Annotated in this window: 51 protein-coding genes (1 of these 51 running past the window's edge); 11 read left to right on the top strand and 40 right to left on the bottom strand. The window is 62.4% G+C overall.

Translation table 11 applies throughout. From position 1 onward, the window contains the following. The 6 genes from JYJ39_RS09775 to yegQ all read right to left on the bottom strand — a co-directional run. The coding region (locus JYJ39_RS09775) for a hemagglutinin repeat-containing protein (protein WP_205203986.1) at positions 1-3487 on the bottom strand (3487 nt) is incomplete at its 3' end. Between the two features lie 20 nt (positions 3488-3507). After that, positions 3508-5274 carry a ShlB/FhaC/HecB family hemolysin secretion/activation protein gene (locus JYJ39_RS09780; protein WP_205203988.1) on the bottom strand — a complete coding sequence of 589 codons (1767 nt, stop codon included), beginning with the start codon at positions 5272-5274 and terminating at the stop codon, positions 3508-3510. A gap of 152 nt (positions 5275-5426) precedes the next feature. Then, entirely contained in the window at positions 5427-6113 is a 687-nt protein-coding gene (locus JYJ39_RS09785; RefSeq protein ID WP_205203990.1) for a DUF799 domain-containing protein, read from the bottom strand. 97 nt (positions 6114-6210) lie between these two features. Then, on the bottom strand, positions 6211-6582 hold the full coding sequence (locus JYJ39_RS09790) for a DUF4810 domain-containing protein (protein WP_205203992.1): 372 nt from the start codon (positions 6580-6582) through the stop codon (positions 6211-6213). A gap of 11 nt (positions 6583-6593) precedes the next feature. Then, positions 6594-7274 carry a CsgG/HfaB family protein gene (locus JYJ39_RS09795; RefSeq protein ID WP_240189620.1) on the bottom strand — a complete coding sequence of 227 codons (681 nt, stop codon included), beginning with the start codon at positions 7272-7274 and terminating at the stop codon, positions 6594-6596. Between the two features lie 198 nt (positions 7275-7472). Next, positions 7473-8768 carry a tRNA 5-hydroxyuridine modification protein YegQ gene (yegQ, locus tag JYJ39_RS09800; RefSeq protein WP_205203996.1) on the bottom strand — a complete coding sequence of 432 codons (1296 nt, stop codon included), beginning with the start codon at positions 8766-8768 and terminating at the stop codon, positions 7473-7475. A 44-nt stretch (positions 8769-8812) separates the two neighbouring features. Between yegQ and rng the strand changes: the two genes are divergently transcribed. Together rng and JYJ39_RS09810 are read left to right on the top strand one after the other, a co-directional pair. Then, positions 8813-10264, top strand: coding sequence for a ribonuclease G (gene rng, locus JYJ39_RS09805; protein ID WP_205203999.1), 1452 nt, complete (start codon positions 8813-8815; stop codon positions 10262-10264). Positions 10265-10284: 20 nt separating this feature from the next. Further along, positions 10285-11451 carry a M20 aminoacylase family protein gene (locus JYJ39_RS09810; RefSeq protein WP_205204001.1) on the top strand — a complete coding sequence of 389 codons (1167 nt, stop codon included), beginning with the start codon at positions 10285-10287 and terminating at the stop codon, positions 11449-11451. On the opposite strand, the gene JYJ39_RS09815 is transcribed toward JYJ39_RS09810, so the two are convergent. The 21 genes from JYJ39_RS09815 to JYJ39_RS09915 all read right to left on the bottom strand — a co-directional run bounded on the left by JYJ39_RS09815 (position 11448) and on the right by JYJ39_RS09915 (position 33261). Beyond that, positions 11448-12362, bottom strand: a complete 915-nt coding sequence (locus JYJ39_RS09815; RefSeq protein WP_205204003.1) for an MBL fold metallo-hydrolase — start codon at positions 12360-12362, stop codon at positions 11448-11450. The genes JYJ39_RS09810 and JYJ39_RS09815 overlap by 4 nt on opposite strands. Then, on the bottom strand, positions 12359-12685 hold the full coding sequence (locus tag JYJ39_RS09820) for a DUF1289 domain-containing protein (RefSeq protein WP_205204005.1): 327 nt from the start codon (positions 12683-12685) through the stop codon (positions 12359-12361). The genes JYJ39_RS09815 and JYJ39_RS09820 overlap by 4 nt, the downstream gene beginning before the upstream one ends. Continuing rightward, positions 12685-13659, bottom strand: coding sequence for a hypothetical protein (locus JYJ39_RS09825; protein ID WP_205204007.1), 975 nt, complete (start codon positions 13657-13659; stop codon positions 12685-12687). Before JYJ39_RS09825 ends, JYJ39_RS09820 begins: the two co-directional genes overlap by 1 nt. Before the next feature lie 23 nt (positions 13660-13682). Then, entirely contained in the window at positions 13683-14591 is a 909-nt protein-coding gene (locus JYJ39_RS09830) for a hydroxymethylglutaryl-CoA lyase (RefSeq protein ID WP_205204009.1), read from the bottom strand. A gap of 186 nt (positions 14592-14777) precedes the next feature. After that, a complete protein-coding gene (locus tag JYJ39_RS09835) occupies positions 14778-15083 on the bottom strand; it encodes a type II toxin-antitoxin system RelE/ParE family toxin (RefSeq protein ID WP_205204010.1) in 306 nt (101 codons plus the stop codon). Then, positions 15071-15355, bottom strand: coding sequence for a CopG family ribbon-helix-helix protein (locus tag JYJ39_RS09840; protein WP_205204011.1), 285 nt, complete (start codon positions 15353-15355; stop codon positions 15071-15073). The genes JYJ39_RS09835 and JYJ39_RS09840 overlap by 13 nt, the downstream gene beginning before the upstream one ends. Before the next feature lie 57 nt (positions 15356-15412). Next, positions 15413-17416, bottom strand: coding sequence for an acetyl/propionyl/methylcrotonyl-CoA carboxylase subunit alpha (locus tag JYJ39_RS09845; protein ID WP_205204012.1), 2004 nt, complete (start codon positions 17414-17416; stop codon positions 15413-15415). A 120-nt stretch (positions 17417-17536) separates the two neighbouring features. After that, complete coding sequence (locus JYJ39_RS09850; RefSeq protein ID WP_205204013.1) at positions 17537-18325, bottom strand: enoyl-CoA hydratase/isomerase family protein; 789 nt, start codon at positions 18323-18325, stop codon at positions 17537-17539. A gap of 484 nt (positions 18326-18809) precedes the next feature. After that, entirely contained in the window at positions 18810-20429 is a 1620-nt protein-coding gene (locus JYJ39_RS09855; RefSeq protein ID WP_205204014.1) for a carboxyl transferase domain-containing protein, read from the bottom strand. Between the two features lie 52 nt (positions 20430-20481). Continuing rightward, on the bottom strand, positions 20482-21081 hold the full coding sequence (locus tag JYJ39_RS09860) for a TIGR00730 family Rossman fold protein (protein ID WP_205204016.1): 600 nt from the start codon (positions 21079-21081) through the stop codon (positions 20482-20484). After that, positions 21078-21908, bottom strand: a complete 831-nt coding sequence (locus JYJ39_RS09865) for a metallophosphoesterase (protein ID WP_205204017.1) — start codon at positions 21906-21908, stop codon at positions 21078-21080. Before JYJ39_RS09865 ends, JYJ39_RS09860 begins: the two co-directional genes overlap by 4 nt. Before the next feature lie 6 nt (positions 21909-21914). Further along, positions 21915-22517: a 2-hydroxychromene-2-carboxylate isomerase gene (locus tag JYJ39_RS09870; protein WP_205204018.1), complete on the bottom strand. Its 603-nt coding sequence runs from the start codon at positions 22515-22517 to the stop codon at positions 21915-21917. A 69-nt stretch (positions 22518-22586) separates the two neighbouring features. Continuing rightward, positions 22587-23024 carry a PaaI family thioesterase gene (locus JYJ39_RS09875; protein ID WP_205204019.1) on the bottom strand — a complete coding sequence of 146 codons (438 nt, stop codon included), beginning with the start codon at positions 23022-23024 and terminating at the stop codon, positions 22587-22589. A gap of 11 nt (positions 23025-23035) precedes the next feature. Next, positions 23036-24172 carry an acyl-CoA dehydrogenase gene (locus tag JYJ39_RS09880; RefSeq protein ID WP_205204020.1) on the bottom strand — a complete coding sequence of 379 codons (1137 nt, stop codon included), beginning with the start codon at positions 24170-24172 and terminating at the stop codon, positions 23036-23038. Beyond that, entirely contained in the window at positions 24169-25095 is a 927-nt protein-coding gene (locus JYJ39_RS09885) for a DMT family transporter (RefSeq protein ID WP_205204021.1), read from the bottom strand. The genes JYJ39_RS09880 and JYJ39_RS09885 overlap by 4 nt, the downstream gene beginning before the upstream one ends. A gap of 37 nt (positions 25096-25132) precedes the next feature. Then, positions 25133-26323: an acetyl-CoA C-acyltransferase gene (locus tag JYJ39_RS09890; RefSeq protein ID WP_205204022.1), complete on the bottom strand. Its 1191-nt coding sequence runs from the start codon at positions 26321-26323 to the stop codon at positions 25133-25135. A 19-nt stretch (positions 26324-26342) separates the two neighbouring features. Further along, the gene (gene can / locus JYJ39_RS09895) at positions 26343-27515 is read right to left on the bottom strand and encodes a carbonate dehydratase (RefSeq protein ID WP_205204024.1); all 1173 of its coding nucleotides are present in this window, start codon (positions 27513-27515) and stop codon (positions 26343-26345) included. Between the two features lie 109 nt (positions 27516-27624). Then, positions 27625-28797, bottom strand: a complete 1173-nt coding sequence (locus tag JYJ39_RS09900) for an isovaleryl-CoA dehydrogenase (protein ID WP_205204026.1) — start codon at positions 28795-28797, stop codon at positions 27625-27627. A 34-nt stretch (positions 28798-28831) separates the two neighbouring features. Further along, positions 28832-29278, bottom strand: a complete 447-nt coding sequence (locus tag JYJ39_RS09905) for a PaaI family thioesterase (RefSeq protein ID WP_205204028.1) — start codon at positions 29276-29278, stop codon at positions 28832-28834. Between the two features lie 152 nt (positions 29279-29430). Further along, a complete protein-coding gene (locus tag JYJ39_RS09910) occupies positions 29431-32754 on the bottom strand; it encodes an EAL domain-containing protein (RefSeq protein WP_275887971.1) in 3324 nt (1107 codons plus the stop codon). Between the two features lie 111 nt (positions 32755-32865). After that, positions 32866-33261 (bottom strand): MerR family transcriptional regulator, encoded by a 396-nt coding sequence (locus JYJ39_RS09915; protein WP_205204032.1) that lies wholly within the window; start codon positions 33259-33261, stop codon positions 32866-32868. Between the two features lie 110 nt (positions 33262-33371). Between JYJ39_RS09915 and JYJ39_RS09920 the strand changes: the two genes are divergently transcribed. The 3 genes from JYJ39_RS09920 to JYJ39_RS09930 all read left to right on the top strand — a co-directional run bounded on the left by JYJ39_RS09920 (position 33372) and on the right by JYJ39_RS09930 (position 37123). Further along, positions 33372-34412, top strand: a complete 1041-nt coding sequence (locus JYJ39_RS09920; RefSeq protein WP_205204034.1) for an MBL fold metallo-hydrolase — start codon at positions 33372-33374, stop codon at positions 34410-34412. Positions 34413-34427: 15 nt separating this feature from the next. After that, complete coding sequence (locus JYJ39_RS09925; protein ID WP_205204036.1) at positions 34428-36263, top strand: PHA/PHB synthase family protein; 1836 nt, start codon at positions 34428-34430, stop codon at positions 36261-36263. 191 nt (positions 36264-36454) lie between these two features. Further along, positions 36455-37123, top strand: coding sequence for an OmpA family protein (locus tag JYJ39_RS09930; RefSeq protein WP_205204038.1), 669 nt, complete (start codon positions 36455-36457; stop codon positions 37121-37123). A gap of 81 nt (positions 37124-37204) precedes the next feature. Here JYJ39_RS09930 and ubiT read toward each other — a convergent pair whose 3' ends face one another. Genes ubiT through ubiU form a run of 3 tightly spaced genes read right to left on the bottom strand, consistent with a single transcriptional unit; the run spans position 37205 to position 39625 of the window. After that, positions 37205-37657 (bottom strand): ubiquinone anaerobic biosynthesis accessory factor UbiT, encoded by a 453-nt coding sequence (gene ubiT, locus JYJ39_RS09935; protein WP_205204040.1) that lies wholly within the window; start codon positions 37655-37657, stop codon positions 37205-37207. After that, a complete protein-coding gene (locus tag JYJ39_RS09940; RefSeq protein WP_205204041.1) occupies positions 37654-38562 on the bottom strand; it encodes a U32 family peptidase in 909 nt (302 codons plus the stop codon). The genes ubiT and JYJ39_RS09940 overlap by 4 nt, the downstream gene beginning before the upstream one ends. A gap of 55 nt (positions 38563-38617) precedes the next feature. Beyond that, positions 38618-39625 carry a ubiquinone anaerobic biosynthesis protein UbiU gene (gene ubiU, locus JYJ39_RS09945; RefSeq protein ID WP_205204042.1) on the bottom strand — a complete coding sequence of 336 codons (1008 nt, stop codon included), beginning with the start codon at positions 39623-39625 and terminating at the stop codon, positions 38618-38620. 110 nt (positions 39626-39735) lie between these two features. Here ubiU and JYJ39_RS09950 point away from each other — a divergent pair, with 110 nt between their 5' ends. Continuing rightward, complete coding sequence (locus JYJ39_RS09950) at positions 39736-40641, top strand: response regulator (RefSeq protein WP_205204043.1); 906 nt, start codon at positions 39736-39738, stop codon at positions 40639-40641. 18 nt (positions 40642-40659) lie between these two features. Here JYJ39_RS09950 and JYJ39_RS09955 read toward each other — a convergent pair whose 3' ends face one another. The 6 genes from JYJ39_RS09955 to JYJ39_RS09980 are packed head-to-tail and all read right to left on the bottom strand — an operon-like array spanning position 40660 to position 47123. After that, positions 40660-41580: a septal ring lytic transglycosylase RlpA family protein gene (locus tag JYJ39_RS09955; RefSeq protein WP_205204044.1), complete on the bottom strand. Its 921-nt coding sequence runs from the start codon at positions 41578-41580 to the stop codon at positions 40660-40662. Continuing rightward, on the bottom strand, positions 41577-42680 hold the full coding sequence (gene rodA / locus JYJ39_RS09960; protein ID WP_205204045.1) for a rod shape-determining protein RodA: 1104 nt from the start codon (positions 42678-42680) through the stop codon (positions 41577-41579). The genes JYJ39_RS09955 and rodA overlap by 4 nt, the downstream gene beginning before the upstream one ends. Continuing rightward, a complete protein-coding gene (mrdA, locus tag JYJ39_RS09965; protein ID WP_205204046.1) occupies positions 42667-44601 on the bottom strand; it encodes a penicillin-binding protein 2 in 1935 nt (644 codons plus the stop codon). Before mrdA ends, rodA begins: the two co-directional genes overlap by 14 nt. 9 nt (positions 44602-44610) lie before the next feature. Then, positions 44611-45132 carry a rod shape-determining protein MreD gene (gene mreD / locus JYJ39_RS09970; RefSeq protein WP_205204136.1) on the bottom strand — a complete coding sequence of 174 codons (522 nt, stop codon included), beginning with the start codon at positions 45130-45132 and terminating at the stop codon, positions 44611-44613. Continuing rightward, the gene (mreC, locus tag JYJ39_RS09975) at positions 45132-46046 is read right to left on the bottom strand and encodes a rod shape-determining protein MreC (protein ID WP_205204047.1); all 915 of its coding nucleotides are present in this window, start codon (positions 46044-46046) and stop codon (positions 45132-45134) included. Before mreC ends, mreD begins: the two co-directional genes overlap by 1 nt. A 33-nt stretch (positions 46047-46079) precedes the next feature. Continuing rightward, the gene (locus tag JYJ39_RS09980) at positions 46080-47123 is read right to left on the bottom strand and encodes a rod shape-determining protein (RefSeq protein WP_205204048.1); all 1044 of its coding nucleotides are present in this window, start codon (positions 47121-47123) and stop codon (positions 46080-46082) included. A gap of 128 nt (positions 47124-47251) precedes the next feature. Between JYJ39_RS09980 and gatC the strand changes: the two genes are divergently transcribed. The 4 genes from gatC to gatB are packed head-to-tail and all read left to right on the top strand — an operon-like array spanning position 47252 to position 50997. Further along, positions 47252-47539 carry an Asp-tRNA(Asn)/Glu-tRNA(Gln) amidotransferase subunit GatC gene (gene gatC / locus JYJ39_RS09985; RefSeq protein WP_205204050.1) on the top strand — a complete coding sequence of 96 codons (288 nt, stop codon included), beginning with the start codon at positions 47252-47254 and terminating at the stop codon, positions 47537-47539. Continuing rightward, on the top strand, positions 47536-49008 hold the full coding sequence (gene gatA / locus JYJ39_RS09990) for an Asp-tRNA(Asn)/Glu-tRNA(Gln) amidotransferase subunit GatA (RefSeq protein ID WP_205204051.1): 1473 nt from the start codon (positions 47536-47538) through the stop codon (positions 49006-49008). The genes gatC and gatA overlap by 4 nt, the downstream gene beginning before the upstream one ends. A gap of 3 nt (positions 49009-49011) precedes the next feature. Further along, positions 49012-49533 carry a hypothetical protein gene (locus JYJ39_RS09995; protein WP_205204052.1) on the top strand — a complete coding sequence of 174 codons (522 nt, stop codon included), beginning with the start codon at positions 49012-49014 and terminating at the stop codon, positions 49531-49533. Between the two features lie 12 nt (positions 49534-49545). Then, entirely contained in the window at positions 49546-50997 is a 1452-nt protein-coding gene (gatB, locus tag JYJ39_RS10000; protein WP_205204053.1) for an Asp-tRNA(Asn)/Glu-tRNA(Gln) amidotransferase subunit GatB, read from the top strand. A 44-nt stretch (positions 50998-51041) separates the two neighbouring features. On the opposite strand, the gene JYJ39_RS10005 is transcribed toward gatB, so the two are convergent. Together JYJ39_RS10005 and pyrE are read right to left on the bottom strand one after the other, a co-directional pair. After that, positions 51042-51599, bottom strand: coding sequence for a hypothetical protein (locus JYJ39_RS10005; protein ID WP_205204054.1), 558 nt, complete (start codon positions 51597-51599; stop codon positions 51042-51044). An 85-nt stretch (positions 51600-51684) separates the two neighbouring features. Beyond that, positions 51685-52326 (bottom strand): orotate phosphoribosyltransferase, encoded by a 642-nt coding sequence (pyrE, locus tag JYJ39_RS10010; protein ID WP_205204055.1) that lies wholly within the window; start codon positions 52324-52326, stop codon positions 51685-51687. Between the two features lie 41 nt (positions 52327-52367). Between pyrE and JYJ39_RS10015 the strand changes: the two genes are divergently transcribed. Beyond that, positions 52368-53150, top strand: coding sequence for an exodeoxyribonuclease III (locus tag JYJ39_RS10015; RefSeq protein ID WP_205204056.1), 783 nt, complete (start codon positions 52368-52370; stop codon positions 53148-53150). Between the two features lie 25 nt (positions 53151-53175). On the opposite strand, the gene JYJ39_RS10020 is transcribed toward JYJ39_RS10015, so the two are convergent. Both JYJ39_RS10020 and JYJ39_RS10025 read right to left on the bottom strand, forming a co-directional pair. Then, on the bottom strand, positions 53176-55125 hold the full coding sequence (locus tag JYJ39_RS10020; RefSeq protein ID WP_205204057.1) for a polysaccharide biosynthesis protein: 1950 nt from the start codon (positions 55123-55125) through the stop codon (positions 53176-53178). 38 nt (positions 55126-55163) lie between these two features. After that, on the bottom strand, positions 55164-56276 hold the 3' portion of the coding sequence (locus JYJ39_RS10025) for a DegT/DnrJ/EryC1/StrS family aminotransferase (RefSeq protein ID WP_205204058.1). Its footprint extends 66 nt past the window's final position; 1113 of the gene's 1179 nt are visible here — the last part of the coding sequence; its start codon lies off the right edge, out of view — the gene reads right to left on this strand; the stop codon is at positions 55164-55166.

Below are 56276 nucleotides of genomic sequence, written 5' to 3' on the forward strand. Positions count from 1 at the left end.
TCTTGAAACGGTAGTCTTCGGTAAAGCGGTTCTCGGCCGCCAGCAGATTAACGTCGCGTCCAGCAATGACGTCAAGGTCGCGGTCAGCCAGCACGGAAGAACCCACGACGGTGGCGTCGCGTCCGGCCGAGAGCAGCACGTCGTTGCCGCCGATCTGGCTGCCTACCGCCGTGGCCGTGGTGCTTTCGCCGCCCTCCTTCAGGCTCGATTTGCCGTAGCTCAGGCCCGTGGTCAGGCTGGCAGAGAAACCGGATTTCTTCTTGTCCTTGAAGTGCGTTTCTGTATAGGTTTCCGTGGCTGCTTCCAGCGTCAGATCGCGTCCGGCGATCAGGGCGATGTCTGCATCGGCTACAGCGTTGCTGCCGGTCAAGGTGAGGTCGCGCCCGGCCTGGATCAGGACGGTTTCACCGCCCAGGCTGCTGCCGATCGCCGTGGTCTGCTCCAGCGTGTCGCGGGTGGTGCGCGTGGTGCGGGAGAAGCTGCCTTTCGATGTGTGCTGGTGCGCTTCGTCCAGCCCCAGCGCGGCTTCGCCGGCGGTGAGGCGGATGTCGTTGCCGGCGGCCACGGTCAATGCCTGGCCAGCCTCGACCTGGGCCGCTCGGGCGGTCACGTCATGGCCGGCCAGGAGCGTGAGCTTGCCCCCGGTCAGGAGGGTGCTGCCGATGTCCTGGCTCTGGTGGTCGCTACGGGCGTTCCTGGCATCATAGGTGAGCCGCTGGCGGGCCGATTCGCGCACAGTGTCCAGGTTCAGGTCGCGCCCGGCCTGCAACAGGGCATCGCCCCGGCTGACCAGTTCGGCTCCGGTGAGCGAGATGTCCTGCCCGGCGCTGGCCAGCAGGAGGCCGGCTTCGCCCGTGACGTAGAGGCCGGCCACCCGGTCGAGGTTCGTACGCTGGCCTTGTGCGTTCGCCTGGCTTTGGGTGGTGCTGGTCACGCGCAGATCGCGCCCGGCCAGCAGGGCCAGCGCATCGCCCGCCACCACGGCCCCACCTTCAATGTCGATATCCTGGCGGGCGGCCAGCGCCACCGCCTCGCCCTGGATCGTGCCCAGGTTCCTGAGATTCTCGGCGGTGATCGACACCGCTTGCCGGCCGGCAATGCTGCCGCTGTTGGTCAGATCGCCCGTGGTGTCGAGCTGGAGGGTGTTGCCGGCCAGCAGCGCGCCGCTCGGGGCGAGGTCGCCGTCCTGCAGGCGGGCATAGACGCGCGGCACGAGCGCCTGTTGCGTCGAGCCGTCGGGCAGGGTGACGGTTTCGGTCACCAGCCAGACGATGTCGGTGGTCAGTTGGGCGACCTGCGCCGCGGAGAGCGCCACGCCGGGAATGAGTTGCCATTCCTGCGCCACGCTGACGCCCGCCGCCATCAGCGCCTGATACTGCGCTTCGTCGTCGGCGTAGCCAGCCAGGAAGCGGCGGCCCGTCAGTTGCGCCACCTGCTCGGCAATGAGTCGCTGTTCGTAGAAACCGTCGCCCAGGCGTTTCTGCATCTGCGCCGGATCGAGACTGAGCGCTTGCAGCAGGTAGTCCGAGGACAGCCAGGTCCGGTAATTGGCAAAAACCGGATCGGTTTCAAGCAGGTAGCCGCCCCCGGCGTGCAGGCGATAGAGGCGGTTGGCGGGCAGCACGGCGCCGGGCGCGGCGGGTTGCGCGCCGCCGCCGGCACTGGCGTCCTGATAGGCAAAGGCGCCCAGGTCGATGTGCTGGAGCGTCGGCGCTGGCAGGTAGCGACTGACGCTCAGCCCCTGGTCGTCATCGCCATCCTCTTTGTCACGCCAATAGTAGTACGCCGTGCCGTCGTCCTGAATGGTGCGCTTGCCCGGCGTGGCCTGATTGTTGAGCGTGCCGAAATTACCGTGCAGCGTGCCGCCGGCAACGATCTGGCTGTCGAGATTGTTGAGTATGTCGGCGTTCAGATTGACGTCGCCGCCCGCCAGAATCCGCCCCGGCTGGCTGGAGACGACCTGGGTTTCGGAGGTGGTGCGGGTGTAGCTGTAGCGATACCAGTCGTTGTACAGCCCGTCCGGTGCCTGCAGCCGGGTGAAATCCTCGTGAGGGACGAGTTGAATGGCGTCGTAGGTGTAGCGGTTGCCGCTGCCGACCCCCTGGTATTCATCGAAGGCGCGTTGATCGACGATGACCGTACGGGTTTCCAGATGGGCGTTGGTGTTGTCTATCGTCTCGGCGGCAAGGCTGATTTCGCCCAGGGCTTCGATGCGGGCGCCGTCATTGCTGACCCGGGTGGCGCGGCCGGCGGCAAGACCCTCGGCGGTCAGCGCGCCGCCCAGGGCCAGATCCCCGGCAGAGAAGAGCAGGGCATCGGGGTGGTTGTTGAGGGTGTCGACGCCCAGGTCGAGCCGGTTGCGGGCAGCGATGACGGCGGTGTTGGCGTTATGCAAGTCCTGCGTGGCAATGGCCAGATGATCCCCGTAAATCTGCCCCTGGTTGGTCAGCGTCGCGGCTGTGATGCGGGCATTGCCGGCATCGATGGCCCCTGCATTGATGAGTTTGCCTTCGCTGGTGACGACGACCTCCCCGGCGCTGGCGGCGAGTGTGCCGGCGTTTCTGACGCCGACGCCGGCTTCGGTGCCGAGGAGCGTGATCTTGCCGGCGTACATGCCGCCCAGTTGGGCCACGTCGATGGCAAAGGCCGGGGCCGGGCCGCTGCCGGCAATCGGGGTGGCTTGCGTGTGCCCGGCATCCACCCGGTTGGCCCCCGCGGTCACGGCCAGATGCTGCGCCCACAGTCCGGCATTGACCTGAACGGCGCGGGCGATGAGGTCGGTGTAATCGACCCGGCTGGCGTCCAGGCCGTTGCCTTCGATGCGAATCTGCCCGCCATCGACCCGGTAGCCTTCAAGATTGCCGCCGTTCAGTAGCGGCGTCCCCGTCGTCAAAGTGACGCGGTTGGCGTTGAGAAACCCGCAGCCGTCGCAGGTCACGCCCGCCGGGTTGGCAATGACGAGTTGGGCGCGCTGGCCGGCGATTTCGAGGTAGCCGTTCAACTGGCTGGGCTGGCCGGAGAGGACTTCGTTGAGAATCACCCGGGCGCTGCCCTTGGCCAGCCAGGGGTTGCCCTGCACCCAGCCGCCCAGTTGGGTCGCCACGTCGGTGCGCGAGTTGTTGAAGATGACGCCTTGCGGTCCGGCATCGAGCCGTTCGTACTGGTTGCGCGAGACGCCTGCCGCGCTCGGCGTCTGGATGTTGATGAGTGGCACGCCGTTGCCGGCATTGAAAATGGTGGGACGCAGATTCCCCGGCGCTGCCTTGTAGGCAACGACCTGGGCATGAACTGGAGCCAGGGTAGCGGCGCCGAAGCTCCAGAGCAGCGCAAAACACAGCGGTTTCAAGGTCGCCAGAAAATACCCCGTCCCGTGTCGCCGAATCCGCTGGCGGTTCGTCGTCTGGCCTCTGGCCGCCGCGCTCTCCGGTACCGCCATCGACTGCCCACGCGCCTGATTGAAAACGATCCGGTGTACATCGCGATTCATGGGGGTGCCTCGGTTAAAGATCAGTAAGTGAAAGAAAGGGAGAAACCGGCGCTCACACGGTGCGTTGGAAAGCCGTCGGGCTTGGTGAGTGCCTTGCCGGCAAACACGTCGTAGAAGAACCCTTTGCCGCCACCGCGCAGGCCGATTACGCCGCCGGTCAGGCTGCGACCCATGAGCAGCTTGGCGGTGGGGCCACCGACCCGGCCGTAGTCCAGGCCGAGGTAGAGTTGCTGGCCACTCTCGAACAGCGGCACGGCCAGTTCGTTACGCACCAGAAAACCGCGTTCGGCGGAGAGAATGGTTTCGCCGTCGAAACCGCGCACGGTGTAGCGCCCGCCGATCGAGAAACGATCCTGCGGCACCAGCGGCGAGCGATTCCATTGGCCGCGCCACTGGCCGGTGTAGGTCAGGCGCTGGCCGAATATGGAAAAGGGCGCGCTGAAATCGGCTTCTGCCGACCACAGGCGGGGCCGCGCGGTGCCCTCCCCGAAATCCTCCTCCGGGGCAGGCAGGGCGTCGAAAGCGCCGGTGCCGCGCCGATAGGCCAGATTGGCGTTGAGCACGGCGCCGGGCAGGATATCCAGATACGAGCGATGGTCTGCGCTCAGTTCCCAGCCGGCCATGCGCCGCCGCTGCACTTCGATTTCGGTGTCGTCGATGTAATTGCGCGAGGCGGTGCGGTAGCCGCGCAGCGACAGGGTGGTCTTTTGCGTGGCATTGCGGAACACGAGGCGGCTGAGCTTGATTTCCCTGGTGTCGCTGGTGCCGCGATAGATGTAGGTCAGGTTGCTGCCCGCCACTGCTTGCCGGTAGGCGTGATCGTTGGCGGAAAACCCGAGCAGCCAGTCGCCGAAGGGCAGGGCGTAATGCCACGAGTGGTTGTCGGTGCCGCTGTGGTTCTGTTGCGCGCCACCCAGGTCGTGGCCATAGCTGAAATAGAACAGGTCGTTGAGTGCCAGCAGGTGATCGCCGGACAGTGTGACGCTGCCCTGGTATTTGCCGGTGGCCTTGCTGCCGCCGTCGTTGGCTGAGAGCGTCAGGCGCAGGGGGAAAGCCTGTTTCCAGGTGACGACGACGTCGCTCTCGCCGGGCGCGTCGGCCGGCACGATTTGCAGATCGGCTTCGGCGCTGGGCAGGCGTTTGAAATTCTCCAGCGCCTGTTCGAGATCGCGCAGGTTGAGGAGCTGTCCGGGGCGGACCGGGAAAACGTTCCAGGCATTGGCGCGCGGGCTGCTGTCCGCGGTGAAGCGCACGCTGCGCAACCGACCGGGGATGACGCGCAGCGCCAGGGTGCCGGCGGTCAGGTCCTGCGCTTCGGCTAGGACGCGGGTGGTGACGTAGCCGCGCTCGACAATGGCGTTCTGGATGCGGGCCATGATGAGATTGATGCCCTGGCTGCCCAGGCAGCGCCCGGTAGCGGGATCGCCCGGCGGATCGGCGGCGGCGCGCGCCCAGGCGAAATGGCCGCTGTCGTCGATGAGTTCGATGCGCTGAATGACGAAGCAAGGCGTTTCCGTCGCCGGCAAACGCCCGACATCTGTTGTTTTCACGCCCGGCAGGCGAACGTCGGCACCGGGCGCTTGCTGTTCGTGCAATAGGCGTTCCCGTTCACGGGCACGCTGCGCTTCCTGTTGATCCAGGTGGATGGCGGCGTCGTTGGTCTGCGCAACGCCGTGCTGCGGAAGCAACAGGGCGCAGGGCAGCGCAATCGTCAGCGCCAGAAGGCGTCCCCCAAACCACCTTCCGCGCGCGCACCCCCGCGCGGCTGCACGTCGATCTACCGGCATGAATCCCCCACCCCCCCTGAAATGAATCGCTGCCGTTTGGTTTATTTATGAATACGGCGTTATTCTGAACAAATATCGTCGAATTCTAATGCGCCTACCCGCTGACAGGCAAGCCTCATGAAAACCACCCTGGGGCATGCCTGAGCAGTGTGTCACTTCCCATCCGTCCCATAACGCGGCGCGCGCGGGCCGTACAACAAACCGTTTGGCCGGCCCGCATTGAGCAGACGGTAGTTGGCAATGGCGGCGACTTCGTGGCTGCGGTTGCCGACGCTTTCGACGATCTGGCTCACCACTGCGGTCAGCAACATGCCGACCAGGCCGCCGCCGCTGTTGTTGCGGCCTTCGGCGCTCGATGCCGAGGCTCCGCCGCTCCACAGCGTCTGGCCGTTGCGCAGGTCGACCAGCTTGGCGGTGACGCTGACGCGGGATTCGCTGTCGATGAGGCGGTATTGCGTGCCGTATTGCTCGACGGTCATGTAGAGCGCGGTGTCGGCCCCGAAGATGTCGCGCAGCTTGTCCAGCGCCACCTGGTGGATGTCGGCCGGGTGATCCAGGCCGTTCTGGCGGAAGCTTTCCCTGACCAGCGTCACGGGGAAAACGTAGTAGCCGGATTCGGCGAGCGGCATGGTGACGCTGGAATAGACGCTGTCGCTGGCTTCGACTTCGGGGGAGTTGTTGAGCGGCGGCAGGACGAGGATGGAGGCGGGCCGGCTCTCGCGCAGCGCCGTGTAATCGAAGGAAGCCTGCTGCCTGGGCGTGGCGCAGGCAGTGAGCAGGCTGACGCCGGCGACCAGCAGCAGGCGCGTGGCGAGGGAGAAGGCGGCTTTCTGTTGCATCGCAAGGATCACTCAGGTTCGGCAGACGCAAGGCGGTGGCGAGCCGCGCCCGGCGGGGCGGGCAGATCGGCTGATGCCGAACCTGCCGCTGTTGCCGTTATTTTTGGGACAAAGACATGTTCTTGAGCAGGAAATCGACGAAGCCCCCGCTTTCCGGGAACTGCGTCTTTTCGGCTTCCAGATTCCGGCGCATGTCGTCGACCTGCCCGTTCTCGCCGTACAGCAGCGCCAGATGCGCCCGGTAGCCGGGCGGCAGCGGCAGATTCTTCGAGCGGGCTTCCTCGATGCCGGCTTCGAGCTTCTCGCGCTGCTCGTCCGGGCTGGCCTTGCTGCTCAGATGACCATACACCTGCTGCTGGTAACTGCCCCAGTAATACAAGGGCTGCGCCTGCTGCGCGCACCCGGCCAGCAGGCTGCCGGCCAGCAGCAAAGCTGCGCGGGGAAAACGGCTCGGCGAAAAACGCATCATCGGCTCCCGTTTCACCGTGCCGGCTGCCATTGGCCGGATTCGATGCCGGCAACGAGCTTGTCTACCGCTTCCCGGATGGCGAGGTCGAGCACCTTGCCGTTCAGGGTCGAGTCGTAGCTGGCCGTGCCGCCGAAACCGATCACCTCGCGGTTGGACAGGCTGTATTCGCCCGCGCCCTGCACCGAGAACACGACTTCCGAACTGCCGACGTCGACGACGTTGAGCGTGACCTTGGCGTAGGCGACCTGCTCCTTGCCGCGTCCGAGCAGGCCGAACAACTGACGGTCGCCGACTTCCTTGCGACCGAATTCGCTGACGTCGCCCGTCAGCACGAAGCGCGCGCCCTTGAGTTTCTGCTGCGCACCGGTCAGGCCGGCTTCCTGCTTCAGTTCCACCATGTTGTCGCGGTCAAGGACGTTGAAGCGGCCGCTCTGCTGCAGGTGGGAAATGAGAATGGTCTTGGCCTGCCCGCCCAGGCGGTCGACGCCATCGGAAAACACGCCGCGCATGAAGCTCGAACGGTTGTCGAACTTGCCCACCGAAATCGGGCTGCGCTCGCCCTGATACAGCTTGGCGGTCGCCTGCGACAGCGCCTTGGGCGTTTCGAGCGAGCGGGATTGTTCGGTGGCGCAGGCCCCGAGCAGCAGGCTCAGGCTGGCGCAGCAAAGGAGGTTGCGAAGGGTGGCAGGCATCATCATCGTCCGCTGATATGTGGAAAGACTCGCATTCTATCCACATATCATGCGGATTCAAACCACAAAGAAAGCGCGCACCCGACGTCTTTTTCACGCACGGATCATGGGCGCGCCAGCGTCTTGCCGACCAGCCGTTGCCAGGACAAACCCTTTCGGCCAACCCTGCCGCCGGGATGGCGGCGCTCTCGGGAGTAATCAGCCGAACAAGCGTGCCACGAAAGCGCCTTGGGCGTGTTGCGGCAAGGGCAGCCAGACGCGGTGGCCGCTGCCCGGGGCGACATTGACCGGCGCCGCGTCGGCGTTTTCCATGCGTTCGATGCGCTGCCGGAAATTACCGCCAGGCAATACGCATTCAAGGGTATCGCCGACGGCAAAACGGTTCTTGACGACGATTTCCATCAGGCCCCGTCCGGCGTCGTAGGCCACGGCGTCGCCGACGTACTGGCTCTTTGCCGATTCAGAATGGCCGCGCAGATAATTCTGGTGCTCCGCATCGTGGTGACGCTGATAAAAACCGTCGGTGTAGCCACGGTTGGCGAGGTTTTCCAGATCGGCCAGCAAACCCGGGTCGAACGGGCGGCCGGCAACCGCGTCGTCAATGGCACGACGATAGGACTGGCAGGTGCGCGCAACGTAGTAGGGGCTCTTGGTGCGGCCTTCGATCTTCAGTGAGTCGACACCGATCTCGGTCAGCCGGTGCACGTGCTCGATGGCACGCAGATCCTTGGAATTCATGATGTAGGTGCCGTGCTCGTCTTCCTCGATCGGCATCAGCTCGCCGGGGCGCTGGCGTTCTTCGAGCAGGATTTCCTGCTCCGGGCTGTTGTAAAAATTGACCGGCTGGCCGGGCGCCAAGGGGGCGCCGTCGGAGGTCGACACCTTGTAATCCCAGCGGCAGGAATTGGTACAGGTACCCTGATTGGGATCGCGGTGGTTGAAGTAGCCAGAGAGCAGGCAACGGCCGGAATAGGCGATGCACAGCGCGCCATGCACGAACACTTCCAGCTCGATATCCGGGCACTGCTGGCGGATTTCCGCCACTTCGTCGAGCGACAGTTCGCGCGACAGGATGATGCGGCGCACACCGAGTTTCTGCCAGAAGCGCACCGCCGCCCAATTCACCGTGTTGGCCTGCACCGACAAGTGGATGGTTTGTTCCGGCCAGGCCTCACGCACCAGATCGATCAGACCGGGATCGGACATGATCAGTGCGTCCGGCTGCAGTGCCACCACCGGCGCCATGTCGGCAAGATAGGTTTTCAGCTTGGCATTGCGGGGGAAAATGTTGCTCACCACAAAAAACTGCTTGCCCGCCGCATGGGCCTCGGCAATTGCGCTGCCCAGCGTCTCCAGATCGCCGAATTCGTTATTGCGCACGCGCAGGCTGTAGCGCGGCTGACCGGCATAGATGGCGTCGGCACCGAAGGCAAACGCAGCGCGCATCATGGCGAGCGATCCTGCAGGAGCGAGAAGTTCGGGAGCCTGACGCATAGTAAAATCCTGAAAAATCACAAATTTTATCTTTTACGAGCGCCATGAGCGAAGAAATCCTCATCAACTTCACCCCGCAGGAAACCCGCGTCGCCGTGCTGCAGCAAGGCGTGGTGCAGGAATTGCACATCGAGCGCACGGCCAGCCGGGGCCTGGTCGGCAACATTTATCTCGGGCGCATCGTGCGCATCCTGCCCGGAATGCAGTCGGCTTTCATTGATGTCGGCCTGGAGCGCACCGCCTTCCTGCACATTGCCGATATCTGGCAGGCACGCGAAAACAGCAGCGAGCGGCAGATCGAAAAAATCCTGCACGAAGGCCAGAGCCTGATCGTCCAGGTCATCAAGGACCCCATCGGCAGCAAGGGCGCACGCCTGTCGACGCAAATCTCGATTGCCGGCCGGATGCTGGTCTATCTGCCACAGGAAAAACACATCGGCATCTCTCAGCGCATCGAGTCGGAAAGTGAGCGCGAAACACTGCGCGAGCGGATCACCCGGCTGGTGCCGGAAGATGAGAAAGGCGGCTTCATCGTCCGTACCATGGCGGAAAATGCCAGCGACGACGAATTTTCCACCGACATCGCCTACCTGCGCAAAACCTGTGCCGACCTGCGCGAAAAAGCGCGCATCAGCCCGCCGCCCTGCCTGCTCTATCAGGAGCTCTCGCTCGGCCAGCGCGTGCTGCGCGATTTCGTCAATCCGGAAACAGCGCGTATCAGCATCGATTCGCGGGAAAACTTCCAGAAACTCAGCGCCTTTGCGCAGGAATACACCCCGGCCGTGCTACCCCTGCTCGAACACTACACCGGCCAGCGCACCCTGTTCGACCTGCATGGCGTCGAAGAGGAAATCCAGAAGGCGCTGGCCCGACGCGTCGACCTGAAGTCCGGCGGCTACCTGATCATCGACCAGACTGAAGCGATGACCACCATCGACGTCAATACCGGCGGCTTCGTCGGTGTCCGCAACTTCGACGACACCATTTTCAAGACCAACCTCGAAGCCGCCGTCACCATTGCCCGCCAGCTGCGACTGCGCAATCTGGGCGGCATCATCATTGTCGACTTCATCGACATGGAAAACGAAGAACACAAGGCCGCCGTGCTGGAAGAATTCAACAAAGCGCTGGCCAGCGACCACACCCGGCTCACCGTCAATGGTTTCACCAATCTGGGGCTGGTCGAAATGACGCGCAAGCGTACCCGCGAGTCCCTTGCCCACGTTCTGTGCGAGCCTTGCCCCACCTGCGACGGACGCGGCGAAGTGAAGACGGCACGCACCGTCGCTTACGAAATCCTGCGCGAACTGCTGCGCGAAGCCCGTCAGTTCAACGCCCGCGAATACCGCGTCCTGGCCGGCCCGGCAGTGATCGATCTGTTCCTCGACGAGGAATCGCAGTCGCTCGCCATGCTCTGCGACTTCATCGGCAAGACCGTATCGCTACAGGCAGAAGCCAGCTATGCGCCGGAGCAGTACGATATCGTGCTGATGTAACACCATTCAGGAGACCCACCATGCCTACCTCCCCCTACGCTTTCATCGACGAACTGGCCGCCCTGCGCCGCGACCTGCACGCGCATCCGGAGCTGGCCTTTCAGGAAACGCGCACCGCCGACATCGTGGCGCGCGAACTGGAACGCTACGGTCTGGAAGTGCATCGCGGCCTGGCGAAAACCGGCGTGGTGGGCGTGCTCAAGGCAGGTGACTCGCCGCGCATGATCGGCCTGCGGGCGGACATGGATGCCCTGCCGCTGACAGAGCTGAACGAATTCCCGCACCACTCGAAACAGCCCGGCAAGATGCACGCCTGCGGCCACGACGGGCATACCGCCATGCTGCTCGGTGCGGCACGGCATCTGGCGGCGCAACCCGATTTCGACGGCACGGTGGTGTTCATTTTCCAGCCAGCGGAGGAAGCGGAAGGCGGTGCCGCCGTGATGATCGAAGACGGCCTGTTCGAGCAGTTTCCGGTGGAGGCGGTGTTCGGCCTGCATAACTGGCCGGGCATTCCGGTCGGCCAGATGGCAGTGATGCCCGGCCCGATCATGGCCGGCACCTGCGGCTTTGAAATTGAAGTCCGCGGCCACGGTTGCCATGCCGCCATGCCGCAACAGGGGGTGGACGCCATCGTCACAGCCGCGCAACTGGTACAGGCCCTGCAGACCGTGGTCAGCCGCAACCTGCACCCATGCGATGCGGCCGTGGTGAGCGTGACGCAGATTCACGCCGGCCATGCCTGGAACGTGATTCCGGAAAGCGTACTGCTGCGCGGCACCATCCGCAGCTTCAAGGCCGAAGTGCAGGAGACGGTGGAACGTGCCATCGAACGTCTGTGCAGCGGCATCGCCGCCGCCAACGGCGCGCAGATCCGCAGCCTGTTCGATCACCGCTATCCGCCGACGGTTAACAGCGCCGCCGAAGCACGGCTCTGCCAGGAAGTGGCGCAGGATGTGTTTGGCGCCGCCAACGTCCTGGCGGACGAACTGCCTTCCATGGGGGCCGAGGATTTCGCCTACATGCTGCGCGAAAAACCCGGCTGCTATGTCTGGCTGGGCAACGGCCCCGGCACCGGCGGTTGCACCCTGCACAACCCGCACTATGACTTCAACGACGCCCTGCTGCCGCTGGGCATCACCTACTGGAGCACGCTGGTCAAGCGACTGCTGCCCCGGGCCGGTTAACGCGCGAGCAGGACTTCCCCCTCCCGACGCAGCGCGCCACTGCGCTGCAGATCGTCGAACAGACGACGAATCAAGTCGTTTTCTTCCAGATCGAGGAAGCGCCGGTTGATGCGGCCGACCATGGGAATAGCGCGCACGAAGTCAGCGAATTCGCGACTGGGCAGACGCTGCCTTTCCTGCAGCACGAAGGCAACGAGCACCTTGCAGGCATGCCAGGCAAACTTCTCCGCATTCTGGCTGAGATCATCCAGCCGCCTGCCGGCGCGTTCCAGCGCCGGGCCGACGTCCGTAAACGGCGCACCATGGCCGGGGATAACGTAATCGATGGCAAGGCGACCAAAGTGTTCCAAAGTGGCGCGCGCGCCGGCGAGCCCGCCGTCCTGCCCCTGCAATTCCGGGAAGATCAGGCCAAAACCGTTCTCCCACAAGGCGTCACCCGAAATCAGGAGGCGCTTTTCCGGGCAATAATAGGCCAGCGCATCCATGTCATGCCCCGGGGCCGCCAGTGCCCGCCAGGTCAGCCCCCCCATCTCGACCTCGGCACCGGCCGCGATCAGGCTGTCGTAGGAAAACGCCGGAGCACTTTGCCCCAGCGGCGACAACATCAGAGCGTCTGCATCCCAACCGACCACGGCCGTTGCGGCACCGGCCGGAATGGTGATGCTGCAGCCATGTTCTGCCTGCAGTGCAGCATTGCCGCCCATATGATCGGAATGGGCGTGAGTAATAAACAGTCGCCGCAACTGGCGGCCATCCAGCCCCTGCCGCAGCAGCGCCAGCGTCTGTGCAGCATGGCTGTGGTAGCCACTATCCACCAGCGTGGCCCCCTCGCCCTCGAGAAAGAGGATATTGTTCGCCGACAGCCAGCCACGCTCGAACACCCGCATGCTGGCTGGCAGGGCATAGCTCATGCTGTCTCTTTATCCTCGTCGGCAGCGACACTGCCTTCCGGCGGTCGTCCGCAGCCGATGCACTGACCACTCTCGGGATCAGTCGTGCAGATTCCGATGCAGAGATAAACCTCTTGCGCAGTCTGAGTGTTGTTTTCTTTCGTCATTTCAGAAGACTCCTTCTTTTGCTTGCTGTCGATTCGCGCCAATACCCGGGCCTTTTCACTCGCGCTCATGCCCGACCAGGCGGCGATTTCCTCAAGCGTGCGGCTGCAGCCGGCACACTCGCCGCTCACCTCATCGATACCACACAAATTGCGACAGGGGGATGCGGAGGCACTCATCAGATCAGAATCCTTCGCGCCCGTCGGCTCTGTTCCATTTCAACGGCCTGACGGGCTTCTTCACGGGAAATACGGACCAGGGTGGTCAAATGTTGGCGGCGGTCACGGCTGACGAATTCGGCAAAACTGATTTCCTGTACATCGGACCCGGCCTGATCGGGTTCGTGGATGACCCCCAGCCGGTCGATGTAGAACTTCATCTGCGAGGTGTTCAAGGCGCTTTCCGGCTGCCGCAGGAAATCCGCCAGTTGCGCGACCAGGTTTTCCGGTGTCAGCAAGGCGCCATTCTCGCGCAGACTTTGATCGAGCTGCCCGAGGTGACGCGCGTACTGATCCTCCGGCGCCGGGTGGTAATGCAGTTTGCTGTGTTCCTGCCAGGGATGCAGAATGGCGTTCTCCACCGATATATCGGCACGCAGCGTTTCGCGGTCCTGGCGCAATTGTTCGACATGGTTGTTGAAGGTCCGCATCAGGCTTTCCAGCGCCTGCCAGCACAGGCGTTCGCGCGTCACCTGCAGATCGCAGTGGGGCTCGATCAGGATATGGTCGGAAAAGTACAGCACCTTTTGCGGCACATCGTTGCGGATCACCTCGCCCTGCTGCGCCATGCCAAACTGGGTTTTCTGCCGCCGGCGGGCCGCCAGCAAGGCATAAAACTCGTTTTCCGCCCAGCTTTCGCTGCGCCCGAGGAAATCGCGAACTGCCTCGCTGCGCCCGAGCATTTCACCGATGTCAGTTGGCGTGGCAAACAGCGCATGAATCAGGGGGTCAAGACTGAAGCTCTGGCGATTGATCGCCAGCGGCCCGGGTAATTGCCCGACCACGTTCTGACAATACGCCAGGGCGTGCGCGACAGCATCGGTCAGGTGTTTTTCCAGGCGCGGCGCTGCCCGCACCATGGGGTCCACCCACTGCAGGATGCGCTCAAGCGCCGCCTGCACCGCCGGATCGGGGGGAGCAGGCGATCTGAACAATTCACTCAGGCTGGAAAAAAAACTCAACTCACCGACCTCGCACACAGAGCCCGTCCGGCCTTGGCGCCGTTCGGGCGTCCGATGGTAGCGGAAATCCAGTCACCCACCGCAGAAAGTTTGCCCAGATCGATACCGGTTTCAATGCCTAATCCATTGAGCAGGTAGACCACGTCCTCGGTGGCGACATTGCCGGAGGCGCCTTTCGCATAGGGACAGCCGCCGATGCCGGCGACCGAGGCGTCGAAAACCGCCATGCCCTGCAGCAAGGACGCGTAAATGTTGGCAATCGCCATGCCATAGGTGTCGTGATAATGCCCGGCGAGCTTTTCGATCGGCACGACGCGGGCGCAGGCGTCGATCATGCGGGCGACCGAAGCCGGGTTGCCGACGCCGATGGTGTCGCCGAGCGAGATTTCGTAGCAACCCATGTCGAAGAGGATTTTCGCCACTTCGGCGGTTTTCTCCGGCGCCACGACGCCTTCGTAAGGACAGCCGACAACACAGGACACATAGCCGCGCACCGGGATTTCCAGCGCCGAGGCGGCGGACACCACCGGCTCGAAGCGCTTCAGGCTTTCGGCGATGGAACAGTTGATGTTCTTCTGCGAAAAAGCCTCGGAAGCGGCGCCGAAAATCGCCACTTCGTCGGCCTGGGCCGCGACCGCACCGTCAAAACCTTTCAGGTTGGGCGTCAGCGCAGTGTAGGTCACGCCCGGCCGGCGCTTGATGCCGGCCAGCACGACAGCGTTGTCGCCCATCTGCGGCACCCATTTCGGCGAGACGAAGGAGGTCGCCTCGATCACCGGCAGCCCGGCCGCGGCCAGGCGTTCGATCAGTTCGATCTTGGTTTCGCTCGGGACGACCTGTTTTTCGTTCTGCAAGCCGTCGCGCGGACCGACTTCGACGATTTTGACGTGGGTGGGGAGGATCATGGCGAGAGTCTCGGGGAATCAATGGGTTGAGAGGGCGCCTCGCTGAGCAAAATGAGTAGGCGCTGACCATGACTCAGCATGCTGCCTTGTTTGACTGCAAATACGGCATCGCGTGAAATGTCGCCGCAACCCGAGAGCAAGATGCACGACAGCACCGACAAGAAGACGAGCCCAGAGCGTTGGGCTTTAACGCTCATTTGCATGCCAATAACCGGCTTCCCGCTGATGGCGGATGGACAGGATCAGAATGGCATCTTCTTGCACCTCGAAGCTGTACAGCGCGATGTAGCCACTTTTGCCCCGGGAGATGACCAGCTCCCGCAGGAAATCATCAACCGGGCGGCCGATAAATGGGTGGTGCGCCAGAATGGCAATAGCTTCGTCGATCAGGGCAAACGTGTTTCCGGCAGCAATGGGATCGATTTCGGCGAGAAAACCGGTCAGAAATTCGATGTCGGCGACAGCCGCTTCCGAATAGTTCAGGCTCGCCATTTTTTTAGCACGGGACGTTGCGGGTTTTGGCCGGCGATACGCGCCTGAATATATGCGCGCACATCATCAGCGTCGTAGCCCTCGCCGGTTTGCAGCATCTGATCGCGCGCCGCCAGGGCGTCATTGATGAACCGCTGGCGGAGTTCAGCAGTTGAAGCGGCATGTTCGATAGCACTGACCATGAAGGCATGCGGTGAAATGCCTTGCTGCTCGGCGGCTGCGATGGCACGTTGTTTCAGGTCGGCGGGGAGTTTGAGCGATGTGGTGGGCATGGGTGCACTCCAGAGCGTGGTGTTACCAAGGTAGCACCGCGCTCCATAACAAGCAAGTTACACAACTCCAGTCTCGAACTCGACCAACGCCGCGCCATCTGCCACCTGCTCGCCAGCGGCGTAGCAGAAGGCTTTGAGGGTGCCGACAGCGGGGGCGGTGATGGTGTGTTCCATCTTCATCGCTTCGAGGATCAAGAGCGGCGTGCCTTTGTCCACCTTCTGGCCGGGCTGGGCGAGCAGGGCGACGACCTTGCCGGGCATCGGCGCGGTCAGGCCGCCGCCGTGGCTGTCGCCGGCATCGACGCGGTGCAGCGGGTCGTCGCGCAGGAGTGAGTACGTGCTCCCTTGCAAAAACACAGTGCGCTTGTCGTCTACCGCGACCACCGAGGCGATCAGCCGGCGGTCGTCGAGTTCAACGGCGAAACGATCGCCTTCGAGCTTGCGACCGCTGGCCACCGTCGTTTCGCCGCCAAGCGAGATTTCCCAGCGTTCGCCGAGGTAACGAACGCGGGCTTCGACCAGCGTCTCGCCGTCCATGAAGCTGATCGTGCGTGCGGCCGACAGGTTCATGCGCCAGCCGTCGCGCGCGTGCCAGGGCGAGAACGGGTCGCCACTGTGCTGCGCGGCCTGCCTGGCGGCGTGCTGTTCCCAGAGCAGTTCGCCGACCGTCGCGACGAGCAGCGCGTCGCGCGGCACTGGCTGGGCGGCGGGGAAGAGGAAATCCTTTTGTCGTTCGATCAGGCCGGTGTCGAGGTCGGCCTTGGCGAAGGCCGGGCAGGCGACCAGGCGGGAGAGGAAGTCGATGTTGGTGGTCAGGCCGGCGACGCGGTAGTCGGCCAAGGCCTTCCGCATGCGGGCCAGGGCGCCGTCGCGGGTTTCGTCCCAGACGATCAGCTTGGCGATCATCGGATCGTAGAAGGGCGTGATCTCGTCGCCCTCCTCGACGCCGGTATCGACGCGGACGTTGATCGACTCGGCCGGCGGCACCAGGCGCACCAGCTTGCCGGTGGCGGGCAGGAAGCCCTTGCTGGCGTCCTCGGCGTAGATGCGCGCTTCCAGCGCGTGACCGCGGATTTCCAGTTGCTCCTGCCGGAGCGGCAGCGGCTGGCCGGCGGCGACGCGCAACTGCCATTCGACCAGATCCTGGCCGGTGATCATTTCGGTGACCGGGTGCTCGACCTGCAGGCGGGTGTTCATCTCCATGAAGAAGAAGCTGCCGTCCTGGTTGGCGATGAACTCGACGGTGCCGGCTCCGACGTAGCCGACGGCCTTGGCGGCGGCCACGGCGGCTTCGCCCATCTCGCGGCGACGCGCTTCGCTCATGCCCGGCGCTGGGGCTTCTTCCAGCACCTTCTGGTGGCGGCGCTGCACCGAGCAGTCGCGCTCGAACAGATAGACGCAGTTGCCCAGCGTGTCGGCGAAGACCTGGATTTCGACGTGGCGCGGTTTGGTGATGTATTTCTCGATCAGCACATGGTCGTCGCCGAAGCTCGACAGCGCCTCGCGCTTGCACGACGCCAGCGCGTCGGGGAAATCCTCGGATTTCTCGACCAGGCGCATGCCCTTGCCGCCACCGCCGGCCGCCGCCTTGATCAGCACCGGATAGCCGATTTTCTCGGCCTCGGCATGGAGCAGCGTCGGGCGCTGCTCGTCACCGTGGTAACCCGGCGTCAGCGGCACCTTGGCCGTGCCCATCAGTTTCTTGGCTTCCGACTTCGAGCCCATGGCACGGATGGCCGACGCCGGCGGGCCGATGAAAACCAGGCCAGCGGCGCTCAGCGCATCGGCGAACTCTTCGTTTTCAGAGAGAAAACCGTAGCCCGGATGCACGGCTTGGGCGCCGGTGCGCTGGCAGGCCTCGATGATCTTGTCGGCGACCAGATAGGACTCGCGCGCCGCCGCCGGCCCGAGCAGCACGGCCTCGTCGGCCAGACGCACGTGGCGGGCGTTGGCGTCGGCCTCGGAATAGACGGCGACGGTACGGATGCCCATGCGGCGGGCGGTCTTGATGACGCGGCAGGCGATTTCGCCGCGATTGGCGATGAGTATCTTGTTAAACATGCGTGGTCTCCCGCGGAGAAATCGCCTGAGCGTGCTGCGCACGCAGGCAGTTTGACTTCGTCGCAGCGCCGCTGCGCGGCTGGTCTCCGCGGTTGGCGATCAGTATCTTGGTGAACATGCTCATTCCCCCATCCAGTTCGGTTGGCGCTTTTCGAGAAACGCCGCAATGCCTTCCCTAGCTTCCGGCGTCGCCCGCAAATGGGCGATGCGGTGGGCGGTTTCCTCGACCAGGGTGTGATTGACCGGCTGGTGATCGACAGCGCGGATCAAGTCCTTGGCGGCAGCCTGTGCGTTGGGGCCACCGGCCAGCAGGGCGGCGACGATCTCGGCGACCTTGGCGTCGAGCGCTTCCGGTTCGGTGACTTCATGCACCAGTCCGATCTCGCGGGCGCGGACGGCATCGATGCGCTCGGCAGTCTGAAAGTAGCGCGTCGCCTGGCGGGCGCCGATGGCGCGCAGCACGTAGGGCGAAATCGCCGAGGGAATGATGCCGAACTTGACCTCAGAGGTGGCGAACACCGCCTTGGTCGAGGCGACGGCGATGTCGCAGGCGGCGGCCAGCCCCATGCCGCCGCCGAGCGCGGCACCCTGCACGCGGGCGATGGTCGGCTTCTTCATCTCGGCCAGGGTGCGCAGCATGCCGGCCAGGGCGCGGGCATCGTTGAGGTTGTCGTCGAGGCCATTGTTGGCGGCGCGGCGCATCCAGTTCAGGTCGGCGCCGGCCGAGAAGCTCTTGCCACGCCCGGCGAGGACGATGACGCGGACATCGGCATCGTCGTCGAGGGCGATGCAGGCGGCGGTCAGTTCGGCGATCAGGGTTTCGTCGAAGGCGTTATGCAGGTCAGGCCGGTTCATCCAGATCGTGGCGACCGGGCCTTCTAGTTGAATTTCCAGGGAGGTGAAGGGCATGTTGTTTTGTCTCCTGCGTTGTCGTTGTTTTAGCGAGGGGTTCCGCCCTTGCGGGGCGTCTTACTTTTTCTTGCTTCGCCAAGAAAAAGAAAGCAAAAAGAAGGCGACCCTGGGTCGGTGCCGGCTACGCCGGTTCCCTGCGCTACTCGGGACCTTCCAAGGGGCACGAGAAAACAATCCAGGCTTTGAGGTTTATCGCCAATCAAGCACAGCAGTGAGTTCCTGGGCTGGTTTTGGGGTCCCCCTGAGAGGCGCTGAGCAACGCAGGCGAGCCGGGGGCCTTCGGCTGGCGTTGTCCGAGCCGCAGGCGAGTTTAGCCAACCGCCCGGAGCGCCGAGTAGCGCAAGGAACCGGGCGCAGCCCGGCGCTGACCTGGGAGTCGCCTTTTCTTTGGCTACTTTCTTTTGGCGAAGCAAAAGAAAGTACGCCCGCCCGCAAGGCGGAACCCCACGCTCAATCAACGGAAAGCGTATGCGCATCAAAACTACATCCGGAAAATGCCGAACTTCGTTTCCTCCGCCGGCGCATTCATCGCCGCCGAAATCCCCAGCCCAAGCACGCGCCGGGTATCGGCCGGATCGATGATGCCGTCGTCCCACAGCCGCGCCGAAGCGTAGTAGGGATGGCCCTGCGTCTCGTACTGCTCACGGATCGGCGCCTTGAAGGCTTCTTCCTCTTCCGCCGACCAGCTGCCGCCCTTGGCCTCGATGCCGTCGCGCTTGACCGTGGCTAGCACCCCGGCCGCCTGTTCGCCACCCATCACCGAGATGCGCGCGTTCGGCCACATCCACAGGAAGCGGGGCGAGTAGGCGCGGCCGCACATGCCGTAGTTGCCGGCGCCGAACGAGCCGCCGATGACGACGGTGAATTTCGGCACCTTGGCGGTGGCAACGGCGGTCACCATCTTGGCACCGTCGCGGGCGATGCCGCCGTTTTCGTATTTGCGACCGACCATGAAGCCGGTGATGTTCTGCAAAAAGACGAGCGGAATGCCGCGCTGGGCGCAGAGTTCGATGAAATGCGCGCCTTTCAGCGCCGATTCGCTGAACAAAATGCCGTTGTTGGCGACGATGCCGACCGGATAGCCGTAGATGCGCGCGAAGCCGCAGACCAGCGTGGTGCCGTAGCGCGCCTTGAACTCGTCGAAATCGGAGCCGTCGACGATGCGGGCGATGATCTCGCGCACGTCGAAGGGCTTCTTGGTGTCGGTCGGAATGACGCCGTACAACTCTTCCGGGCTGAACAACGGGGCGCTCGGGGCGGTCAGGGTGACCGGCGGGGTCTTTTTCCAGTTCAGGTCGCGGACGATGCGCCGGGCGATAGCCAGCGCGTGCGCGTCGTTCTCGGCCAGATGGTCGGCGACGCCGGAGATGCGCGTATGCACGTCGGCCCCGCCAAGGTCTTCGGCGGTGACGACCTCGCCGGTCGCCGCCTTGACCAGCGGCGGGCCGCCGAGAAAGATCGTGCCCTGGTCGCGGACGATGATCGACTCGTCGCACATGGCCGGCACGTAGGCGCCGCCGGCGGTGCATGAACCCATGACCGCGGCGATCTGCGGGATGCCCTGGGCCGACAGGTTGGCCTGGTTGAAGAAGATGCGGCCGAAGTGTTCCTTGTCCGGGAAGACCTCGTCCTGCATGGGCAGGAAGGCACCGCCGGAATCGACCAGGTAGATGCACGGCAGGCGGTTTTCCAGGGCGATTTCCTGGGCGCGCAGGTGCTTCTTGACGGTCAGCGGGTAGTAGGTGCCGCCCTTCACCGTCGCGTCGTTGGCGACGATCATGCATTCGACGCCTTCGACGCGGCCGATGCCGGCGATCACCGACGCGGCCGGGACTTCGAAAGGATCGGCGCCGCCGTACATGCCGTAGGCCGCGAATTGTCCTATTTCGAGGAAGGGCGTACCCGGATCGAGCAGGGCGCTGACCCGCTCGCGCGGCAGCAGCTTGCCGCGCGCCAGGTGCTTCTGGCGCGCCGCTTCCGGGCCGCCGAGGGCGATCTTCTCGACCTTTTCATGCAGGTCGGCAACAACCGCCTGCATGGCCGCCGCGTTGGCCTGGAAATCGGCCGAACGCGGGTTCAATTGGGATTTCAGGATGGTCATGTCTCCTCGCTTCTTTTGTGTGTGCGTTACCTGAATTTGAATTTCACCGGTGCTACAACTGTTTTTCCTCTTTCAGCCATTTACTGACCGGCTCAGCCCGATAGGCCGCCATCGCCGCCAGCAAACCCTCGATGTCACGATCGGCGAGCGCCATGGCCCGGTTCTGTAAACGCAGGAAGCCATCGGCTACGGCGCGGTCGAACATCGCCAGCAACGGATCGTAGAAACCGTTCACGTTGAGCAGGCCCATCGGCTTCGCATGAAAGCCGAGCTGACCCCAGGTCAGGATTTCACAGAATTCCTCGAACGTGCCAAAACCACCCGGCAGGGCAATGAAGCCCTCCGCCAGTTCGGCCATGCGCGCCTTGCGCGTGTGCATGGAATCGACCACTTCCAGCCGGGTCAGTGTCCGGTGATCCACCGGGCGCCCGGCAACTTCCTTGCCCATCAGTGCTTGCGGAATGACACCGACGACCGTGCCTCCGGCCTCCAGGCAAGCATCAGCCACCGCCCCCATGAGGCCGACATTGCCACCGCCATAGACAAGTTCGATGCCGCGGGCAGCAAGCAGCCGGCCGAGTTTTTCGGCCTCGCTGCGGTAGATTGGTTGATTGCCGGCATTGGAGCCGCAGAAGACGCAGATGCTTTTCATGAGAGTTCCTTATCACCCAAGCGTAGAACCAGCGTCTCGGGTGGGCAGTTGAAGCGTACGGGCAAGATGCTGGTACCCACGCCGGCACTGACGAACGTGGGTGCCGGAACATCGGGAATCCAGCCATAGGCGTGTTTACGCGGGGCACGACCCGGAGTCAGCAGGGCGCCGTAGAACGGTAGCCGCACCTGACCTCCATGTGTATGACCGGCGAAGGCAACCAGTGTCCGAGCAGGTAGTGCGGATGCGTTGGCGGGATCGTGCATCATGACGATCAGCCGGGCGTCCGCTGGAGGCATGGCCAACGCCTTTTCCGGCTGGGCGTGATCGGTCATGTCGTCTCCGAAGCCGACCAGCCAGAGCGGCGCTGCCGTCCCTGGCAAGCGGATGGCGGAATTTTCCAGCACCGTGATCCCCGCATCGCTCAGTGCCTGGCGCACATCTTCCCCACCGTGCCACCAGTCATGATTACCCAGGGTTGCGAATACACCCAGCGGCGCCTTGAGGCGGCCGAGCTCGGTGGCAATCACTGCCGGCGAGACTGGATCACCGCCCAGCACCCCCTGTATCACGAAATCCCCGGGCAACAGGATCAGGTCGGGCTGACTGGCATTCAGCTGGTCGACAACCCGCCGCAGCATCGGCAATCCGGCATGCGGTGCGCCAATGTGCAGGTCCGAGGCCAGCGCAATCGTCAACGGTGGTCCCTGCCAGTCCGCCACGGCAAGTTGTAACTGGCGCTGGCGCAACATGCTGGGCTCGATGACAAAGCCCCAGCCGGCAAGGCCGAGTAATACACACCAGACAAGCAGTCGTGCCAGTTTCATGGCAGGTCAGAAACCACCGCTGACCAGCCAGCGCTCGATCTGCGGCAGGCGGTCAGCGCCGAAGAAGTGTTCGCCGTCGATGATGATGTGCGGCGAGCCGAAGACACCTTTGACCAGAGCTGTCGCGCATTCGGTTTTGAGTCGTTCCTTGAGCACCGGCTCAAGCAGCGCTGCCGCCAGGGCGGCTGGCTCGGCCCCCGCCTGGGCAGCCAGCGCCAGGACGCATTCGCTGGTGGAAATGTCCTGCCCGTCGACAAAATAAGCACGGAACACGGCACGTGCGAAACGGCGGGCTAGGGCATGGTCCTGGTCAAGCAGCCAGTAATAGGCGCGGGCGGCATGCTGCGTGGCGACGGGAAAGGGCTGCGGCTGGGCGTAGGGAATGTCCATGAAACGCGCCGAGCGGGCGAAATCACACAGGAAGTAGCTGCGTTTGGCAGGCACCTGCGTCGGCGGCGTTCCCCCCGTTTCGCGCAACAGAACGCCGAGCAGGATCGGCCGCCAGCGAACCTTGCGCCCGAATCGGGCAGCAAGCGCGTCAATACGTTCGGACGCCAGGTAGCCATAGGGTGAGGAAAAATCGAAATAAAACTCCAGCGGTGCAGTCATGGCAGCTCCTGATTCATCTCTCGGCATAGTCGCCGATCCGGCTCCGGGCAGGCAGGACAGACCGCCTGCTTAGTTGTTTCTTGGCCAGAGCACCATCTGGGTACAGCGGAAGAGCGCCAGACGGCGGCCGTCCTCGCTCATCACCTCGGCATCCCAGACCTGCGTGGCACGCCCGGTATGGACGGCGGTGGCGACACAATCCAGCCGACCCGCAGTCGCCGTGGCGAAAAAGTTGCTCTTCAGTTCGATGGTGGTGAAACTCTCGGCCCCTTGCGGCAGATGCGCGATGGTGGCGAAACCTGCCGCCGTATCAGCCAGGGCAATGACTGATGCGGCATGCAGGAAGCCATTGGGGGCGAGCATTTCCGGACGCACCATCATGTGCGCACACAGGCGGCCCGGCTCGATGGCGCTGGCCACGAAGCCGAACCAGCCGGGCAGATGCCCTGCGCTGCGCGCATTGAGCGCATCGAGGGTCACTTCGGGACGCAGCCTGTGTTTGCTCATGATGTCCGCCCTTACTCGCTGGCGATGGTGCGGCCGATCACCAGGCGCTGGATGTCGTTGGCGCCTTCGTAGATCTGGCTGATACGCACGTCACGGTAGATGCGCTCGACCGGGAAATCGCTGGTGTAGCCGACGCCACCGTGGATCTGGATGGCGTCGGAAGCGATCTTCTCGGCGGCTTCGGAAGCAAACATCTTGGCCATCGAGGCTTCCTTCAGGCAGGGCTTGCCGGCGTCCTTCAACTGGGCGGCACGCCAGACCATCAGGCGGGCTGCGTCGAGCAGGGTGTTCATGTCGGCCAGTTTGAAGTTGACCGCCTGGTGCTCGATGATCGGCACGCCGAAGGTGACGCGCTCCTTGGCGTAGCGCACGGCGGCCTCGAACGCGGCACGCGCCATGCCGATGCTCTGGGCGGCGATGCCGATGCGGCCGGCTTCAAGGTTGGAGAGGGCGATCTTGTAGCCTTCGCCTTCCTTGCCGAGCAGCGCGGAAGCCGGCACGCGGCAGTTTTCCAGGATGATCTGCACGGTGTCGGAGGCGTGCTGACCCATCTTGTCTTCGGTACGACCGACAACAAACCCCGGTGTATTGGTCGGGATCAGGAAGCAGGAAATGCCCTTCTTGCCAGCGGCCTTGTCGGTAACTGCGAAGACGATGGCCATGTGGGCGTGCTTGCCGGTGGTGATGAACTGCTTGACGCCGTTGAGCACGAAGAAATCACCGTCGCGGTCGGCGCGGGTGGTGATGGCGGCAGCGTCAGAACCGGTGTGCGGTTCGGTCAGGCAGAAGCAGCCGAGTTTCTCGCCGCGGGCGAGCGGCTTCAGCCATTCTTCCTTCTGCGCGTCAGTACCGTATTTCTGGGTGATACCGCAGGCCAGCGAGTTCTGCACCGAGACGATGGTCGACGTGGCGCCGTCACCGGCGGCGATTTCTTCCAGCGTCAGCACCAGCGACATGTAATCCATGCCGGCGCCCCCCCATTCTTCCGGCACGCACATGCCCATGGCGCCCAGTTCGCCCAGTTCCTTCAGGGCTTCGGCCGGAAAGGCGTGGGTCTTGTCCCATTCAGCGGCAAAGGGGGCCAGGCGCTCCTGAGCAAAGGCGCGCATGGAATCGCGGATCATTTCCTGTTCTTGCGTAAGAATCATGCTGTTTTCTCCAGAGAAGTCGTTTTTTGTGAAGTGTGCATCGTGGTTAACGCCACCCCGGCAATCACCAGCAGCCCGCCCAGCAGGACCGACAAGCCTAGCCGCTCATCCAGCAGCCAGGCAGCCTGGAGGACAGCAAACACCGGGACCAGGTTGATGAAAACCGACGTGTGCCCGGCGCCCAGCTGGTGCACGGCAGCCGTGAACCAGGTGTAAGCGACGGAAGTGCCGAGAACGGCGAGGAAAAGCATGCCGGACCACACCCGCCACGACCACTGCGTCGGGTGAATGTCGCCCTGCACGAGCGCCACCAGTCCGAGCAGGCTGGCGCCGGTGAGGCACGCATAAAGGGTGGTGGCCTGCGCCGAAAAACGGTGCGTACTGCGCCAGCCGATGAAGGTGTAGATTGTCCAGGCGGCCACGCAGCCAAGAATGAGCATCTCCCCGGTGCCGATACTGCCGTGCAGGAGGGCGAGCGGGTCGCCATTACCGATCACGGTCAGACAACCGACCAGGGCCATGAGACAACCACCCGCCTTGCGCGGTGTCATGCGCTCCTTGCCGGCGAGCCAGGCAAGGAGAACGATGACGACCGGATTGAGTGCCACGACCAGGGCCCCGCGCCCGGCCGGAATGTGCTGCAGTCCGAAGAAGAAGCACATGCCGTAGAGGAAGATGCCGAAAAAGCCGAGTCCCCAGACCAGAAGCCAGTCCTGCCGGTTTTCCGGGCAGGGAATGGTCTGCCCGGAAAACACCATGACGGCACCGATCACCAAGCCCGCAACCAGAAAGCGCAAGGCATTGACGGCGAGCGGGGCAGCGAGCTCCTGGACGATGACACGACCAGCGACCCAGGTGCCGCCCCACAACGCCATGGCGATCACCAGCTTGGCGTAGGTCAGGGTCGAAGATTCGGTGCGCACGGGGCAATCGTATCCGGCAGGCCGCTATGCGTCAGGCTCAGAGCATTTCCACGGCCATGGCCGTGGCTTCGCCGCCGCCGATGCACAGGGAAGCAACACCGCGCTTCTTGCCGTACTTCTTCAGCGCGCCCAGCAGGGTGACCAGGATGCGGGCGCCGGAAGCGCCGATCGGGTGACCGAGGGCGCAAGCGCCGCCGTGCACGTTGACCTTGGCCGGATCGAGCTTGAGATCGTGCAGCGCGGCCATGGCCACGACGGCGAAGGCTTCATTGACTTCGAACAGATCGACGCTGTCGGCGCTCCAGCCAGTCTTGGCGAACAGCTTCTCGATCGAGCCGACCGGTGCCGACGGGAACTTGGCCGGCACACCGGCATGCGTGGCGTGGCCGACGATGCGGGCCAGCGGGTTGAGGCCGAGCTTTTCTGCCTGCGAAGCACGCATCAGGACAAGCGCTGCGGCGCCATCGGAAATCGACGACGAGTTGGCGGCAGTCACCGTGCCATCCTTCTTGAAAGCTGGCTTCAGGGTCGGGATCTTGTCGACATTGACGGCGAACGGGCCTTCATCCTTGCTCAGGGTGACATCGCCCTTACGGCCGGCCACGGTGACCGGAACGATTTCCCAGTCGAAGGAACCGTTATTGCTGGCTTCGATGGCTCGGGTGGTGGACTGCACCGCGTAGGCGTCCTGGGCAGCGCGGGTGAAACCGTAGGCTTCAGCGCATTCTTCAGCAAAAGTACCCATCAGGCGGCCGCGGGTTTCCTTGCTGTAGGCATCTTCCAGACCGTCCATGAACATGTGGTCGAACATCTGGCCATGACCCAGACGATAGCCGCCGCGCGCTTTGGCCAGCAGATACGGGGCATTGGTCATCGACTCCATGCCACCCACCACGGCAACACCGTAGGAACCTGCCAGAATGCCATCGTGACCAAGCATGGTGGCCTTCATCGCCGAGCCGCAGACCTTGTGGATGGTGGCGCAACCGGCGGACAGCGGCAGGCCGGCCTGCAAGGCTGCCTGACGGGCAGGCGCCTGGCCTTGACCGGCTTGCAGCACGCAGCCCATGAGGACTTCTTCGATCAGGTTGGCGTCAATGCCGGCGCGAGCAACAGCCGCCTTGATCGCTTCCGCACCGAGATTGGCGGCGGTCAGGCTGGAAAAGCCCCCTTGAAAGGCACCCATGGCAGTGCGGGCGGCGGATACGATGACGATAGGGTCATTCATGCTGTTTTCTCCTTGCGGTTTATTGTGGGTTGGTAGAAATATTTTTGCCTTCCAGAGCCAGCAGCGCGGCCTGGTAGCGTGGCACAAGATCGCCGGGCTGATCGACGGTAATGCCCAAATCGTGCATCAAACCATCCTTCAGGCCATAAATCCAGCCATGTATGGTCAGTTTCTGCTTCCGCGCCCAGGCATCCTGCACCACCGGCGTATTGCACAGGCTGACCACCTGTTCGAGCACATTGACTTCGCACAAGCGGTCAATGCGCTGATGTTCCGGCGTCGCATCGACCAGTTCCTGGTGCAGATTGATGACCTGATGCACATTGTGCAGCCAGAAATCGGCAATGCCGACGCGCTTCTTCTGCAAAGCAGCGGTCACCCCGCCGCAACCATAGTGACCAACCACCATGATGTGCTTGACCTTGAGCACGTCGATCGCGTACTGGATGACCGACAGGCAGTTGAGATCGGTATGCACCACCAGATTGGCGACGTTGCGGTGCACGAACACCTCGCCCGGCAGCAGGCCGACAATCTGGTTGGCCGGCACCCGCGAATCGGAGCAGCCGATCCAGAGGAATTCCGGCGCCTGCAGATCGGCCAGACGCTTGAAGTAAGTTGGATCGACTTCCTGCATCTGGCGCGCCCAGGCACGGTTGAAATCGAACAGGTGGCAGAGGTTTTCGTTACGAATTTCTTCTTCCGACCAATTATCGAGATCCAGCGCCATGAAAATGGCCCCTTCAACCGGGGTCTGGTAGTAATTGGGCGCTTCGTTGAAACCCAGTTCGCGATACAGCTTCACTGCCAGGCGCATGTTTGGCAAGGTGTCGATCAGCAGTTTGCGATAGCCCAGTTCCTTGGCCGCCTTGATTGCAGCCAGGGCGAGACGGCGCCCGACACCGCGGCCACGCTTTTCCGGCGTGACGTACAGGCGTTTCATTTCGCCCACGCCTTCGCTGTCCGGCAGGGGCCTGACACCAACGCAGCCGGCCGGCTCGCCGTCGAGCTCGGCAAAGAACAGCCGGCCATTGGCCCCATCGTAAGGCGCTGGCAGGGTGGCCATGTCTTCGTCAAAATGTTGATAGGAAAGATCAACTCCCAGCCAGGCGGCGTAATTGCGGAAATACTGGCGGACTTGTTCCAGGGCTTCGTGATCTTCAGGGCCCAAGCGGCGTAATTTGAAATTCATGCGGGATTCACTCCGGTTTACCCGACAGGCGGCAAGGTGCCGCCACGGCATATCTTGATTTGCGCGGTTGCGCAAACGCCGTATTTTACCCGGAGCATCCCGTCGACCTTCACCGCGTTTCTGCCATCAGCTCGCGACCAATCAACATGCGCCGGATTTCGGAAGTGCCGGCACCGATTTCATACAGTTTGGCGTCGCGCCACAGGCGGCCCGTCGGGTATTCGTTGGTGTAGCCGACGCCGCCCAGCGTCTGGATCGCCTCGCCGGCCATCCAGGTCGCCTTTTCGGCGGAGTAGAGAATCGCCCCGGCAGCATCCTTGCGCAGGGTACGCGCATGATCGGCGCTGTCGCAGGCGCGGCCGACGGCATAGACGTAAGCGCGGGTAGCCTGCCAGGTCGAATACATGTCGGCGACCTTGCCCTGCATCAGCTGGAAATCGCCGATGGCCTGGCCGAACTGCTTGCGTTCGTGCAGATAGGGCACGACCACGTCCATGCACGCCGCCATGATCCCGAGCGGCCCACCGCAGAGCACGGCGCGTTCGTAGTCGAGGCCGGACATCAGCACCCTGGTGCCGTTGCCGACGCCGCCAAGCACGTTTTCCTCCGGCACCTCGCAGTCGTCGAAGAACAGCGGGTAGGTGTTCGAGCCGCGCATGCCCAGCTTGTCGAGATGCGGCCCATGCGAAAAGCCCTGCATACCCTTCTCGACGATGAAGGCGGTCATGCCCTTGGCGCCGGCCGCCGGATCGGTCTTGGCGTAAACCACCAGGGTGTCGGCGTCGCCACCGTTGGTGATCCACATCTTGGCGCCGTTGAGCAGATAGCGGTCGCCTTTCTTCTCGGCCCGGAGCTTCATCGAAACGACGTCGGAACCGGCATTTGGCTCGGACATCGCCAACGCGCCGACGTGTTCACCCGAGATCAGCTTGGGCAGGTATTTCTGACGCTGCGCTTCCGTACCGTTGCGCCGAATCTGGTTGACGCACAAATTCGAGTGGGCACCGTAGGACAGACCCACCGAAGCCGAAGCGCGCGAGATTTCCTCGAGCGCGACGATATGCGCCAGATAGCCCATGTTGGTGCCGCCATATTCTTCCGGCGCAGTCATGCCGAGCAGGCCCATGTCGCCGAACTTTCGCCACAGATCAGCGGGAAATTCGTTGCCGCGGTCAATCGCCGCCGCACGCGGCGCGATTTCCGTTGCCGCAAACGCCTGCACGGCTTGGCGCAAGGCAGCGATATCTTCGCCCAGGGCGAAGTCCAGACTGGGAATGTTCATCGGTTTGTCTCCACTATTTTGTTTTATGTAAATCTTACTTTTCTGCTTTGCCGTACATGACCATGATGGTCTGCTGCATCAGGGCACAGAGCTTTTCCTGCCCAGTCTTGAGCGCATACACCTCGGCCTGCGTCACGATCAGGGTACGCCCCGGTCGCACCACCTTGCCACGCGCAATCAGTAGTTCACCATCGGCGGGCGCCACCAGATTCAGCTTGTACTCCACCGTCAGCACTGACGCATCGGCCGGCAGAATGCTCATGGCGGCATAACCTGCCGCCGAATCAGCAATCATGCCGACAATACCGCCATGCACGAAGCCATGCTGCTGCTCCACGCCGGCCCAGTGCGGCAGGTGAATTTCCGTGCGCCCGGTGTCGACAACCGGCAGCGTTGCACGAATCAGCTCCATCGCGTGCTGCTTGGCAAAGCTGGCGCGTACGCGCTCGGCAAAACCGGGATCACTGCTCTCTTGGCTCATCTAGCGTCTCCTCTAGTGTCGTGATTTTATGGTTGTCCATTTTATTGACGTTTACGTTAACGTCAACAAGCCTTTCCTGACCCAACCCCCAGATCTGCACCCACTGCAACAGCCCGCAACGTTACTGCGGCACCACGCACCAACAACCGCGCCTACTGCGCATGGGCGCTGATGTAGGCGTAACAGAGCTGCGGATCGTCGGCCAGATCGGCAAAGCGGATCTGGCGCTTCTGCCAGGCGGAGAAATCCGGCTGCTCGCCGTTGTCGGCCGTGCGGACATGCCGCAGCACCATGCCCCAGTCGTTGAAAACACGCCGCTGCAGGGGGCCCTCGGCAACCACCCGGAAGCCTTCGTGGCGCTGATCGGCAGCAATCTTGTCGCGCAACACCTGCAGGTCTTCCTGCCGGCCTTCGAGCAACTGCATGAATTCACCTTCGTGGTAGATCAGGCAGCCAGACACCCCGGTCAAGCGATTGTGCCGCCGGACACGCTGCAACAGGTCAAGCAACTCTTCTTCCGTCATCAGCGCCCGGCTGCGGCTGACATACAGCAGGTAGTACAGCGGTGGCCGGGTCTCACCGACAAACTCGCCCTGCTCGCGCTCGAAAGTCGCGCAGAAGGTCTGTTCCTCCAGCGGGCGGTGGAAGTAATAACCCTGGATCAGATCGCAGCCGTAGGTACACAACTCGCGCTGCTGCGCCCCCGTTTCCACCCCTTCCGCCACCAGCTTCAGACCCAGCGAACGGGCGATGCCGATCACCGCACGGATGATGGCCCGGCTTTCCTCACTCCTTTCAATGCCGTCGACAAAGGCACGATCGATTTTCAGGACATTGACCGGCAGACGGGTCAATTGCGCCAGCGAGGAATAGCCGGTGCCGAAATCATCGACTGCAACCCGCAAGCCGAGATCGGCCAGCCGCCGCAGAATGCGCAGATTGGTCTCGACATCCGCCATCAGGGCAGTTTCAGTGATCTCCAGCAACAGCCGCGTCGGCTCGGCACCCGTTTCCTGCAAAATGGCACTGAAATTTTCGACCAGCGTAGTTTCACTGAGCTGACGCGCGGACACATTGACGGAAATATACGGCGCCTCATTGCCCCAGCGATTCCGCCACTCCGCCTCGGCCCGGCAGGCCTGGCGGAAGACCCAGAGGCCGATGGGCACAATGGCACCGGTCAGCTCGGCAATCGGAATGAAGACGGCGGGCGACACCTCGCCGCTGGCCGGCGTCCAGCGCAACAACAGCTCGGCACCTGCAATACGGCCGCTTTCAGCACCGACAATCGGCTGGAAGCGCACGGAAAATTCATCCCGCTCGATCGCCTGCCGCAACCCATTGGTGATCGTCAGCCGCTGCTGCGCCTGCGCCTGCAGGCTCTCATTGAAGAACTGCCAGCCATCGCGGCCACTTTCCTTGACCGCATACATCGCGGTATCGGCATAGCGCAGCAGATCATCCGCCGAATGCGTACTGCCATTCCCAATCGCCACCCCGACACTGCCCGTCACGAACAGATCGTGGCCCTGAAACACGACCGGCTGCCGCAATATGTCGTTGATCCGCGCCGCCAGCAAGGACATGCTGACCGGCTCCTCGACCTGCTCGCACAGGGCGATGAATTCATCGCCGGCCAGCCGGCCAACGGTATCGCCTGGACGCACCTGCTCGATCAAGCGTCGGGCAACGCTTTGCAGGAGCAGATCCCCGACCTCATGACCATAGGTGTCATTGATCAGCTTGAAGCCATCCAGATCGATGAACAGCAAGGCCACATTCAGACCGCTGCGCCGCGAACGCTGCAAGGCCTGCGTCAGGCGCTCGCGGATCAGAACCCGATTCGGCAATCCGGTCAGCGCGTCATGGGTCGCCCGGCGGGTGAGTTCTTCCTCCGCCCGCTTGCGCTCGGTAATGTCGCGCAAGGTCACCACCAGCAACCAGTCGTCACCATCGCGGAACTTGGCAATCGAGGCCTCGAGCGGAAAGAAAGTGCCATCCTTGCGGTAACCGACCACATCATTGCGGCCGCCCATTTTCCGTTCCTGCTCGTCACCCTGAACAAATGCAGCGAGCAGTTCGGCATGCCGTTGGCGAAAATGCGGCGGCAGCAGCAGATGAATCGACATGCCAAGCAATTCCTGCCGCTCATAGCCGAACAGGGACTCGGCGCAACGATTGGATTCAGTGATGACACCACGACCATCCGTGGCGATGATTGCCATATCCGCCACCGACAGAATGTGTTGCGCATTTTCATGGCGCATCCGGCCCTGCCCCATCTCCACTACCAGTCGTGCCGCCGCTGCCGGCACAGCCGGCGCTTCGGCGCTGGCAACCGCCTCGTCGGCATGCCGCCGGTAACGTTCGGGAATCTGCGGCGGAATACGGCCAAAGCTCTGCACCACGTCGAAGCTGCCGTCGGCATTGCAGCAGGCCAGATACGCATTCACGCTGGCGTGATGGGTGGCGGCGTCCATCTCGACCACGCCTTGCGGGCCGCTCACCCAGACCTGCTCCAGCGCGCCAATCAAGGCCTCGGCGGCAACACTGCCGGCGGCCTCGACGGCGCGGGCAAACGCATGCACGCACAGATAGGCGGCTTCACCAAAATTAGTCAGCACACCATTGCCGTGCGGCCAGATGCCCGTCACCCCCGGCTGGCGCGCCAGCTGCTGCAGCAGACGGTGATTTTCCGCCGTGCGCAGCGACATGAAATAGGTGCTGCTGGAATACAAACCTTCGCGCACCGCAGGGGGCAGCTGGCTCACCAGCATTTCGTCGTAATGCCCCATCACGACCGTCATGCGCTGCTTCAAGCCGCGCTCGGCAAAGCGCGTGAGAATCGCCAGCTGGTCGCTGCCTGCGAAATACGGCACAAAAACATCGGCCCCTGAGCAGGCGAGCTGCTCCAGCAGGTGTTCAATTTCATCCTTGCTGGCACCGATGGACAGATATTCCTCACCGACCACGGTGCCTTCCAGCCGCTGCAGCACCCGTTTGGCGGCATCGATGGAGCCGCGCGGCCACTCATAGTTATTGCCGGCGAAGAACATCTTGACGCCGTAGCGCTGCGCCATGAACGGAATCATCTTGTCGATCTGCTGGTTGGGCAGGGCGGCAAAATTGAAGAAGTAGCGGCTACTGATACTCCCCTCGTAAAAAGAGAAATTCAGCAGGGGGATCTGGCGCGGCGCGGCCACCTGGGCAACCACCGCAATCCGCGAGCTGGACAGCAGATTGCCGATCAGCGCAACGCAGCCGTGCTGATCGAGCAATCTTTCCGCCGCCGGAACAGCCGTCGCGGGCACACTGCCATCGTCCTCGACGACCAGCTCGAGCGACCGCCCAAGCAAGCCGCCCCGCTGGTTGATTTCCTCACTGGCGATGCGCGCCGCATTGACGATCTCCTGCCCGTACAAACCGACCAGGCCTGTCAGGGGAGACATCAGCCCCAAGCGGATTGGCTCAACCATATGCGTTGTCTCTGGAGATTGGAAATAGCTTTATTGAAGCACACCGGCTTGCCGTCTCAACCTGCTTTCCGGCGCAACCGACCACAAAATCAAGCACCCACACCATGCAAATTAGCGGATCGTCGCCCGCCGCCCCAGCTCTGTCCGACACAGAGTTTCGAACTGGGCGATATCGGCCAGCATCGCCTCGATATCCTCGCGCTGCTGCTCCAGCGCCGCCCGACGCTTTTCCATGATGCGCAGACACTCGACGAGTTGCGGCGTTTCGTCTTCGGTCGAAGCATACATGCCGATCAGATCCTTGATCTCGGCCAGGCTCAGCCCCAGGCGCTTGCCGCGCAGGGCCATTTTCAGGCGGGCACGATCACGGCGGGTAAACACTCGTTTATTCCCCTCCCGCTGCGGCGCCAGGATGCCCTGATCCTCCCAGAAACGGATGGTGCGCGGGGTGATGGCGAATTCACGCGCGAGATCGGAAATGCTGAACACAGCGCCCGACGGTCGCATTGTTTCTCCTTTGTATCCACATTATGACTGGCAAAGCGAATTGTTTTTCAATCCGCACCCGTATGGTAACTTGTCCGCATTGGCACTCCGCACACCCTTCCGGTTTTTTCATGTCCCTGCATTACCCATTCGGCGAAACCCCTGCCCCTGGCGAGCTTTTTCAGATTTGCGCGGGCGTTTTCTGGCTCCGTCTGCCCCTGCCGTTCCAGCTGGACCACATCAACCTGTGGCTGCTGCGCGATGGCGACGGCTGGACTCTGGTCGACACAGGGTTTCCAGATGAGGAAGGCCGCACCATCTGGCGCAGCGTCCTCGCCACTCTGCAGGGACCACTCAAACGCATCATCGTCACGCACTTCCACCCCGACCACCTCGGCCTGGCCGACTGGCTGCTGCAGGAAACCGGGGCACGCCTGCTCATGACCAGCGGCGAATTCCTCACCGCCCATGCGGTATGGAACGAAGTCGGCGGACATGGGGCACGCTTCATGGTTGAACAGTTCCGCCAGCACGGACTGGACGCCGAACGCCTGGAAAAATTCGCCCAGCGCGGTTCAGGCTACCGCAAGGCGATGCCCAGCCTGCCGGATCATTACGACCGCCTGAAAGCCGGCGATTCGCTGACCATCGACGGCCGGCACTGGCACACCCTGATCGGACACGGCCACGCCCCGGAACATCTGGCACTGCATTGCCCCGAACTGGGCCTGTGCATTTCCGGCGACATGCTGCTGCCACGCATTTCCACCAACATCAGCGTCTTCGCCGCAACGCCAGATGCCGACGCACTCGGCTGGTACCTTGCCTCCCTGACTGAAATGTCCGTGCAACTTCCGGCCGCTACACTCGTTCTGCCCTCGCATGGCCGTCCCTTCACCGGCGTCGCTGCCCGCGTCACCGCCCTGCAGGAACACCATCGCGAACGGCTGCAGGCGCTGGAGGCCAGTTGCGCCAGCACCCCCCGAGCTGCCGCCGAACTGCTGGACGTGCTGTTTGGCCGCACGCTCGACACCCATCAGACCATGTTCGCCATGGGCGAAGCCATCGCCCACCTGAACCATCTACACCATGCCGGCCGCTTGTTGCGCCACATTGACGCCGCCGGGATAATCCGTTACACGTGTTCGAGCCCATCGAGCACAGCCCACTGAGAGAGGAGTCATCACATGTCACAAAAAACGGAAGAAGTCGGGAACAACCTGCCCAACCCGGCCGAAATGGCCAAGACCTATGCCGAGGTCGCCCAACGCGCCTCCCGCCTGATCGGCCAATTCATGGAAAAGAAGGCGCAAGCCGGTGTTGACGTGCCGGCCGACGAACTCGGTGTGGCCCGTGCCTTCATGGACCTGTCGGCACGTTTGCTCGCCAATCCCTACAAGCTGGCGCAAACCCAGATGAACATGATGTGGGATTACTTCTCGCTGTGGCAGGGCTCCATGATGAAGATGATGGGGATGCCCAACGCCACCCCGGTCGCCGCCCCGAAAAAAGACGATAAACGCTTCAAGGACGAGGAATGGGAAGAGCACTTCCTGTTCGACTTCATGAAGCAGTCTTACCTCATCGCCGCCCGCCACATCCATGACACCGTCTGCTGTACCGAGGGTCTGGACGAGGCGACGCAGCAGAAGGTCAATTTCTTCACCCGCCAGTACATCGATGCGCTGTCGCCGTCCAACTTCGCCATGACCAATCCGGAAGTCTTCCGTGAAACGGTGAAGAGCAACGGCCAGAATCTGATCAAGGGTCTCAACAACCTGCTGCAGGACATGGAGGCCGGCGACGGGCAACTGCGCATCCGCATGACCGACACCAACGCCTTCGAAATGGGCAAAAACGTCGCCACCACGCCGGGCAAGGTGATTTTCCAGAACGATCTGTTCCAGCTCATCCAGTACGATCCAAAGACCCCAGAACAGTTCAAGAAACCGCTGCTGATCGTGCCGCCCTGGATCAACAAGTACTACATCCTCGACCTGCGCGAGAAGAATTCGCTGGTGAACTGGGCCACCAGCCAGGGGCATACCACCTTCATCATGTCCTGGGTCAACCCGGACGAAAAGCTAGCTGAAAAGTCCTTCGAACACTACCTGCTCGAGGGCTCGGTCGAAGCGCTCAACCAGGTCTGCAAGCAAACCGGTGAAGACAGCGTCAACATGGCTGGCTACTGCCTTGGTGGCACCCTGCTGATGACCACGCTCGCCTACCTCACCGCCAAGAAGGACAAGCGCGTCAATTCGGCCACCTTCTTCACCACCATGATCGACTTTTCCGATCCGGGCGAATTGGGTGTATTCCTCGACGAAGGCGCTGTCACCGGCCTGGAAAAACGCATGAACGAACGCGGCTTCCTGGAAGGCTCAGAAATGGCCGGCACCTTCAACATGCTGCGCGCCAACGACCTGATCTGGTCCTTCGTGGTGAACAACTACCTGATGGGCAAGGACCCCTTCCCCTTCGATCTGCTCTACTGGAACTCCGACTCCACCCGCATGCCGGCGGCGATGCACAGCTACTATCTGCGCAACATGTACTTGGCCAATCTGCTCAAGGAGCCGGGCGGACTGACCCTGGGCGGGGTCAAGATCGATATCAGCAAGGTCAAGACGCCGTGCTATTTCATCTCCACCATCGAAGACCACATCGCACCGTGGAAGAGCACCTACATGGGCGCCCGCCTGCCCTCCGGCCCAACCAAGTTCGTGCTGGGCGGCTCCGGCCACATCGCCGGCATCGTCAATCCACCGGCTGCCAACAAATACGGCTACTGGATCAACGAAGCCACTGACGGCAACCTGCCGGAAAGCCCGGAAGATTTCCTGGCTGGCGCGACACAGCACGCTGGTTCGTGGTGGACCCACTGGCATGACTGGGTCACCACCCTCCCCGGCGGCGACGCCAAGGTCAAGGCGCGCCCGGCAGATGCCGGCCCGCTGAAGGTCATCGAACCGGCGCCGGGCTCGTTCGTCAAGTTCCGCCTGGATACGCAAAAGAGCAAGTAAGCCGGGCTGATATAGCAAAAGGCGGACCGCGAGTCCGCCTTTTGTTTTTCCACTTTACGAAAATTACTGGAGCTGTCGTCTGTAGACGACATATGTAAAGCCTGTTTTTCCTTTTGTTACAACGCCCTCCAACAGCCTCGCCCGAGGCAGTGCTAGGCTACGGGCACACCCCACACAAAAGGAATCGCACCATGAAAAAAACCCTCATTACCCTGAGTGCCGTAACCCTGGCACTGTCCAGTGTCCTTTCCGGCTGCGCCAACATGGACGACACGCAACGCAGGACCGGCACCGGTGCCGCCATCGGCGCCGCCGCGGGCGCTGTCATTGGCGCCGCCACCGCGAGCAAGAAAGACCGTGGCAAGGGCGCTGCCATCGGCGCGGCGGCGGGTGCCGCGCTTGGCGCTGGTGGTGGCTACCTGTGGTCCAAACGCATGCAGGAACAGCAGGCGGCCATGGAGCAGGCCACCCAGGGCACTGGCATCGAGGTATCGCAAACCCAGGACAACCGCCTGAAAATCGAAATCCCCAGCGATGTTTCCTTCGATTCCGGCAGTGCCACCATCAAGCCCTCGCTGCGCCCGGTGCTGGACAATCTGGCCAGTAATCTTGCGCAACATCCCGGCACACGCGTCACCATCATTGGCCATACCGACGCTTCCGGCTCGGACGCAGTGAATAATCCTTTGTCGTTGAACCGTGCTGCCGCCGTGCGTGATTACCTGGTCCCGCGTGGCGTCGCCAGTTCGCGCATCAGCGTCGATGGCCGTGGCGCGCGCGAACCTGTCGCCGACAATGCGACGCCACAGGGTCGGGCACAAAACCGCCGGGTCGAAATCTTCATCGCCGAGCAGAACTGAAGCCGGCGCCGGTGAATAGCAAACGGCCCTAAGCGGGCCGTTTCTTTAATCTGCAACCACAGAAATCTGCAGGCGTGCGGGTCAGCCCCTGAGCAGTGGCAACTGCGGCAGATTGGGCCACTCGACAGCATCAAGCATGTTCTTGACGATCAGCCCCAGCTCGGTGTCACCAGTGATTTCCAGTTCCCGATTGAAGAACAGGGTGTCCGGATCTTCCTGCCGCGTGAGCAATTGCAGATAGGCGGAAAGGTTGGCGGCAAAGGCCAGATCCGGTTCGCGCGTCGCCTGAAAGACCGGGCGGAACAGGCCGGAGCGAAAGGTGTAGAGGGCTTCGCCACCGGTATCCAGTACCCGTACGCGGAACAGCTTGTCTTCCAGCAGCGCCAGTTCGCTTTCCGGCAGCAGTTTGAGTTTCAGCGCGGCATTGAGCGCTCCGGTCAGCACCAGGGAATGCGGCCATTGCGGCAGTTTCTGGCCCAGACTGGCGACGAACTGCGGCAGACGGAAGCGGGGAATCGTCATTTTCTGGTTCATGCGTCGGCTCCAATTTCCTGCAGAAGGCGGTGATGGTGTTCCGCAATACCGGCATCGCCAAACCAGTAACCATTGACCAGACCACAGCCACTCCAGGCCGAGGTGTCCGCGCTGACGGATTCTCCCCGGCGGGCAGCATCGAAGGCAGCGATGATCGCGGGCATGTGTTCTTTCTGCGGACTGATGCGCACACCATCGATCCCCATGGCCCGCAGCGCCGGCATTTCATCGAGCAGGCAATAGGTTTGCGCCGACATGGTCTGGATGCCATTGATGGTGAGGAAATCCTGCCCCTCGCGGGTCCGCAGGGTCAGCCCTTCGGCGTGATCCAGGCACTTGAACTGACAGTCGTCCTTGTTCAGGTTGTAGTGGCGGGCCGTAAAGCAACGTGCCGAAAACGCCAGCGGCAGTTTGCCAAAGGCAAACACTTCGGTGGCGACACCGGCCGGGCGGCTGCGGTGCAGTTTCTCGATCATTTCCCCGCTCGCTTCCAGCGGCGGCACCCAGCGGCACATGCCATAGCGGGCAAAGGTGGCCAGCGTTGCTTCGTTATAGATGTTCAGATGCGCGCCTGCGACAAAGGGCTGGCCGCTGACCAGATTGACCGCTCCGAGATCGTTGGCTTCCACCTTGCAGCCGGCCTCATCGACGATCCGCCGCAGCGCTTTCAGATCACTTTCCGATTCCAGCAGCGCTTGCGCCGATACCACCACTTCCTTGCCGGCATCGGTCAGGTCGCGCGCCAGTCCGATCCAGTCGGTAGTACGCAATTGCTGGCGGCGCGAGCATACGACTTCACCGACATAAAACGTGTCGAGCGCCGGGTTGTCCGCCATCGCCGCGTAAAAATCGAGGACTTCGGCTTTGGGCCAGAAATACAGCAGGGGACCAAGGGAAAGTTTCATGAGTGATGTGCCAGATAAAGCGTACAGGTTGTGCCGCAGATCGTCCGCACCTGCATCAGCGCCAGGGGCGATTATAAGCCCCCAGGGTAGCCTGATTGCCTTCGGAAACCTTCGCCAACTCGGCCTGCCAGCTGGGTTTGACGTGGTAGCGCTCACCACTGTCACGCAGGCTGTCCAAGGCCGCACGCAGGGTGCGGGTGACCTGGGCAACATAGGCCGGGCTGCGCTGGCGGCCTTCGATCTTGATCGCACGCACGCCGATTTTGAGAATGTCCGGCAGGATTTCCAGCACATTGAGGCTGGTCGGCTCTTCCAGAGCGTAATAGGTTTCACCCTGCACATCGAAACGCCCCTTGCACAAGGTCGGATAACCGGCCGGCTCATCGTCGCCAAAGCGGTCGATGAGAATGCCGTTCAGGCGCGTTTCCATCTGGCCTGGCTGCTTGTCCCACTTCACGTACTTGGCCGGCGAGCAGGCGCCAACGGTATTGGGCGATTCACCGCAGGCATAGGAAGACAGCCAGCAGCGACCTTCATTCATCACACACAGGCTGCCGAAACCGAACACCTCGATTTCCACGTCCGTGTTCTTGATGACATGCTCCACCTGCGCCAGGGTCAGCACGCGCGGCAGCACCGCCCGGCGCACACCGAATTCACGCTGGCAGAAATTGATGGCTTCGTAGCTGGTCGCCGACCCCTGCACCGACAGGTGCAGGCGCTGCTGCGGATACTTGTTGGCGGCGTAATCCAGCAGGCCGACATCGGCCAGGATGATGGCATCGACACCGAGATCGACGGCCGCATCCACCGACTTCCGCCAGTCCGCCACCCGGCCCGCCTGGGCGAAGGTGTTGATGGCCAGCAGTACCTCGCGTCCCTTGCTGTGGGCGTAACGGATACCTTCGACCATGCTTTTGTGATCGAAATTCAGACCGGCAAAATTGCGCGCGTTGGTGTCATTCTTGAAACCGAGATAGACAGCGTCCGCCCCTTGATCCACCGCCGTCTTCAGCGCGGGAAGACTGCCAGCCGGGCAAACGAGATCAGGCAATGCGTGCATGAGCGTCACTTGGAGTTGGGGAGAAGGCGAGTATAGCCAGCCAGCGCCGCCGCCCATTGATCCGTATCAAACAGAAAGCCATGCTAGGATGCCGAAAAAACCCCTCCATCATGTCAAATAAACGAATCCTGGTTGTCGATGACGAACCCCTCTGCCTGATGCTGGCTGAGGATTGCCTGGTGCCCGAAGGTTTTTTGCTGGAAACCTTCACCGATGCGGAAGCCGCCTGGCAACGCCTGATCGATCCGGCGAGTGATTTTTCCCTGCTGATTCTCGACCGCTACCTGCCCGACCTCGACGGTCTGGCGTTCTTGCGCCGCCTGCATGCGGAAACGCGCTTTGCCGACCTGCCCATCGTCATGCAGACTGCGGCTGACTCGCCGGAGGAAGTGCGCGAAGGCCTTGCTGCCGGCGCACATTACTACCTGACCAAACCCAGCTCCGCCGCGGCCCTGCTCTCCATCGTGCAGGCCGCTCTGGATGACCGCGCCACCCGGGCCGCCTTGCGCGAGCACGCCGCTCGTCTCGAAAGCGGCCAGAAAGAGGTGCAGAAACTGCTGATCAATGCGCAATACCAGTTTGCCACGCTGGCCGACGTTTCCGCCCTCGTCCCCATGCTGGCGGCGCTCTGTCCGGAACCGGACCGGGTGGCTCCCGGACTATCGGAACTGATGGTCAACGCCATCGAGCATGGCAACCTCGGCATTACCTACGCGGAAAAAGCCGCTCTGAAATGGGACGGCGGCTGGGAAAATGAGATCCGCCGCCGTCTGCAGCGCCCGGAGTATCGTGACCGCCGCGCAGTCATCACGCTGGAACGCTATCCCGGCCATCTGGTTTTTCGCATTGTCGACCAAGGGGCGGGTTTTGCCTGGGCCAACTATCTGGATTTCGATCCGGAGCGCGCCTTCGATGCCAATGGCCGCGGCATCGCCATGGCCCGCGCCACCAGTTTTTCACACCTGGAATACGCCGGGCGCGGCAACATCGTCAGCGCCTGGGTCGATTTACCCTGACCGCCCCCAAATCCACACTCACGGGCGGTTCACCACTGCCGGCTTGAACCCCAGTGCCTGCTGAATGCGGGCGGCCACCGCCTCTGCGGCCTGGCGGTCGGCATAGGGGCCTAATTGGACGCGGTGCAGCGGCAAATTACGCACGATGTGCATGCGTTCATTCAGCCAATCCAGTTCGCGTTCGAGGTGTCGCTTGAGATTATCGGCATTGTCGGCGTTGGCAAAGGCCCCCAGCTGCAGATATACCCCCGCCGGCAAACGGTTCTCCACCAGCGGCGCCGGCGCTGCAGCCTGCGGCACGGAGGGTGGCGCGACCTGGGCATAGGTGGCAGTCTGGCCGGCATCCGGAATGATCGCCTCCACTTCCACCATGCCGCTCCCCCCTTGAATCAGGCCCAGTTTGTAGGCCGCGGTATAGGACAGATCAATGACCCGGCCGGCATGGAACGGACCACGATCGATCACCCGCACGACAACGCTCTTGCCCGTGTCGAGCCGTGTCACCCGCGCATAGGAGGGCAGCGCCAGGGTCGGATGCGCTGCGGTCATGGCAAACATGTCGTAGGGCACACCAATCGACGTTTTCTGCCCGTGGAATTTCTTGCCATACCAGCTGGCGATGCCCTGTGCCTTGTACGGTCGCACGCTGGTATGCGGCACATAGCGCGTGCCAAACACCTCGTAGGGGCGCAACGCCGGCTTGTGCAGCGGCTCCCAGCGCGGCACCGCATCCGGCACCTGCTCGAGGTTGGCAGGAATGTCGTCAGCCGGACCGTCATCCTTGTAGTAGCCGCCTCCGGCACGTTTGCCTCCCGTGGCGGGTGACGATTTGCTCGTTGCAGCCGGACCACCCGACGTCGTCGCCGAGGGCTCGGGCGTGCTGCCACAGGCAGCGAGGAAGACGGCAAGCGCGGCCGCAAGAATCACTGTGTTGTTCATTTTTTCACCAGCATGCGATGGGTATGGATGCTCATCAGGATGCCCACGCCCAGCATCAGCGTAATCAGGGCGGTACCGCCGTAACTGATGAAGGGCAAAGGCACCCCGACCACCGGCAGGATACCGGACACCATGCCCATATTCACAAAAGCATAAATGAACAGTGTCAGTGTCACGGCGCCCGCCAGCAAGCGGGAGAACATGGTAGGCGCAGCCGCCGAGATCATCAGGCCGCGCCCCACCAGCAGGGTAAACAAGATCAGCAGTACGCCATTACCGAGCAGTCCCCACTCTTCCGAAAACACCGCAAAAATGAAATCGGTGTGTTTTTCCGGAATGAACTCAAGGTGGGTCTGGGTGCCGTTCAACCAGCCCTTGCCGAGGGTGCCGCCGGAACCAATGGCGATGGTCGATTGAATGATGTGATAGCCGGCACCGAGTGGATCGGAAGTCGGATCGAGCAGGGTCATCACCCGGCGCCGCTGGTAGTCATGCAACATGGTCCACACCATCGGCAATGCTGCACCCAAAGCTGCCGCCAGTGCAAACATGACCTTCCACGGCAGACCGGCAAAAAAGATGACGAAAAATCCGGCTGCAATGATCAGCAAGGACGTTCCCAGATCCGGCTGCTTGAGAATGAACACCACCGGCACGGCCAACAGCAGGGCGGCCGTTGCGTAATGACGAGCCCGCAACACGGATTCATGTTTATGGAAATACCAGGCCAGCATCATCGGCATGGCCACTTTCATGATCTCGGACGGCTGAATACGCACGACAATGAGCGAAATCCAGCGCCGCGAACCATTCACCACGATCCCGAACAGGGCCACCGCCACCAGCAGCACCACACCCAGGACATAGAGCGGCACGGCATAGCGCATCATGGTCTGCGGTGGTGTCCGGGCAACCGTCAGCATGACGGCGGCCGCCCCCAGCATGTTGATGATCTGCCGGTCCAGTTTCCAGAACCCATCGCTGGCTGTCGCCGAATAAATGCTCGCCAGGCCAATCCCGCTCAGGACGCAGACGATCAGTAGCAGTGGCAGGTCAAGATGCGCCAGTGTTTCCCGCCACTGTGCCTTAATCCATTTCATGCGCGTGCTCCTCGACCAAGTCGTGCTCGGCGCCTTCGTCCTCGCCTGATTCATCTTCGGCGGCCGGGCCGCTCGGCGGCTGGCCGGCAAGATAATAATCAAACACCTGGCGCGCGATGGGCGCCGCTGACTGCGCACCGAATCCCCCGTTCTCCACCATGACTGCGACCACGATCTTGGGCTCTTCGACTGGCGCAAAAGCAACGTACCAGGAATGGTCGCGCAGTCGTTCGCGCAACTGACCGGAAACATATTTCTGGCCGCTCTTCAGGCTGAAAACCTGGGCAGTCCCCGTCTTGCCACCCGACGTGTAGGCCGCGCCGGCAAATGCCCGGGCCCCGGTTCCCGACTGCACGACGCCGGCCATGGCGCGTTTGATGAAATCGACGTGCTCACGCTTCAGCGCCACCTGCCGGATCGGCTGCGGCTCGACCAGACGCACCTCGCCACTACTGGGGTTGGTGATGCTGCTGACGAGATGCGGACGAAATACCCGCCCATAGCTGAGCACGTTGGCCAGCGCATGCGCCATGTGCAGCGTGGAGTACGCGTTGTACCCCTGGCCGATACCGACGGAAATGGTTTCACCTGGATACCATTTCTGTTGCTCGCGTTTCTTGAACCGCTGCCGCTTCCACTCCGGCGACGGCAAAATCCCCCGGGCTTCTCCCGGGATATCGATTTCAGTACGCCGCCCCAAGCCCAGATCCCCCATGAAGCGAGCGATGTTGTCGATCCCCATGTCGTTGGCCAGCACGTAGTAGTAGGTATTGCACGACACCACGATGGATTTGAGCATATCCACCGTGCCATGCCCGCCGACCTTGTCATCCATGAAGCGGCGGTTGCCGAAATTGAAATAGCCGGGATCGTTGATTGCCTGGTAAGTCGTGCGCTTGCCCGTGGTCAGGGCCCCCAGCGCCATCAGTGGCTTGAACGTCGACCCGGGCGGATAGGTGCTGTAAATGGCGCGATTGAGCAGCGGTTTGTCCGGATGGTTGTTGAGCTCATCCCAATCATCGAAACGGATGCCATCAACAAACAGATTGGGATCGAAAGCCGGCGAGGACACCAGTGCCAACACCGCACCGTTATTCGGATCGATGGCCGTCAGGGAGCCGCGCCGGCCACCGAACGCCTGCTCGGCCACCCGCTGCAAGCCTGCATCCAGGGTCAGGGTCAGGTTATTGCCCGGCGTCGGCGGCGTCTGCGACAGCACCCGCACGGCCCGCCCGCCTGCATCGACCTCAACCTCTTCATAGCCGACGGTGCCATGCAACTCGTATTCGTAATGCGCTTCCAGCCCGATCTTGCCGATATGCTCAGTGCCTTTGTAGTTGGCCTCCTGATCGTCAGCTTCGATCCTTTCCTTGTCCTTGGCATTGATGCGGCTGATGTACCCGATCGCGTGTGCTGCCAGGGCACCTTCCGGATATTGGCGGAATAGCCGCGCCTTGACTTCGACGCCGGGAAAACGATAACGCTGGGCGGCGAAACGGGCCACTTCCTCATCCGTCAGGCGCGTCCGGATGGGAATCGATTCAAAATTCTTCGACTCCTCCAGCAGCCGCTTAAAGCGTCGCCGATCTTTCTGCTGGATCTCGACAATTTCACTCAAGCCATCGATGGTTTCTTCCAGGCCATTAGTCTTTGACGGGACGATTTCCAGGGTGAAGGCCGCATAGTTTCGCGCCAGCACGACACCATTACGGTCAACGATGCTGCCCCGGTTGGGCATGACCGGAGCAAACGAAATGCGGTTGCTCTCGGCGCGCGTGGCGTAGTACTCATGCCGCATGACCTGCAGATAGAAAAAGCGGGCAAAGAGCAGGCAGAAGCAGAGAAAGACAAATGCACCGCTCAGGAGGATGCGCCGGCGGAAACGCTCGATATCCTGCTCGGCATGTTGAAAACTGTTCATGCGCGGCCCTTACAACGGCCGGTTGGCATCATGCTCCAGGGGCTGGTATTGCGGCAGCAGGAGCAGATAGGTCAAAGGAATCCAGAGCAAGGTCGCCAGCGCCGGCCCCAGCAGAAAACTCCAGCCGGGAAACTCGGCACCTGCGAGCAGCCGCAACACCAGCTGGATCACCTGTGCCGCAACCAGCATCGGCAGCACCTGAATCGCCTGCTGCGCCAGCGGAAACCAAAGAATGCGCCGGGCCTGGCGGGTGGCCGTGTACGCCAGCAGCACATAGGCAAAGGCATGCTGTCCAAGCACGGCGCCATCCGCCACATCCATGCACAACCCCAGCGCGAAAGCCCAGCCCATGCCCACGTAACGTGATTCGCGGATGCACCAGAAAGTCAGCACCAGAGCCACCCAATCGGGTACGCCGGGCCAGTGCGCTGTCGGCAGAAAATTGAGCAGCAAGCCAAGCGTCATGGAGAACCAGATGAAACCGGGGCGCACCGGCAACAGGATGCGCGAAGAAGTGAACGTCGGCTGAATCATTTCTTGTCTTCCTTCACCGGTGCACCGGTGTTGCCACCGCGCCCGGCCGATTCCGGCGGACGCGGCGGCAGCGGCTGGCGTGGTGCCAGCACCAGCACTTCACCGAAATTCTCCACCGCCGCCAGCGGTTCGCAGCGGATGCGGGCAAAGGCATAGGAGTTTTCACGCTCGATGCTGCTCACTCGGGCCACAGGGAAACCTGGCAGGAAAATGCCATCCAGACCCGATGTCACCAACAAATCGCCTTCCTTGATATCCGCGTTGGCCGGCAAATAACGCAGTTCCAGCTGACCGCCCCCCAGGCCGAAGACCACCGACCGCTGGCCGCTACGCACGACCTGCACTGGCACCGCCTGATCCTTGTCAGTAATCAGGGTAATTTCCGCCGAGAACGGAAAAACGCGCGTCACCTGCCCGACCACCCCGGCCTCATCGATCGCCGGCTGGCCCGCAGTGATTCCCGACTGCTGCCCCTTGTCGATGACGACGCGGTGCGAAAACGGGTCACGCGCGGTGTACATGATCTGCGCCACCTCGCCTTGTGCTTTTTCCCGCTCCTTGACCGCGAGCAATTTGCGCAGACGGTCATTTTCGGTTTCCAGGTGCTCCAGCCGGGCGAGGTCGGGCGCCAGCCGCAGCTGCGTCTGCTTCAACTGCGCGTTTTCACTGAGCAGGTCATCCAGCCCGCGCAGATAATCCTTGGCGTGATCAACCAGGCCGCCCGGCATCTGCGCAACGCGCTGCACCGGATCAGTCACCGCGGCCACGAGCTGCCGCAGGGGATCAAGACTCTGCAAGCGCAGATCGATCACGAACAGAGCCAGGGAAAGCGCCAGATAGAACGTCAAAAGGGCCAGCGGTGCTGGCCCTCTCTTGAAGAAAGGCGGCGGAGTGTGGTGAGTGCCTGCCATCGGAATCAGTCAGGAAACAAGAGGCACAGAATCTCAGTCCGAAGCAAAGATGCTGCCGAGTTTGTCGATTTTCTCCAGCGCCAGACCGCAGCCGCGCGCCACACAGGTCAGCGGGTCATCGGCAACGATCACCGGCAAGCCGGTCTCTTCCATCAGCAGACGATCGAGATCGCGCAGCAGTGCACCGCCACCGGTCAGGACCATGCCTTTTTCGGCGATATCCGCACCCAGTTCCGGCGGCGTCTTTTCCAGCGCCGACTTGACGGCAGAAATGATCTGATTGAGCGGATCGGTCAGTGCTTCGAGGATTTCGTTCGAGGAAATCGTGAATTTGCGCGGAATCCCCTCGGCCTTGTTGATGCCGGAGACTTCCATCTCCATCACTTCCGCCCCCGGGAAAGCAGAGCCAATCTGCTTCTTGATGTTCTCGGCGGTATTCTCGCCGATCATCATGCCGTAGTTGCGGCTGATGTAATTGCTGATCGACTCGTCGAGCTTGTCGCCACCGACCCGCACTGAGCCGGCATAGACCATGCCGCCCAGCGAGATCACACCGACTTCGGTGGTACCACCGCCGATATCGACCACCATTGAACCCGTCGCTTCCGACACCGGCAGACCGGCGCCGATGGCCGCTGCCATTGGTTCCTCGATCAGGTACACCTGGCTGGCACCGGCACCCAGCGCCGATTCACGGATGGCGCGACGCTCCACCTGGGTCGAACCGGAAGGCACGCAGATGATGATGCGCGGGCTGGGCGAAAAAAGCCGGGAGTCGTGCGTCTTCTTGATGAACTGCTTGAGCATCTGCTCGGTGACGGTAAAGTCGGCAATCACGCCGTCTTTCATCGGCCGGATCACGGTGATGCTGCCGGGCGCCTTGCCCAGCATTTCCTTGGCTTCCTTGCCGACCGCCTGAATGGTTTTTTTGGCATTCGGTCCGCCTTCGAGGCGAATGGCGACCACCGAGGGTTCATTGAGGACGATCGAGCGGTCCTGGGCGTAGATCAGGGTATTTGCCGTACCCAGGTCAATGGCGAGATCGTTGGAAAAGTATCTGGAAAGAAAACCGAACATCTAATTAAGGCTCCGCGTTTTGCACTAGGTCAGGTGCGGCTGGGAAAGCTTTTATGATACCTTATAAAACTTTCCTTCATCCGGTTTTGTGCACTGCAAAACCCCTCTTTTTCGGGCTTTTACATTTCATGCAGCTTACATCGGAACAAGTCCAGCGGATTGCCCGGCTCGCCCGCCTGGAAATCAGCGAAACAGAGGCCGCTGCCAGCAGCGCTCAGCTCAACGGCATTTTCGACCTGATCGCCCGCATGCAGGCCATCGACACCACGGGCATCGAGCCCATGGCGCACGCCCAGGACGTTTCCCAGCGGCTGCGCGCCGACGTAGTGAGCGAAGCGGATCGACGCGCAGCCTATCAAGCAGTGGCGCCGGAAACGGAAGCCGGTCTTTATCTGGTCCCGAAGGTGATCGAATGAGTTTTTCCACCCCCGCCTTCGCCACCCTGACCGAACTGTCCCAGGCGCTTGCCGCGAAGAAGGTGTCCAGCGTCGAACTGGCCACGCATTACCTTGACCGCATCGAGCGCCTGAACCCGTCGCTCAACGCCCTCATCACTGTCGACCGCGCAAAAACGCTGGCCGAAGCACAGGCTGCCGATACCCGCTTGGCCGCCGGTAACGCCGGTCCGCTGACCGGCCTGCCCATCGCCCACAAGGACCTGTTCTGCGCCGAAGGCTGGCGCACTACCTGTGGCTCGAAGATGCTGGAGAATTTTGTCGCCCCCTACGACGCCACCGTCATCCGCAAGCTGCATGCCGAGGCCGGCATGGTCTGCGTTGGCCGGGCCAACATGGACGAGTTCGCCATGGGCTCATCCAACGAGACGTCCTATTTCGGCCCGGTGAAGAACCCCTGGGATAGCAGCCGCGTTGCTGGCGGTTCCTCCGGTGGCTCCGCCGCCGTCGTTGCTGCCGGGCTGGCACCGGTTGCCACGGCCACCGATACCGGCGGCTCCATCCGCCAGCCAGCCGGCATGTGCAACCTCACCGGCCTGAAACCCAGCTACGGCGTGGTTTCGCGCTACGGCATGGTGGCCTACGCTTCCTCCCTCGACCAGGGCGGCATCATGGCGCACACCGCCGAAGACTGTGCGCTGATGCTGAACGCCATGGCCGGCTTTGACGAGCGCGACTCCACCTCGCTTGAGCGCGCCCCGGAAGATTACCGCCGCGACCTCGAGCAACCGCTGGCCGGCCTGCGCATCGGCCTGCCCAAGGAATTTTTTGGCCCCGGCTGCGATCCTGCGGTGATGGCGTCGGTACAGGAAGCCATCAAGCAATATCAAGCCCTGGGCGCCACCCTGGTCGACGTATCGCTGCCCCATACCGATCTTGCGGTTCCGGTCTATTACGTCATCGCCTCGGCGGAAGCCAGTTCCAACCTGAGCCGCTACGACGGCGTGCGTTTCGGCTACCGTGCCCCGAGCTACGACAGCCTCGACGACATGTACATGAAGTCGCGCTCACAGGCTTTCGGCGAGGAAGTCAAACGGCGCATCCTGATCGGCACCTACGTCCTCTCGCACGGCTATTACGATGCCTACTACCTGCAGGCGCAGCGCATCCGCCGCCTGATCGCCAATGATTTCGTCGCCGCCTTCAAGTCCTGCGATGTCATCCTTGGCCCCACGGCCCCCACCCCGGCCTTCCGTATCGGCGAAAAAATTTCCGATCCGGTACAGATGTACCTGTTCGACATCTACACCATCTCGGTCAATCTGGCTGGCTTGCCGGGGCTCTCCCTGCCCTGCGGGCAGGCCGCCGGTCTGCCGGTCGGCCTGCAACTGATCGGCAACTATTTCTCGGAAGCGCGGCTGTTGAACGTTGCCCATCGCTTTCAGCAGGCCACCGACTGGCATCGGCAGCATCCGACCGGACTGGAGTAAACCATGCACCGGCATTTCATTTTTCCCTGCCTGGCCGCTGTGCTGCTTGTGTCCTGCAGCACGCCGCCGAAGCCCGCCGCCGAAGCCCCGCCGCCCCCGCCGGTGATCGAAGAAAAACAGAAAATCCCGAACGCCAAGCTCAAGTACCTGCACAACCGCAACCTGCAACCGCAGCCAACACGAGCGCTCAACGTGCGCTCCCGGTGCACGCACCGGGACGCCGTCGGCACGCAGACCCGCCTCAACCTTCTGGTCAAGGAAGCCGACGTCAAGAACTTCGACGCCCGCATCAACATCAAGGGAAAAGGCAGTTGCCACTTCGCCCTGAAGGAATTCGCGCAGGACGCCAAACTGCCGCAAGTGCTGCTGCGCCACAAGCAGGACAAGAATTGCACCGTGCGCATGTGGGAGCAAGGCAAGGATGTGACCATTGCCTTCAACAGCTGCCCGCAATCCTGCGAAGGCAAGGCTTTCGATTATCTATGGCCGGTCGTCATCGACGCCCGGACCGGGCGCTGTCATTGAACGGATGAAACCATGAATCAGTGGGAAGTTGTCATCGGCATCGAGACGCACGCACAACTGGCGACAGTCTCGAAGATATTCTCTGGCGCTGCCACCGCCTTCGGCGCCGAGCCCAATACCCAGGCCAGCGCCATCGATCTCGCCTTTCCCGGCGTGCTGCCGGTACTCAACCGGCAAGCTGTCGAATGTGCGATCCGCTTTGGTCTGGCCATTGATGCGCAAGTCGCTGCGAAATCGATTTTTGCACGCAAGAACTACTTTTACCCTGACCTGCCCAAAGGCTACCAGATCAGTCAGTTCGATCTGCCCGTGGTGCAGGGTGGCGCGCTGACGGTACAGGTCGGCAGCGGTGAGCAGGCCTACGAAAAAACCATCCGCCTGACGCGTGCCCACCTCGAAGAAGATGCGGGCAAATCGCTGCACGAGGATTTCCACGGCAAATCCGGCATTGACCTCAACCGCGCCGGCACCCCGCTGCTCGAAATCGTCACCGAACCGGACATGCGTTCCGCTGACGAAGCAGTCGCCTACGCCCGTGCCCTGCATGCCCTGGTGCGCTGGATCGGTATCTGCGACGGCAACATGCAGGAAGGCTCGTTCCGCTGCGACGCCAACGTGTCCGTCCGCCGCCCCGGCGCTCCGTTGGGTACGCGGCGTGAGATCAAGAATCTCAACTCCTTCCGCTACCTCAAGGAAGCCATCGAATACGAGATCCGCTGGCAGATCGAAACCCTGGAAGACGGCGGCAGCATCCAGCAGGCCACCGTCCTGTTCGATCCGGACAGCGGCGAAACGCGCATGATGCGCAGCAAGGAAGACGCGCACGATTACCGCTACTTCCCCGACCCCGACCTCCTGCCACTGACCATCGGCGACGACTGGATTGCGCGCGTGCGCGGCGAGCTGCCCGAATTACCCGCCCAGAAGCGCCAGCGCTTCATGGCCGACTTCGGCCTGTCCGCCTACGACGCCACGACGCTGACCGCCAGCCAGGAAATCGCCGACTATTTCGAAGCGACGGTTGACGCCGCGGGTGCTGGCGCGGCCAAGCCCTGCGCCAACTGGGTCATGGTCGACCTCGCCGCACGGCTGAACAAGGACGGGCTGGAGTTCACCCAGGCACCGGTCACGCCAGCACAATTGGGCGGACTGGTGGCGCGCATCGTTGACCAAACCATTTCCAACAACATCGGCAAGAAGGTGTTCGAAGCACTGTGGACGGGTGAAGGCCCTTCCGCCGACGCCATCATTGACGCCCAGGGCCTGAAGCAGATCACGGACAGTGGCGCCATTGCCAGCCTGGTCGATGAGGTGCTCGCCGCCAATGCCGCCAACGTCGCCGAATACCGCGCCGGCAAGGAAAAAGCGTTCAATGCGCTGGTCGGTCAGGTGATGAAGGCCGCCAAGGGCAAGGCCAATCCGCAGCAGGTCAACGCCCTGCTCAAGGCCAAACTGGACGCCTGATCCGCCCCGCCGCGCAACCCGCCCGTCAGTCCCCTGCCGGGCGCTCAGCGCGTGCCTGTCGGCCGCCCTCCGGTCAGTTCCAGATAGCGCTTGCGATCAGCCTCGTATTTATTACTGGTCGCCACCAGTTCTTTGTTACGCAGCGCGATCAATTCCTGCTGCAACTGGATTTCGTGCCCGTTCGCCCGCAGCTGATTCGCCAGATCCACGGGCATGCTGCGTCGCTTGTAGAACTCTGCCTCGTTGGCGAGCTTGCGCTGCTTGTGCTGCAACTCGACCATTTCATCACGCGCTTCCTGCAGCGCCCGGCGCGCCTCGCCCTCAGCCTTTTTCTGCAGGTAATCGATATCTGCCAGCGTCGGGTAGGTGGTCAGTAGCGCCTGGTCCTTGCGCCATTGCTCGCGCTGGGCATCCTCGATGCGTTTTTGCTCGGCGGCGGCAGCGGCGGCCGCCGCTTTCTGCTCCGGCGTCAATGGCGCGGCCACTTCGCGCACCAGGTTGCCGGCGCGATCAAGAACACGGTAAGCCCGACCCCGGCACTGCGCCGGCAGGGTATCGCCGCAGACACTGCGGCCGCTAGCCGAGTCCTGGCAGCAGTACATGCTCTTTGCCGCAGAGGCAGGCTGTGCCGCCGCCGGTAAGGGGAGCAGCAACGCGAGGCAGGAAAGAGCGCAGCAGCACTTCATCTCAGGCATCCACCCCATAGTTTTCCCGGTAGCGTGCAACAGCTTCCCGATATTCGGCAAACTCCGCGTGCTGGGCTAGGTAATCGAGCAAGTCCTTCAAGCCCGCCACTGCCACGACCGGAATGCCGTAGTCGCGCATCACTTCCTGCACCGCCGACAATTCACCCGTACCCCGCTCCTGGCGATCCAGAGCAATCAGCACACCCGCCGGTGTCGCCCCGGCCGCACGGATCAACTCCACCGATTCACGCACCGAGGTCCCGGCGGAAATCACGTCATCGACGATCAGCACCCGACCGCTGAGTGGCGCACCAACGATGTTGCCGCCCTCGCCGTGATCTTTGGCTTCCTTGCGATTGAACGCAAACGCGTAATTCTGCCCCTGCGCCGCCAGCGCCACTGCAATCGCCGCCACTAGCGGAATACCTTTGTAGGCTGGCCCGAACAGCATGTCGAAGGCGACGCCGCCGGTTTGCGCTGCTTTGGCGTAGAATCCGGCCAGCCGGCCAAGCGACGCTCCGTCATTGAACAGCCCGGCGTTGAAGAAGTAGGGCGACATGCGCCCAGCCTTGGTCTTGAACTCGCCGAAGCGCAACACCTTGCAGGCAAGGGCGAATTCGATGAAATCCTGGCGAAAATCCATATCACCTCAAAACAAATCCGGTTAAGCCCGGAATGCCCGCCATGTTACGCATCATCTCCCTGAATCTCAACGGTATTCGCTCAGCATGGAGCAAAAACCTGCTGCCCTGGCTATGCCTGCAAGAAGCCAGCATTGTCTGCCTGCAGGAATTGAAAGCCCAATTGCCTGACCTCTCCCCGGAAATGCTGTCGCCGGACGGCCTGCATGCGCACTACCACGCAGCGGAGAAAAAGGGCTACAGCGGCGTCGGTATCTGGGCGCGACAAGCCCCCGACCATGTCAGCGCCGGTTTTGGCGTACCCGAATTCGATGCCGAAGGGCGTTACCTGCGTGCCGACTTCGCCAATCTGAGCGTCATTTCACTCTACCTGCCGTCCGGCTCGGCGTCTCCGGAGCGCCAGGCCGCCAAATTCCGCTTCCTGGAGACATTCCTGCCCCATCTGGCAGCGCTACGCGCCGAGGGCCGGGAAATCGTCATCTGCGGCGACTGGAATATCGCCCACCATGAAATCGACCTGAAAAACTGGAAATCCAACCAGAAGAACTCCGGCTTCCTACCCGAAGAGCGGGCCTGGCTGAGCCGCGTCATCGACGAACTGGGCTGGGTCGATGTCTATCGCAACCTTTACCCGGATGCCGGCGAGAGTGCCTACACCTGGTGGAGCAATCGCGGCCAGGCCTGGGCCAAGAACGTCGGCTGGCGCATCGACTACCAGATCGCCACGCCCGGCATCGCCGCCAGCGCCCGTCAAGCCAGTGTTTACAAAGACGAACGCTTCTCCGACCACGCCCCGCTCAGCATCGATTACGACTGGCGTTTCTGACGACGGCCAACACTCAAGTGCTACTTCAGCCTTGAGCCTGCGCCATCGCTTCCTGCTCCAGGTAAACCCAGTCGACGATGTCATCGCTGGGGCTATAACCCGCCACCAGCTGCTGCAGCATCAAGCGGATGACCCCGACGTCATTGACATTCAGCGCCAACTCCAGCGCGGAAAGTTTGGGCTCAAACTCGGCCCAAGGGATGAAATCCTCATGCGCCTTCATGATGCGCGGGTGCTGGGTCGGTTTGGGGTTGTCGCCGATCAGCAGCTCTTCATAGAGTTTTTCTCCGGGCCGTAGGCCGGAAATTTCAATCGCGATATCACCGTCGGGATGCTGTTCGTCTTTCACCATCAGCCCCGAGAGCTCCACCATCCGTCGCGCCAGGTCGATGATTTTCACCGGCTGCCCCATGTCGAGCACGAACACGTCGCCCCCCTTGGCCATGGCGCCGGCCTGGATCACCAGTTGAGCCGCTTCCGGGATGGTCATGAAATAGCGGGTGACTTCCGGGTGCGTGAGGGTAATGGGCCCGCCGTCGCGGATCTGCTGGCGGAACTTGGGCACGACCGAGCCCGACGAGCCCAGCACGTTGCCAAAGCGCACCATGCTGAACTTGGTGCCGCTTTGCGTGCCCAGTTGGGTTGCTGCCAAGGCCTGCAGCGCCATTTCCGCTAGGCGCTTGCTGGCACCCATCACATTGGTGGGGCGCACGGCTTTGTCGGTGCTGATGAGCACGAAGTCGCTCACGCCGTTTTCTGCGGCGGCCTGGGCGGTGCGTAGCGTGCCCAGCACGTTGTTCTTGATGCCTGCGGCCGGATTGTGTTCCACCAGCGGCACGTGCTTGTAGGCGGCGGCGTGGTAGACCGTGTCCGGGTGCCAGGTGGACATGATCTCGCGCATGCGGTCGTCGTCCTGCACCGAAGCCAGAAGAGGCACCAGAATGGGTGGCGTGGCAACGTCCAGCCTAGCCAGTTTCTCTTCCAGTTCCTGGTGAATCGCATAGAGGGCGAATTCGCTCTGCTCAATCAGCAGCAGCTTGGCGGGATTCACCGCCAAAATCTGGCGGCAAAGTTCGCTGCCGATGGATCCGCCGGCGCCGGTCACTAACACCACCTTGCCCACGATGTTCTTGGCCAGCAGGATGTGATTGGGCGTCACCGATTCGCGCCCGAGCAAGTCGTCGATATCCAGCTCGCGCAAATCCGACACACTGATCTTGCCCTGCGCTAGATCAACCAAACTGGGCAGAGTACGTACGGCGACCTGCGCCAGACGAATCTGTGCCAGAATTTCATTACGGCGATGGCGCGACAGACGCGGCATCGCCAGCAGAACATCGGCAATACCGAGCGTCTGGACCAGTTCCGGCAAATCGTCCGGGCGATAAATCGGCTGACCATTCAAGACCTGGCCGTGCAAACGGTCATCGTCGTCGAGAAAACCCACCACCTGCATTTCCGTGCTGTGGATCATCGCCTGCGCCAGTTGCCGCCCGGTGGTGCCGGCCCCATAAATCAGCACCCTGGGCCGCGATGCCCGACGTAGCAGGCTACGATATTCATCCCCCAGCCACAGGCGCACCATAAGCCGCGAGGCCCCGACCAGAAGGAGCAACAGAATCGGCTGGAGGATGCCCACAGTGCGCGGCACCCCGGCCACACCGATTGCCATGAAAACTGCCGCATACGCCACACCATACACTGCCACTGCACGCGCTACCGCCAGCAAGGCGGGCCAGCCGCTATAGCGGAAGATAGCCCGGTACAGCCCTGAAATGATGAACACTGGTACGGCCAAACCAACCGACACAACCGCAGCCCACAATGGTTGCCCGGTCAGCGGCACGAAGACGCCTAGGCGCAAATAATAGGCCAGCCACACAGCGAGGACACAAAGAGACACATCCAGACCCAGGGCTACCAAGCGCTTGGCAAACCGTGGCAACGCGAGGACCGGGATCGTCAGTTGCCGCATATAACTCGACACAAAGCGCAATTTACCTGCTCGCTCGCTCATCCGTGTTGAGCCCTTTGCATGACCTGCCGGATCGCAGCGCAAGTCTGATCCATTTCTACAGCGGACAAAGTAGGATGCACTAGGAACATCACACTCGTTTCTCCCAAGCCCTGCGCCACAGGCAACCGTGTGCCTGGCCGCCATCCCGTATTGTCGAATGCCTTTTCCAGATACACCTCCGAGCAGGAGCCCTGGTAGCAAGGCACTCCAAGAGCATTGATTTCGGCGACAATCCGGTCGCGACTCCAACCCGTCGCCAAGCATTCAGGGCGCACATAAACATAGCACTTGTACTGCGCATGCTGACTTCCTTCCGGCAATTGAGGCGCGTACAACGCCTGGAATTCCCTGCAAACGGTCTGGATTTGCTCACTGTTGGCCGTACGTTTCGCCGTCCACTCCGCCATACGCCGCAACTGGATACGCCCGATCACAGCTTGCATTTCGAGCATGCGCCAGTTGGTACCAAATGATTCATGCAGCCAACGAAATCCCGGTGGATGTTCACGCTCGTAAACTACGGCATAGCTTTTGCCGTGATCCTTGAAACTCCACATGCTGCGCCACAAGGCTTCATCATTAGTGGTTACCATGCCGCCCTCGCCGCCGGTGGTCATGATTTTGTCCTGGCAGAACGACCACGCCCCCACATGCCCGATCGAGCCCACCGAGCGCCCCTTGTAGCGCGCCCCGTGTGCCTGAGCACAATCCTCGATCACTTTCAGCCCGTACTGTTCGGCTAGTTCCATGATTGGGTCCATGTCGCACGGCCAGCCCGCCAGATGCACGCAGATCACCGCCCGTGTGCGCGGCGTCAGCACGTGGGCAATGGTCTCTGCCGTCAGATTGCCGCTTTCCGGCGCCACATCCGCAAACACCGGCGTCGCCCCCGCATTGACCACACACGACACGCTCGCGATAAAGGTCCGCGGCGTCACCACCACCTCGTCACCAGGGCCAATGCCCAGCGCATGCAGCGCCACGTCCAGCGCCAGAGTGCCGTTGGCCAGCGCCACCGCGTAGCGGGTGCCCGCCCAAGCGGCGTATTCCTGCTCGAACGCGCGGCACTCGGTGCCCGTCCAGTAATTCACCTTGTTCGACAGCAGCAC

The sequence above is a fragment of the Azonexus hydrophilus genome, assembly GCF_905120355.1.
Taxonomy (GTDB): Bacteria; Pseudomonadota; Gammaproteobacteria; order Burkholderiales; family Rhodocyclaceae; genus Azonexus.

What these genes read in the sequence shown, in the direction of transcription:
- JYJ39_RS09780 (WP_205203988.1), bottom strand. Translation starts at nt 5,274, where the DNA reads ATGCCGGTAGATCGACGTGCAGCCGCGCGGGGGTGCGCGCGCGGAAGG.
- JYJ39_RS09785 (WP_205203990.1), bottom strand. Translation starts at nt 6,113, where the DNA reads ATGCAACAGAAAGCCGCCTTCTCCCTCGCCACGCGCCTGCTGCTGGTC.
- JYJ39_RS09790 (WP_205203992.1), bottom strand. Translation starts at nt 6,582, where the DNA reads ATGATGCGTTTTTCGCCGAGCCGTTTTCCCCGCGCAGCTTTGCTGCTG.
- JYJ39_RS09795 (WP_240189620.1), bottom strand. Translation starts at nt 7,274, where the DNA reads ATGCCTGCCACCCTTCGCAACCTCCTTTGCTGCGCCAGCCTGAGCCTG.
- yegQ (WP_205203996.1), bottom strand. Translation starts at nt 8,768, where the DNA reads ATGCGTCAGGCTCCCGAACTTCTCGCTCCTGCAGGATCGCTCGCCATG.
- rng (WP_205203999.1), top strand. Translation starts at nt 8,813, where the DNA reads ATGAGCGAAGAAATCCTCATCAACTTCACCCCGCAGGAAACCCGCGTC.
- JYJ39_RS09810 (WP_205204001.1), top strand. Translation starts at nt 10,285, where the DNA reads ATGCCTACCTCCCCCTACGCTTTCATCGACGAACTGGCCGCCCTGCGC.
- JYJ39_RS09815 (WP_205204003.1), bottom strand. Translation starts at nt 12,362, where the DNA reads ATGAGCTATGCCCTGCCAGCCAGCATGCGGGTGTTCGAGCGTGGCTGG.
- JYJ39_RS09820 (WP_205204005.1), bottom strand. Translation starts at nt 12,685, where the DNA reads ATGAGTGCCTCCGCATCCCCCTGTCGCAATTTGTGTGGTATCGATGAG.
- JYJ39_RS09830 (WP_205204009.1), bottom strand. Translation starts at nt 14,591, where the DNA reads ATGATCCTCCCCACCCACGTCAAAATCGTCGAAGTCGGTCCGCGCGAC.
- JYJ39_RS09835 (WP_205204010.1), bottom strand. Translation starts at nt 15,083, where the DNA reads ATGGCGAGCCTGAACTATTCGGAAGCGGCTGTCGCCGACATCGAATTT.
- JYJ39_RS09840 (WP_205204011.1), bottom strand. Translation starts at nt 15,355, where the DNA reads ATGCCCACCACATCGCTCAAACTCCCCGCCGACCTGAAACAACGTGCC.
- JYJ39_RS09845 (WP_205204012.1), bottom strand. Translation starts at nt 17,416, where the DNA reads ATGTTTAACAAGATACTCATCGCCAATCGCGGCGAAATCGCCTGCCGC.
- JYJ39_RS09850 (WP_205204013.1), bottom strand. Translation starts at nt 18,325, where the DNA reads ATGCCCTTCACCTCCCTGGAAATTCAACTAGAAGGCCCGGTCGCCACG.
- JYJ39_RS09855 (WP_205204014.1), bottom strand. Translation starts at nt 20,429, where the DNA reads ATGACCATCCTGAAATCCCAATTGAACCCGCGTTCGGCCGATTTCCAG.
- JYJ39_RS09860 (WP_205204016.1), bottom strand. Translation starts at nt 21,081, where the DNA reads ATGAAAAGCATCTGCGTCTTCTGCGGCTCCAATGCCGGCAATCAACCA.
- JYJ39_RS09865 (WP_205204017.1), bottom strand. Translation starts at nt 21,908, where the DNA reads ATGAAACTGGCACGACTGCTTGTCTGGTGTGTATTACTCGGCCTTGCC.
- JYJ39_RS09870 (WP_205204018.1), bottom strand. Translation starts at nt 22,517, where the DNA reads ATGACTGCACCGCTGGAGTTTTATTTCGATTTTTCCTCACCCTATGGC.
- JYJ39_RS09875 (WP_205204019.1), bottom strand. Translation starts at nt 23,024, where the DNA reads ATGAGCAAACACAGGCTGCGTCCCGAAGTGACCCTCGATGCGCTCAAT.
- JYJ39_RS09880 (WP_205204020.1), bottom strand. Translation starts at nt 24,172, where the DNA reads ATGATTCTTACGCAAGAACAGGAAATGATCCGCGATTCCATGCGCGCC.
- JYJ39_RS09890 (WP_205204022.1), bottom strand. Translation starts at nt 26,323, where the DNA reads ATGAATGACCCTATCGTCATCGTATCCGCCGCCCGCACTGCCATGGGT.
- can (WP_205204024.1), bottom strand. Translation starts at nt 27,515, where the DNA reads ATGAATTTCAAATTACGCCGCTTGGGCCCTGAAGATCACGAAGCCCTG.
- JYJ39_RS09900 (WP_205204026.1), bottom strand. Translation starts at nt 28,797, where the DNA reads ATGAACATTCCCAGTCTGGACTTCGCCCTGGGCGAAGATATCGCTGCC.
- JYJ39_RS09905 (WP_205204028.1), bottom strand. Translation starts at nt 29,278, where the DNA reads ATGAGCCAAGAGAGCAGTGATCCCGGTTTTGCCGAGCGCGTACGCGCC.
- JYJ39_RS09910 (WP_275887971.1), bottom strand. Translation starts at nt 32,754, where the DNA reads ATGGTTGAGCCAATCCGCTTGGGGCTGATGTCTCCCCTGACAGGCCTG.
- JYJ39_RS09915 (WP_205204032.1), bottom strand. Translation starts at nt 33,261, where the DNA reads ATGCGACCGTCGGGCGCTGTGTTCAGCATTTCCGATCTCGCGCGTGAA.
- JYJ39_RS09920 (WP_205204034.1), top strand. Translation starts at nt 33,372, where the DNA reads ATGTCCCTGCATTACCCATTCGGCGAAACCCCTGCCCCTGGCGAGCTT.
- JYJ39_RS09925 (WP_205204036.1), top strand. Translation starts at nt 34,428, where the DNA reads ATGTCACAAAAAACGGAAGAAGTCGGGAACAACCTGCCCAACCCGGCC.
- JYJ39_RS09930 (WP_205204038.1), top strand. Translation starts at nt 36,455, where the DNA reads ATGAAAAAAACCCTCATTACCCTGAGTGCCGTAACCCTGGCACTGTCC.
- ubiT (WP_205204040.1), bottom strand. Translation starts at nt 37,657, where the DNA reads ATGAACCAGAAAATGACGATTCCCCGCTTCCGTCTGCCGCAGTTCGTC.
- JYJ39_RS09940 (WP_205204041.1), bottom strand. Translation starts at nt 38,562, where the DNA reads ATGAAACTTTCCCTTGGTCCCCTGCTGTATTTCTGGCCCAAAGCCGAA.
- ubiU (WP_205204042.1), bottom strand. Translation starts at nt 39,625, where the DNA reads ATGCACGCATTGCCTGATCTCGTTTGCCCGGCTGGCAGTCTTCCCGCG.
- JYJ39_RS09950 (WP_205204043.1), top strand. Translation starts at nt 39,736, where the DNA reads ATGTCAAATAAACGAATCCTGGTTGTCGATGACGAACCCCTCTGCCTG.
- JYJ39_RS09955 (WP_205204044.1), bottom strand. Translation starts at nt 41,580, where the DNA reads ATGAACAACACAGTGATTCTTGCGGCCGCGCTTGCCGTCTTCCTCGCT.
- rodA (WP_205204045.1), bottom strand. Translation starts at nt 42,680, where the DNA reads ATGAAATGGATTAAGGCACAGTGGCGGGAAACACTGGCGCATCTTGAC.
- mrdA (WP_205204046.1), bottom strand. Translation starts at nt 44,601, where the DNA reads ATGAACAGTTTTCAACATGCCGAGCAGGATATCGAGCGTTTCCGCCGG.
- mreC (WP_205204047.1), bottom strand. Translation starts at nt 46,046, where the DNA reads ATGGCAGGCACTCACCACACTCCGCCGCCTTTCTTCAAGAGAGGGCCA.
- JYJ39_RS09980 (WP_205204048.1), bottom strand. Translation starts at nt 47,123, where the DNA reads ATGTTCGGTTTTCTTTCCAGATACTTTTCCAACGATCTCGCCATTGAC.
- gatC (WP_205204050.1), top strand. Translation starts at nt 47,252, where the DNA reads ATGCAGCTTACATCGGAACAAGTCCAGCGGATTGCCCGGCTCGCCCGC.
- gatA (WP_205204051.1), top strand. Translation starts at nt 47,536, where the DNA reads ATGAGTTTTTCCACCCCCGCCTTCGCCACCCTGACCGAACTGTCCCAG.
- JYJ39_RS09995 (WP_205204052.1), top strand. Translation starts at nt 49,012, where the DNA reads ATGCACCGGCATTTCATTTTTCCCTGCCTGGCCGCTGTGCTGCTTGTG.
- gatB (WP_205204053.1), top strand. Translation starts at nt 49,546, where the DNA reads ATGAATCAGTGGGAAGTTGTCATCGGCATCGAGACGCACGCACAACTG.
- JYJ39_RS10005 (WP_205204054.1), bottom strand. Translation starts at nt 51,599, where the DNA reads ATGTACTGCTGCCAGGACTCGGCTAGCGGCCGCAGTGTCTGCGGCGAT.
- pyrE (WP_205204055.1), bottom strand. Translation starts at nt 52,326, where the DNA reads ATGGATTTTCGCCAGGATTTCATCGAATTCGCCCTTGCCTGCAAGGTG.
- JYJ39_RS10015 (WP_205204056.1), top strand. Translation starts at nt 52,368, where the DNA reads ATGTTACGCATCATCTCCCTGAATCTCAACGGTATTCGCTCAGCATGG.
- JYJ39_RS10020 (WP_205204057.1), bottom strand. Translation starts at nt 55,125, where the DNA reads ATGCGGCAACTGACGATCCCGGTCCTCGCGTTGCCACGGTTTGCCAAG.